Here is a 54,677-nt window from a genome sequence, read left to right on the forward strand (position 1 = left end):
GGCAGTCGACGTGCGCATAGTGGCGGTTCGTCGTCTCGTACTCGACGTGCGCCGTCGAGATCGTGATGCCACGAGCCTTCTCTTCCGGCGCCTTGTCAATCTGGTCGTACGCCGTGAACGTCGCGCCACCGCTCTCCGCCAGAACCTTCGTGATCGCCGCAGTCAGAGACGTCTTACCATGGTCAACGTGACCAATCGTCCCGATGTTGCAGTGCGGCTTTGTCCGCTCAAACTTTTCCTTCGCCATCGATCTCTACCTTATAGGCCAGGATTCAAAAACTTGGGTGCGTCCGATATTGCGGTTGCGCTATTTCCGCAAGAGCCAATTTCGATACTGGTTCACATAATACCGGATTAAGCGGTCCGCCGGATCGTCCTGGATGATGTTGTCGAGGGCGACCCCGATGACGCCGTTGCCTCCCTGGAAAGCGACGGTATGGGCCGGAAAGGCGAGAAGCGGCGCCCCCGTCTTGGCGTCGAGGATGTCCACATCCGCCTTGATGACGTGGTTCCCGCCAAGGAGAATCCGAACGGCTCCGGGGACGACGGCGAACTCATGAACGCGGACGACGAGCTTGACGGGACGTTGGCCCGTGAGGTCGCCGCCGAGATTCCGCAGCACCGAATCGCGGAGCTTCGAGGCAATCGACTGGCGGACCTTGGCGTCATCGGGCGCCGTCAAAGCGGCCCGTTCCGTATCGCCGTCGGCCCAGCTGATCCAGGCATTGGGCGCCACCGACACGTCCACCGAGGCAAGACGGAAACCGGCGATCTGCTCAGGGGAAAGGGTATTGGGCGTCGAGACGCAGCCCGCGAGGGCCAGCCCCATGACTGCAACGGCGAGAAAGCGTTTGAACACAACCACACTCCAATGAAATACAACTGGAGGCTGCGATTATGTTGCTTTGTTGCGATTCTCAAGCTGCGGCGGGAAATTTGGAGCGGGTGAAGGGAATCGAACCCTCGTATTCAGCTTGGAAGGCTGCTGCTCTACCATTGAGCTACACCCGCAAGCGCCTCGCTTGGGTGGATGGTGGGGGAAGTAGGACTCGAACCTACGAAGGCATAGCCAGCGGATTTACAGTCCGCCCCCTTTGCCGCTCGGGACATTCCCCCAGTTGATCCAACCAAAACGCGCCGCGTAGAGGCCGTTTCAAACAAAACGCCCCGCCCGAAGGCAGGGCCGTCGTGGGCGCTCTTATGGTGACCCACTTCACCGGTGTCAACACTAAAGAGCAAACCGCATCGTGAGTTCCGCGAACCTGTGTTATGGCCACCCTCACAACACAACGAGATTTCGAAAAATGAGCGAGCGCCCCTTCTCTCCCCGCAAACCACGCTTCAACCGTCAGGGCGGTAAGTTCGAGCGCCGCGACGGGCATCCCAAGGAAGCGCGGGGCAAGGGAGCGTGGGAAAAGGGGCCCCGGGAAAAAGGAACCTGGGGAAAGCGGCCGTCGGAGGGTGACGAGCAGACCGTTCTCTACGGCTGGCATCCGGTCGCTGAGGCGTTGCGCAACCCCAAGCGCAAATTCCACCGCCTTCTCGCCACCGAAAACTCGATGCTGCGCCTCACCGAGGAGCTGGGCATTCCCCTGCCCATCACGCCGGAGATCGTCCGCCCCGGAGATATCAACAGGCTCGTCGAGGCCGACGCGGTTCATCAAGGGCTTTACCTCGAGGCGGAGCCCCTCGCCTCGCCGACCCTGGAAACCTTGAGCGGGAAGCGCGTCGTCCTCGCCCTCGACCAGATCACCGATCCGCACAATGTAGGCGCGGTCGTCCGCAGCGCCGCGGCCTTCGGTGTCGAGGCCATCATCACCACCGCCCGCCACAGCCCGGCGGCGACGGGGGTTCTCGCCAAGGCGGCTTCCGGCGGGCTGGAGCATGTGCCCTTTCTGATCGTGCGCAACCTCGCCGATTCCCTCATCAAGCTCGGCGAGCGCGGTTTCACCCGAATCGGGCTCGATTCTTCGGGAGAGGCGCAGCTTGACGAAATGCAGCTGAAGAACCCGGTGGTTCTGGTGCTGGGCTCGGAGGGCAAGGGCCTGCGCCAGCGCACCCGGGAATGCTGCGACGCCATCGGCAGGCTCGACATGCCGGGCGAGATCAAGAGCCTCAACGTCTCGAACGCCGCCGCCATCGCACTTTACGCGGTCACGAAGGCCGTCTCGAAGTCTGCAGAATAAGGCGGGCGCTCAGGCCCGGTAAGCTGCGCTTTTACTTGGATCAAGCGCCTCTTAGACAGAAGTCGCAAATACCAATTGTGAATTGTTAGGAACTGCCCTGCCGTTAGGCTCACTTTCCAATGGGAGCTTGGTGACGAATCGCCGTCATCGACTTTCGTACCGCCAAGGTCTCGAAGCTTTGGCGCAAGAAACCCGGACAACCGGGACCAACATTGGAAGGAAACACTATGGCAACCGCAGCCACGACGTCGCGGACGGATGCAGCCGTCCGTCCGATGAGCGGCGAGGAAAAGAAGGTCATCTTCGCCTCGTCGCTCGGTACCGTTTTCGAATGGTACGACTTCTATCTTTATGGATCTCTCGCCGGCATCATCGGCGCTCAGTTCTTCGGCCAATACCCGAAGGCGACGCAGGACATTTTCGCGCTTCTCGCCTTCGCCGCGGGCTTCCTGGTCCGCCCGTTCGGCGCGCTGGTCTTCGGACGCATCGGCGATCTCGTCGGCCGTAAGTACACCTTCCTCGTGACCATCCTGATCATGGGCCTGTCGACCTTCATCGTGGGTCTTCTGCCGGGCTCGGCCACGATCGGCGTGGCTGCTCCGATCATTCTGATCATCCTGCGCCTCCTGCAGGGCCTGGCGCTCGGCGGTGAGTACGGCGGCGCGGCGACCTACGTGGCGGAGCACGCTCCTCATGGACGTCGCGGGTTCTACACCTCCTGGATCCAGACCACGGCGACGCTGGGTCTGTTCCTTTCGCTCCTCGTGATTCTCTTCACCCGCACGATTCTCGGCGAAGCCGAGTTCGCGGCGTGGGGCTGGCGTATTCCGTTCCTGGTATCCGTGCTTCTGCTCGGCGTTTCCCTCTGGATCCGCCTGCAGCTGCAGGAATCCCCGGCCTTCCAGCGCATGAAGGAAGAGGGCACCCAGTCCAAGGCTCCGCTCTCCGAGGCCTTCGGCCAGTGGAAGAACGCCAAGATCGCGATCCTGGCTCTCTTCGGCCTCGTCGCCGGCCAGGGCGTCGTCTGGTACACGGGCCAGTTCTATGCCCTTTTCTTCCTGCAATCGATCCTCAAGGTCGACGGCTACACCGCGAACCTGCTGATCGCCTGGTCGCTCCTGCTCGGCACCGGCTTCTTCGTGTTCTTCGGCTGGCTGTCGGACAAGATCGGTCGCAAGCCGATCATCCTCGCGGGTTGCCTCATCGCCGCCCTCACCTACTTCCCGCTCTTCAAGCAGATCACCACCCTGGCGAACCCTGCTCTCGAAGCGGCGGTGGAGAACGTGAAGGTGACCGTCGTCGCCGATCCGGCCGATTGCGGTAACCTCTTCAACCCGGTCGGCACTCGCGTCTTCACCTCCTCGTGCGACCTCGCCCGTGACTTCCTTGCGAAGGCCTCGGTGAAGTACACCACGGAGGCTGGTCCTGCCGGCTCGGCGACGAAGATCCGCGTCAACGCGACCGAGGTGCCTTTCGACACCGCCAAGCTTGCCGACTCGCGCAACGCCACTACGGCGGCCCTCCAGGCGGCGGGCTATCCGAAGCCGGGCGATGCGAAAATCGCCAAGATGAAGCATCCGTTCGATCTGTTTAACGCGCAGATCGCCGGCATCGTCGGCCTGCTGTTCATCCTCGTGGTGTTCGTGACGATGGTGTACGGCCCCATCGCGGCGGCTCTGGTGGAACTCTTCCCCACCCGCATCCGCTACTCGGGCATGTCGCTGCCATACCACATCGGTAACGGCTGGTTCGGCGGCCTTCTGCCCGCCACCGCCTTCGCGATGGTCGCCCAGACCGGCGATATCTACTACGGTCTGTGGTACCCCATCGTGATCGCGCTCATGACCTTCGTGATCGGCATGCTCTTCGTGCCCGAGACGAAGGATCGCGACATCTTCGCCTACAAGGGCGACTGAGCCGAAACGCTGAACTAAACAGAAAGGCCCCGCTCTACCCGGCGGGGCCTTTTTCTTTTGGGCTCGGACCGTGCGATCGGGACAGGCGAAAAGCTGAAGGCCGCCGCCTAGAAACAGGTCGTCAACCGTCGGACGACCCAGCCCTCGCCCTCGACGAAAAGGCGCTTGCGAGCGCGCTGGCAATTGGCAGGCAGGGCCGGCCCGCTTGTGGAGGAAGTCACCTGCGGTTCCTTCTTCGCCATGACTGCCGAGACCTTTTCTGCAGTTGCTTTCGCCGGCAGGGGCTTTTTCGCCTGCGCCGCTTGAGCAGGGACCGCTGTGCACAATGCCGCGATAACGGCCACGCCACCGAACCACTTCACAAAAGTCATTCTCACGGCCCCTTACGCAACCTCGACCTAACCATGATCCAGGGCATTCCCCTAGGGAAGTATCTTATGGGCCGATTGGTTGCAGTGCGATGACGCACATAATTTTGACTTGCGAAGAGACTTGCGGGGGAACTTGCCTGAAAGGCCGCACGCTGCTACCTGAGCCCCATTGGGCCGGCGTAGCACAGCGGTAGTGCAGCGGTTTTGTAAACCGAAGGTCGGGAGTTCAATCCTCTCCGCCGGCACCATTTCCCTTTCGAGAAAGCATGACATTCGACGGCATGGCGCGTCCAAGCCCGCTGCGGAGACGTGCGCCGAATAGAGCGGCTGAGCAACTTCCCAACCTCCCTGTCCAAACGAACAGTGTGACCTTGGGTAAGATCCAATATGCCTAGGGATAAGGCCCTAGCCGGGAAGCCCCTCGGCTCGTCTGCCTCAGCTCCAAAAGGTATCGAAACCATGCCCGTTCGGTTGCCTGCCTTCGCGCTCCTTCTTCTGATGCCCCTCGCCCTGTTCGCCGGCGTGTCCGCGCAGGAACTGCCGAAACCGGCGGGCAAGATCATTCTCACGATCAGCGGCAAGATCTCGCAAAAGAACGCCGGGGACAGTGCCGTCTTCGACCGTGCCGCCCTCGAAAGCATCGGAAAGCACGTTCTTCTCACCACAACCAACTGGACGGACGGGGTGAAGCGCTTCGAAGGCGTGCTGATGCGCGACCTCCTCGCGCGGGTCGGGGCCAGCGGCGTCGTGGTGTCGGCAACGGCGCTCAACGACTACACCGTCGACATCCCGGTTTCCGATTTCCAAAGATACGATGTCCTGCTGGCTTTCAGTATGGACGGGAAAGATCTTCAGCCGAGCGACAAAGGCCCTTTGTGGATCGTCTATCCCCGCGATCGGCACCCCGAGCTGAACAACGCCCAGCACGAGGCCCGTTGGATCTGGCAGTTGAGAACGCTGACGGTTCGATGACTGTTCGCTTGTTCAAGTCGCAGGCTTTCCTGCTCTCCGTCGGTGCAATCGTCGTTTTTCTCATCTCCCTGATTTTTGCCAGTTACCGCCTTGTTCACATCGAGCGCAGCCTCGACCCGGACACGACCGAGGACATGCTTTGGGCCATCACACAGGCTCAGTTCGAGAGCCTCCGCTTCGCCGACTCCGTCAACCGCTTCATCAACGGCGATACGATGGTCCAGCAGAGCGACGTGGCCTTGCGATACGATATTCTCCGCAGCCGCCTGAGCTTGTTCGAAACGGGTGAACCCAAGCGCTATCTTCTTCAACTCTCCGCCCTTGGCGAACTCGAGCGTTACATCAACGCGACCAGTGACATGGAGCCGGAAGTCCAGGCTATCGCGCGGGGCAACACCCTCGCCGAAACGCAGATTCGGGCGACGGCGCAACCGCTGGCCATGCATCTGCGCGACCTGGCTAACAAGACGATGCTGAGGGAGCGCGACCGCGCACGTGCACTCAGGGACGACCGTGGCCGCACGGTCATTGAACTGTCCGGCTACATGCTCGGCGTTCTTCTCAGCGGCGCGGTCCTTGTGGGCGTGCTGGTCAGGTCCCGGCGAGACGTGATGAGGGCAGAGGAATCGCTGCACCGGCAGCAGGAACTGAGCCGCATGTACCGGACGCTCGTCTCGATGGTGACGCACCAGTTCGGCTCCCCGCTGGCGGTGATCGATTCAAGCGCGCAACGCATCCTGCGGCGCGGAACCGCCATGAGCAGCGAGGAAATCACAACCCGCACGACGTATATCCGCGACGCTGTCTCCGGCCTCATGCGGATGATGCAGATTACCCTGAACGCCGCGCGCCTCGATGAGGGCGAGCTGTCCTTGCGTCCGGAAGAGACGGACCTTCGCCGCCTTATCGACAGCCTCTGCGATCGCTATCAGCAGACGGAGCCCGAGCGCCGTTTGATCGTCGACACGGCAGGCCTCCCGCCGCATGTGTATTGCGATCCGACACTGATCGAGCAGGCGCTGTCCAACCTCATCTCCAACGCGCTGAAGTTCTCCGGCGAGGCCGCACCGGTCCGGATCTACGGGCGGGTTGAGGGCGACAGCATACTTCTCAGCGTCGAGGATAAGGGCGTCGGCATTCCTGCCGATGAACTGCCTTACGTCTTCAAGGAATTCTTTCGGGCGCGCACGGCGGAATCCGTCATCGGCACCGGCATCGGGCTATCCTTCGCGCGTAATATCGCCCGCCTGCATGGCGGCGACATCGAGGTTTCGAGCGTTGAGGGAGCCGGCTCGACCTTCACGATCCACTTCCCGTTCGGAAAGCCGCCCGCACAGCGAAGCTGAAGGTGTCCGCCTTGCCAATTCCAGGCAGCGCCCATAGGAAATCGCCCTGACGGAGGCGATCCCTTAATGCTGCTCCCCATCGACGATCCCAACGATCCGCGCATCGAACCCTATCGGGCGGTACGCGAGCGCGATCTGATCGGGCGCGAGGGGCGCTTCATCGCTGAGGGCGAGGTGGTCCTGCGCGTCCTGCTGTCCAGCGCGCAGTTCGAGGTCGAATCCCTCCTCATTGCTGAGAGCCGGGTCGAACCGCTGAACGACGCGCTGCATTCCTTGCCTGAGGAAACACCTGTCTATGTGGCGGGCCGCGCGGTCATGGATGCCATCGTCGGCTTTCCCATCCACCGGGGGATTCTGGCAGTCGGCCGCCGGAAGAGCGAGCCAACCGCGGAGGAATTGCTTGAGTCCCTGCCGCGCGAGGCGCTCGTCGTCGGCCTCGTAGGCCTTGCCAACCACGACAATGTCGGTGGCATTTTCCGCAACGCCGCCGCTTTCGGCGCGGATGCGGTACTGCTCGATCCGGAAACCTGCGATCCGCTCTATCGAAAGGCGATCCGCGTCTCCGTCGGCGGTGCGCTCGTGGTTCCGTTCGCCCGCACCGTTTCTGCGGATGCCATGATCGACGACCTGCAGCGGGCGGGCTTCGACATCGTGGCGCTGAGCCCTTCCGGACGGGAGAACCTGGCGGATGTGCGTCGCGCGCCCCGGACGGCCCTTATCCTGGGCGCCGAGGGCCCCGGCCTCCCGGCGGATCTTCTTGCCCGCACGCGTACCGTCTCCATTCCCATGAAGGGCGGCTTCGATTCCCTCAACGTTTCCACCACCAGCGGGATCGTGCTTCACCATTTGACGACTTGCTCGCCTCTTCGTGAAGCGGGAGAGACTTGATCCCAAGCGTGACTATTTTAGCCTCTTCACCACTCATCGGGAGGAGGTCACCATGTCCGTCACACGCCGCGCTGTCATCGCAGGCAGCACGCTCGCTCTTGCAACGCCTTTTGGAGAAAACGTCTTGGCCCAAGCCACCACCCCGTCCACAGCACCGTCGGGCGGGTCCCGCCAGGCTCCCGGCTTCTACCGCTACAAGGTCGGCGACATCGAGGTGACGGCCATCAATGACGGTTTCGCCAAGCGCCCGCTGGAAGGTTTCATCAAGAACGCCGAACTGGCCCAGGTGCAGGAGGCGATGAAGGAGGCGTATCTTCCGGCCGACGCCCTCGCCATCACCTTCACGACCCTTGTCCTGAACCGCAACGGCAAGCTCACGCTCATCGACGTCGGCAACGGCGATCTCGGCGCGCCAACCTCCGGCACCTGGATGGCGAATTTCCGCGCCGCCGGGTTCGATCCATCGCAGGTCGAAACCATCGTCATCAGCCACTTTCATGGCGACCACATCAACGGCCTGCGCCTGAAGGATGGCACCGTCGTGTTCCCGAACGCGGAAGTGACGGTGCCCGCCGCCGAGTGGGCCTTCTGGATGGACGATGCCCGCATGAACCAGGCCCCGGAGAGCATGAAGGGCGCCTTCCAGAACGTGCGCCGGGTCTTTGCTCCCATCACCAAGGACGTGAAGCGTTTCGAGGCTGACAAGGAAGTTGCGCCTGGCCTTACCGCCATCGCCACCCCCGGCCACACGCCGGGGCACACGTCCTTCCTGCTCTCGTCCGGCAGCGGCAAGCTGCTCGTGATGTCGGATGTGACGAACCACCCTGCCCTTTTCGTCCGCAATCCGGACTGGTCGGCGATCTTCGACATGGATGCCGACCTTGCGCGCCAGACCCGCCACCGGATGCTGGACCTTGCCGCGACGGAACGGGCGCAGGTGAGCTTCTATCACGCCCCCTTCCCCGCCACCGGCTATATCGCCAAGGAGGGCAGCAAGTTCCGGCTGGTGCCCGTGCAGTGGACCTCCGCCGTCTGACGGCGGACTTCAGGGCGCACTCGCGGCCGAAGTCTCGGCCAGAAGCCACGCGAGCGTGTCAGGATCGGCCCCATCGGGCTCGATGAAGAGAATGACCGGCGTCTCATAGGGATGCCGGTCCTTGAGGGCCGCGTGCACATCGCCCTTTCGGTCCGTGACGGTCTTGAGGATGACGGCAACCTCCTCGCCACGTTCGATTTCCCCATTCCAGGCATAGACCGAGCGCATGCCGGGAAGCACGTTCATGCAGGCGATCAGCCTATCCCGCACCAGCCCCTCCCCGATGGACAGGGCTGTGTCGGTATCGGGAAAGGTCGTATAGACGAGAAGCGGTCGCGTCATGCTATGCCTTCCTGGCATGGTCGGGCCGTTGCGTGGTCCCGGATCATGCAAAGTCAAGAAATTGGGCCCCGGCCTTCTGGGTCCGATGAGGGTAACTGGGCATGACGCGCCGTTTCAACAGGGTCGCATTCATCGCGAGCTCGACTCCCGAGGCACAAAACGCCGTCAAGGCGTTGCAGGGCGCCTATCCGAGCGTCTCGCCGGAAGAGGCCGATGTCATCGTGGCCTTGGGCGGCGACGGGCTGATGCTGCAATGCCTGCACCAGTTCATGGGCACGTCCAAGCCGATCTACGGCATGAACAAGGGTTCAATCGGCTTTCTCATGAACGAGTTTCATGAGGATGACCTGTTCGAGCGGCTGGAAGAGGCGCAGCGCAGCGTGGTGCATCCCCTTCTCATGGTCGCGTGGGACGCGGACGGAAAGCCGCATACGGCGCGGGCGATCAATGAAGTGTCGATGTTGCGCCAGACCTATCAGGCCGCCAAGCTCAAGGTGAGCGTGGATTCGCACGTGCGCCTGACAGAGCTTATCGCCGACGGCATTCTCATCGCGACGCCCGCAGGCTCCACCGCCTATAACTTCTCGGTCAACGGCCCCATCCTGCCCCTCAACACGCCCCTTCTGGCGCTGACCCCGATCTCGGCCTTCCGCCCGCGCCGCTGGCGCGGCGCGCTGCTGCCGGACTACGCCCGCATCGAGATCGAGGTTCTGGAACACGAGAACCGCCCGGTGAGCGCCGTGGCGGATCACACCGAAATCCGCAACGTGTCGCGGGTGCAGGTCTCGATGGACCGCAGCATCGATCTCGTTCTGCTGCACGACCCCGGCCACGGCCTCGATGAGCGCATCCTGCGCGAGCAGTTCGGCTATTGAGACAAACCTGAAGGATCATAAGATCCAAAGGGGAGGAAAAAGATGACCAGCGAGCATGAAAGGCACCCGCGCGGCGGCCTTTATTTCGAGGACTTCGAGATCGGCAGCACCATCCGGCATCGTCTCACGCGGACGGTGACGCAGATGGACAACATGCTGTTCTCCAACATGACGCTGAACCCGCAGCCGCTCCATATCGACGCGCATTTCTGCGCGACGGAGACGGAATGGGGCCAGCCGCTGATGAACTCGCTCTTCACTCTCGGCCTGATGATCGGCATTTCCGTCAACGACACCACCGTCGGCACGACCATCGCCAACCTCGGCATGACGGACGTGAAATTTCCCGCCCCGCTTTTCGAGGGCGACACGGTCAGCGCGACGACAGAGGTTCTCGCCAAGCGCGAGTCGAAATCGCGTCCCGATGCGGGCATCGTCGAGTTCCTGCACCGCGCCTACAAGCAGGACGGCGCCCTCGTCGCCGAGTGCCGCCGCCAGGCCTTCATGCGCAAGCGTGAAGCTCCAGCATGGCAGGCCGACATATGATGCGCTCGCTCCTCTTCGTTCCGGGCGACAGCGCCCGCAAACTCGAAAAGGGCCTCGCCTCAAGCGCTGACGCCCTCATCATCGACATCGAGGATTCGGTCGCGCTTTCGGCGAAGGGAGAAGCACGCCGCGTGACGGCGGAGTTTCTTTCCGCCGCGCGCTCGGCGAGCGAACGCCCCAAACTCTACGTGCGCGTCAACGGCCTCGCCACGGGGCTGACCGATGACGATCTCGACGGCGTGATGCGGGCCGCACCCGACGGTATCGTTCTGCCGAAGGCCGTCGGCGGCAAGGACGTCGCGCATCTCGGCGCGAAAATCGCCGTGCGCGAAGCCGAGTACGGCCTCGAGGACGGCGGCACGCGCATCATCGCCATCGCGACCGAGAACGCGCGCGGCGTCTTCGCGCTCGGCACCTTCGCGGGCGCGAGCCAGCGTCTCGAGGGACTTGCCTGGGGTGGAGAGGATCTGTCGGCGGATGTCGGTGCGGAGACGAACCGGCGTGCGGACAACCACTACACCGAACCCTATCGCCTCGCCCGCTCGCTCACTCTCTTCGGTGCAGCGGCGGCGGAGGTCGATGCCATCGACGCGGTCTATACCAACTTTCGCGATCTCGAGGGCCTTGCCGCCGAATGCCGCGAAGCGCGCCGCGACGGTTTCATCGCCAAGATGGCGATCCATCCCGCGCAGGTGCCCGTCATCAACGAAACCTTCGCCCCGTCGCAGGACGCCATCGACCGCGCAAAAACTGTCGTTGCAGCTTTCGCCGCCAACCCCGGCGCAGGCGTCGTCGGCGTGGAAGGCGAGATGCTCGACCGCCCTCACCTTACCCGCGCTGAGCGACTGTTAGCGCGAGCAGGAAAAATCTGAGGACTTCGCGTGACCGGATCTGTTCCGGTCACTTCTCGCTCGGGCGGCGAAGCGAGAACCGCGTCTCCGGCGTCAGCACGAAGTAATCGCGATAGCCGGCGCGTGCGATGGGTTTGATCGCCGCCGTATCGAGCATGCCATCCACGAGGAAACGGTCGTCGATATAGACGCCGACCACCTGTCCGATGACGAGGAAGTAGCGCGGATCAGACCCGTCGAGCGGGCGAAGGGGAACGGTCTGGAGCCACTTGCATTCGAGCGCTGCTGGAGCTTCCGCGACACGCGGCGGCTTCACGAGCCGCGAGGGTGCGGCTTCGAGATTGGCGTGAACCATCTCGTTCTCGCCGCGCGGCAGAAGCGCGGAGGTGGCATTCATCTCATCGCGCAGATCGAAGGTCGCGAGGTTGCAAACGAACTCGCCCGTCTCTTCGATGAAGGTCACCGCATCCTTGCGCCCATCCGACGAGAAGGCGACCATGTGCGGGTTGTCCGAAACAGCGTTGAAGAACGAGTAGGGCGAGAGATTGATCTCACCCTTCGCGCTCATGGACGTGATCCATCCGATGGGGCGCGGCGTCACGATGGCCTTGAACGGATCGTGCGGCAGACCGTGGTCGTTGGTGGCAGTTTCGTAGAACATCAGAACCGCGTCACGATTTCGGAAAGGTTTGGCCTTGGCCGGTCGGTCGGAATTTCCTTGGCGGTGCCGATATGGATATAGCCGGCAATCCGCTCATCGGGAGCAAGCCCCAGCGCATCGAGCACGCGCCGGTCGAAGGCCGTCCAGCCTGTGAGCCAGGACGCGCCGAAGCCGAGCGCATTGGCGGCATTGAGCAGGTTCATGCAAACCGCTCCCGCCGACAATTCCTGCTCCCAGTCCGGGATCTTCGCATGCGGCTTCACGCGGGAGACGACCGCGACAACCACGGGAGCGTGGGAAAAGCGCGCCTTCTCGGCGGCGACCTTCTCCGCATCGGCCTGAGGCTGGTCGGCAACGAAGGCAGCCGCGGCAATTTCACCGAGACGCTGACGGCCTTCGCCCTCGATCACGATGAACCGCCAGGGGATCAACTTGCCGTGATCGGGCACCCGCGCCGCCACCGTCAGGAGGGTTTCGAGATCGGACGGGCCGGGGCCGGGTTCGCCGAGCCAGAGAGGCGGAACCGAGCGCCGTTGCTGCAAACGCGAGAGACTTTCGTTCATAAGGCTTTCATCCAAAGCTGATACTGTGCAAGGATAAGCGGGACGGGAAGCAAAGCTTTGCCGAAACTTGAGACTTGGGCGCGCGCCACGGTCTCGCCGTGTTTCTGCGGTTGGACCATCGCCGTCCTAGTGGGAGTTGCCGCTGCGACATAAAAACAAGCAGCGCTTGTATAGGGGTAGCGTGCTGGCCCGCCAAGCCGGTTTTCGAGGGTGAGGTATGATCCTGCTTTCTGGATCGTGCCGGGGATCGAGGCGAGAACGCGCGCCGCAAGGCAAACGGTTTCGCCTAATACTTTATCGAAATTCCCGAACACCTCGGATCGGTACTATACGATACGAATGCCGCCTGGCGGATGGCGCTGACGACGAATGAACAGAGATCTCCCGGAAGCTGACGCGTCCTCCCTGAGTGTCTGGACGTCCAGACAGACCGTCCTTTCCCTCCTCTTGATCCTGCTGGTCTGGGCGCTGGCCTCATCCGCCTGGCCGCTCACCGGCAGCGTCGTGCCCTGGGATTCCAAGAACCAGTTCTACCCGACCCTGCGCTATCTCAGCGATGCGCTCTCGCACGGGGAGTTTCCGCTCTGGAATCCCTATCATTTCAGCGGGCATCCTTCTGTCGCCGATCCGCAGGCCCTGCTCTTCACCCCGACCATGCTCCTCTTCGGATGGCTCGTCCCTCAGCCGTCGATGGAACTGTTCGACGTGGTGATCTTCGCCCATTTCCTCCCCGGCGCCCTTGCCTTCGTTCCTCTCTTCCGCCGCCGGGGCTGGCATCCGGCGGGCGCGGTGATCGCAGCCATCGTGTTCATGCTCGGCGGCTCGGCGACGGCCCGCCTGCAGCATACGGGCATGATCCTGAGCTACGGCTTCTTCCCCCTCGCCCTCCTGCTGCTCGAGGAGGCACTGGATCGCAAATCCTATGCGTTCGGCGCACTGTTCGCGCTCACCGCTGCGATGATGACCATCGGGCGTGATCAGGTGGCTTTTCTTTGCGCGCTGACCCTCATCGGCGTCGCCGCCCAAAGGATTTTCTCGGCGGAACGCCGTCTCGCTTATTTCAAGTCCCGCGTTGGTGTCCTCGTCGTCATGGGCCTGATCGGCGGCGCGCTTCTGGCAGTACCGTCCATCCTCACCATGCAGTTTCTCGCCACCTCGACCCGCCCCGGCTTCGGCTACGGGGTCGCGGCGATGGGGTCGCTGCCGCCCGACAGCCTGGCGACGATCCTCTTCGGCAACATCTTCGGCTCCCTTCGCTGGACCTACGATTACTGGGGGCCGGATTGGCACAGCGTCGCCGAGGGAACCTGGACCGACCGGGCGACGAACTACCTTTTCGCGGGCACCATCCCTGCCCTGCTCCTCTTGTGGCACGGCATCGCCGGGGGGCGCCTCCTGGCGCGCGAATTCCGGTTCTTCCTGATCTTCGGCCTCGTCTTTCTGCTCTACGCCCTTGGCCGCTACACGCCCGGCTTCGGCCTCGTCTTCGACCATCTGCCGGGGGTGAAGCTCTATCGCCGCCCGGCGGATGCGACGTTCCTCATCAACATCTTCCTGGCCTTCGCCGCCGGATACCTCGCCCACCGCTACATCAAGGACGGCCTTCCCCGCCTGAGCAAGGCGCACCTTTCCTCCTGGCAGGTGGCGTTGCCCTCTCTCGCGGTCCTCCTCGTCGTGGGAGCCGTCGCCAGCGCGCTCGGGTTTGCGCTGCGGGCGGGACAGGTCGCTCCCGCAATGGGCGAGATCGGCATCGGCCTCGCGATTGCCGCCGCTGCCCTCGTTCTCCTGACGCGTTTCGGCGGCAGCCATCGCTGGCGTCCCGCCGTCGCGCTAGTCCTCGTCGCGGCGACGGGCGGGGAATTGATCTGGCGTCATGCCGCCTCGGCCCTCAACGCGGAGCCGGAGGAGCGTTACGCGGTCTTCGAGAAACTCCCGCCCGAGCAGTTGAAGGGCCTGAGCATCCTCAAAGCGGAGCTCGACCAGCGCCACGCTGAGGGCGACTATCCGCGTGTGGAGATTCTCGGCCTGCGCGGCCCCTGGCAGAACGCCTCGATGGTCTTCGGGATTGAGGACATCATCGGCTACAACCCGCTGCGGCTGGCCGATTACGAGCGCGCCGTGGGCCCGGGCGAGAATGCGGAAGACCCGAATCTGCGCCAATTCCCGGCGAGCTTCCGGGGCTATAAGTGCCGCCTCGCCAACCTTCTCGGCCTCGAATATCTGGTGCTCGACCGCAAGCTCGAGCGCATGCCGCGCCATTTCCCCCGCCCGTCCGGTGCGGAGCTACTCTACGGCTCGGGGCGGATGTGGATCTATCGCCTGAACACGGAGAGCCCACGCGTTTACGTGGCGACGAAGATCACCCCAGTGGATTCGGAGGCCGCGCTCGATCAGGAGGACCTGCCCGAGTTCGACCGCCAGAACGAGGCCCTCGTCGACCAGAGCAGCATGCGGCGTCTGCGGCTGACTCATGAGGCCGCTCCCGCAGACAGCGACAAGCCCAAGAGCGAGGCGCGGATCACGCAGTACAAGCGGACCTCCGTGACGGTCGAGGTGAACAGCGACCAGGCCGGCGTTCTGGTTCTCCACGACATCTTCTATCCGGGCTGGCAAGTCCGTGTGGATGGCGAGCGTCGCCCTATTTTGCGCGCAAATCTGTTGTTCAGAGGCGTCGAGATAGGCCCTGGCCGGCATAAGGTGGAATTCACATTCCGTCCCACGTCGCTGGAAAATCTGATTGCGGCCACAACCGATCTCGTGAAGAAAGAAGTCGAGCCCGTCAGGACCGTGCAAGCCGCCGCCCGATAGGCACCGATTGCCTGGAGCGATGGCGAGACCGTGAGACCGTCAATTTGGAGCCTGAGCCTGCTTGCCGTCTGCGTCGCGTCCGCGGCCTGGGCGCAATCGGCTGCGCCTTCCCTGATGCAGTCCCCGCCCCCCGTTCCGAGCTCGCAGATCACCCTCAATGCCAGCGCGGCTTTCGCCGACAGCGGAAAGCCCATCGGATCGGGCCTCGTCTGGCGTGTTTATGAGGATCGCGGCGATGTCGCTCCGCTGATCGTGGCGCGCTCCAGCGCTCCGGCACCGCGCTTCACACTGCCGCCGGGCAACTACATCGTTCATGTCGCCTATGGCTATGCCAGCGCGTCGAAGCGCATCAGCGCCCAATCAGGCGCGTTGACGGAACGCCTGAACATCAGCGCCGGAGCCTTGCGGCTCAAAGGCGCGGTCGGCGACACGCCGATTCCCGTGAACCAGATTTCATTCTCGGTCTATGTCCCCCTGCCCTCGAACTACGAAGGCAGGCTCGTGCTTTCGAACGGCAAGGCTGGGGACATCATCCGCCTGCCGGAAGGCTCGTACCACGTCGTTTCGACCTATGGCGACGCAAACGCGATCATGCGCGCGGACCTGAAGGTCGAAGCGGGGAAGATCACCGAGGCCACCCTCAATCACCGGGCCGCGGTGGCGACCCTAAAGCTCGTCGCGACCGCCGGCGGCGAGGCGTTCGCGGGCACCGCCTTCAGCGTGCTGACGCCCGGCGGCGACGTGATCCGCGAGGCCATCGGCGCATTTCCGTCGGTGACACTGGCCGAAGGCGATTACGTGCTGATCGCCCGTCACGACGGCAAGGTCTATACGCGCGAATTCAAGGTCGAGAGCGGCCTCAACCGCGACTTCGAAATCGTCGCGACGCCGTAAGCATTGAGTCGCCGCTGCGACGAACCCTCAAAAACGTTCATGGCCGCAACGGGTGCGGCCATGAAGAGAGCAAAAGAGATCCGGACTTCGATCAGACCAGCGTTCCCGCGACCACATGATGGCCGTCGAGAGTCGCATGGCCCTCGGGCCCGGAGAGTGCCTTCGCGGCGCGGCGCAGATCCGGCGTGACCGCCTCTTCCTTGAGGATGCGGAGCGCTTCCTCGAGGCTGAGGTTCGTCTGGTCCGGACTGCCGAGGCGGCGGATCGACACCGCGCGCTCCGCCGCTTCCTTCTTGCCGATGACGAGAAGAACCGGAACCTTCGCCAGCGAATGCTCACGCACCTTGTAAGTGATCTTCTCGTTGCGAAGATCAGCCTCGACGCGCAGGCCGGCAGCTTGCACGGCCTTCACGACTTCACGAGCGTAATCGTCTCCATCCGAAGTGATGGTCGCCACGACTGCCTGCACCGGCGCGAGCCAGAGCGGGAAGTGACCGGCGAAGTGCTCGATGAGAATGCCGGTGAAGCGCTCCATCGAACCGCAGATCGCGCGGTGGACCATGACCGGCGTCTTCTTCTGACCGTCGGCATCGACATAAAACGCACCGAACCGTTCCGGCAGGTTGAAGTCCACCTGCGTGGTGCCGCACTGCCAGTCGCGCCCGATGGCATCGCGCAGCACGTATTCGAACTTCGGACCGTAGAACGCGCCCTCGCCCGGGTTGATGCCAGTCTTGATGCGCCCGCCGGACTGCTCTTCGATCTGCTTGAGCACGCGGGTCATCACCTCTTCGGCGTGATCCCACATCTCGTCAGTGCCGACGCGCTTTTCAGGCCGCGTTGAGAGCTTCACGACAATGTCCTCGAACCCGAAATCGCGATAGGTCGAGAGGATCAGGTCGTTGATCTTCAGGCATTCCTCGGCCATCTGCTCTTCGGTGCAGAACACATGCGCGTCGTCCTGCGTGAAGGCGCGAACGCGCATCAGGCCGTGCAGCGCGCCCGAGGGCTCATAGCGCGAGACCGCGCCGAACTCCGCAAGGCGCAGCGGCAGGTCGCGATAGGACTTCAGCCCGTGCTTGAAGATCTGCACATGACCCGGGCAGTTCATCGGCTTGATGGCGAAAACGCGCTCGTCCTCGGTCTTGGTGACGAACATGTTCTCGCGATACCAGCCCCAGTGGCCGGAGGTTTCCCACAGCGCCTTGTCGAGGATCTGCGGCGCGTTGACCTCCTGATAGTCGCCCTTGAGGCGGCGGCGCATGTAGGAAGTCAGCTCCTGGAACAGCGTCCACCCCTTCGCGTGCCAGAAAACGACACCCGGACCTTCCTCCTGGAAGTGGAACAGGTCCATCTCGCGGCCGAGGCGGCGATGGTCGCGCTTCTCGGCTTCCTCGAGCTGCTTCAGATAAGCGTCGAGATCCTCCTGGGAGGCCCAGGCGGTGCCGTAGATGCGGGTCAGCATCGGGTTGTTGCTGTCGCCGCGCCAGTAAGCACCCGCCACCTTCATGAGCTTGAAGGCGGTGCCGATCTTGCCGGTGGAGGTCATGTGCGGACCACGGCACAGGTCGAACCACTCGCCCTGCGAATAGATTTTCAGGTCCTGCCCTTCCGGGATCGCATCGACGAGTTCGACCTTGTAGTTCTCGCCCTTGTCCTTGAAGACCTGCTTGGCCTTCTCGCGGGTCCAGACGTCCTTGGTGAAGGGTTTGTCCTTCGCGATGATCTCGCGCATCTTCGCCTCGATAGCGGCGAAGTCTTCCGGCGTGAACGGTTCGTTGCGCGCGAAATCGTAATAGAACCCGTTCTCGATCACCGGGCCGATGGTGACCTGCGTACCAGGGAAAAGCTCCTGCACGGCCTCCGCCAGAACGTGCGCGCAATCGTGCCGGATCAGCTCCAGCGAACGCGGGTCTTCGCGGTTGAGGAATTCGATCTTGGCATCGCTCGTGATCGGGTCGGCGAGGTCGGTCACGGTGCCATTCAGGGCCATCGCGACGGTGCGCTTCGCCAAAGACTTGGCGATGCCTTCCACGATCTCGCGGCCGGTGGTGCCGGGGGCGTACTGGCGCGAGGCGCCATCAGGGAATGTAAGGGTAATCATCAATCATCTCTCAAGCTCACTCCTGCCAACGGAGCAGGTAAGCGTGGGGCCGACGGACAGGTTTGTTTTCAAGGCGAAGAGCCGCCGTCGGGTTCGACCGCCTCGCAGGTGATCGCGGGGGCGTTCACGCCCCGCCAGCGACCATAGGTCCACGGCTTATACCAGCCGGACCGTTCGGGCAATGTTTCCGGGACGAGATCGAGGCCCGACGTACCGAACGGACCGCAACGGCAAATCCGCGCCACGCCCATCCAGCCGCCGGCCCAGAAGCCGTGCTGTTGGATCGCCTCGTCCGTATATTCTGAGCAGGAAGGCAAGTGGCGGCACTGGCGGCCGATCACGCCCGAGAGCGTGAGCTGATACCCCCGGATCGTCCAATGCGCCGCCTGCTGGCCCAGGGACGCCATTTCAATCCGCCCTGCCGGCTCGGCGCGCCTCGATCTGCTCGACGGCATCGACCACGGCCTCGAAGGTGAGAAGCACGGAGGCGTGACGTTCCTTGAAGTCGCGGATCGGCGTGAGCACTTCGAGGTCCGCCCATTTGCCGGCAGGAGGCTTGCCCTCGGCCATGAGAATGAGGCTCACAGCCGCCTTCGCCTCGCGCAGTTCGTCCGCCGTCGAACCGATGACCTTTTCGGCCATGATGGCCGAGGACGCTTGGCCCAGCGCGCAGGCTTTGACCTGATGGGCGAAAGCCGTCACGACGCCATCCGACATCTTCAAATCCACCGTCACCGTCGAACCGCACAGCTTGGAACGCTTCGTCGCGCTGGCATCCGCATCGGCAAGGCGGCCGAGATGCCGGATGTTGGCGGCGAGGGTCAAAATCCGCGTGTTGTAGATCTGGTTGAGCATGGCTTCATGGAACAGGAGTGCTGCAAGCTCTATATAGGCAATTAAACGCAAGAGTGCGATGTTACGGAGATCCGGTGCGGCATATGATCCGTATCGGGCATATCGCGTTTCGCGCCACCAATGGAAAGGCTCCACATGGACGATGTGGTTAAGTCCTTGTCTCAGCGACTGCCTTCAGCCGCCGACAAGCGTATCACCCGCCCGACACGGGAAGAGGCGGAAGCTGCCGTGCGCACCCTGATCCTCTGGGCGGGGGACGATCCACGACGCGAGGGGCTCAAGGACACGCCCAAGCGCGTCGCCAAGGCCTTCAAGGAGCTTTATTCCGGCTATCAGGACGATCCGCGTGACGTTCTCGACAAGATCTTCAAGGAAGTCGAAGGCTATGACGACATCGTTCTGGTGCGCGACATCCCCTTCTATTCCCATTGCGAGCACCACATGGTGCCGTTCCACGGGGTTGCCCATATCGGCTACTACCCGACGAAGGGCGTCGTCGGCCTCTCCAAGCTCGCGCGGCTCGTCGAGGTCTATGCCCGGCGGTTGCAGACGCAGGAGACGATGACAGCGCAGATCGCGCAGGCTCTGGAAGACGCTCTCACACCGCGCGGCGTGGCGGTCCTGATCGAAGCCGAGCACATGTGCATGTCCATGCGCGGCGTGCACAAGGCGGGAGCCGTCACGCTCACGAGCCAGTTCAGCGGCGTCTTCAAGGACAACCCTGCGGAGCAGGCCCGCTTCATGAGCATGGTGCGGCACGGCAAGGCTTGAAAGATGCCCCTGTCGATCCTCTAGATTGTCTTCAGCCCTCATCCTGCAACGCCGCTTCCAGCGGCTCCTCAGGGTGTGGTCCTCACAAAACTCATCACTCCCGAGACCCCTCCCATGTGCGCGTCCTGCTCCAACTCCTTCCCCCCTCCGGGCTCGAAGGCCGATCTCGAAGAGGGAGCGGTTCTTACGCCTCGCTTCGGCGCGGACGGCCTCGTGACCTGCGTCACGACCGATGCCGACACGAACGAGTTGCTCATGGTCGCGCACATGAACGCCGAGGCGCTGGCGAAGACTCTTGAAACCGGGGAAGCCTGGTACTGGTCGCGCTCACGGGGCGAGCTTTGGCACAAGGGTGCGACAAGCGGGCAGATCCAGACACTCGTCGAGATGCGCGTCGATTGCGATCAGGACGCCCTCTTGCTCAAGGTGAGGGTCGCGGGCGATGGCGGATGCTGCCACACGGGCCGCCGCTCGTGCTTCTACCGTGTCGTGCAACCGACCGGCGAGGGAGCAAAGCTCGTCTTCGCCGAACAGGCGTGAACCCCTCTCCGCCAAACGTGAGGGAGTGAAAGGCGGTGGGCAATGCGCTATGGCGGGACGATGAACACCAACAGACCCCTTCCCGCCCGCGCCGCCGCCAGCGCGATCTTTTTCGGCAACGGCTTCGGCATCGGGAATTGGGCTGCGCAATTGCCACGGTTCAAGGACGCGCTTGACGTGTCCGATGGAGAACTCAGCGTCGCGTTACTCGCCTTTGCGCTTGGCGCCATCGCCCTCATGCCGACCGTCGGCTGGCTTCTGACGCGGCTCACGAGCCGTCGCATCACTATCGCCACGGCCTTCGGCTTCGCACTCACCCTCTTCTTCACGGGCTTGGCGCCAAGCCTGCCCGTTCTCTTCGCCGCATCCTTGCTGGCGGGAGCCTGCAACGGGGCGATGGATGTCGCCATGAACACTCACGCCACCGTTGTTGAAAAGGCCTGGAACGCCCCGATCATGTCATCGTTTCACGCCTTCTTCAGCCTTGGCGGGCTCGCCGGCGCAATGGCTTCCGGCGCGATGATCGGTGCAGGATTTGCCATCGGGACGACCTTTCTCGTCTCCTGCGCAGGCATGGCACTCGTCTTCTTCGCTGCGTCCTTCTTCATGATGGAGGATCAGGAGAAAGCGGCTGGCGGACATGGCTTCGCCTGGCCACGCGGCGCACTCATGGGCCTTGCGGTCCTCGCCATGCTTTGCATGGTGGTGGAAGGGGCGATGGTCGACTGGACGGCGATCTACCTGCGCACCGTCGCGGGAGCGGAGCTGGAAACCGCCGCGATGGGCTTCGCTGCCTTTTCGCTGACCATGACGGTTTGCCGTTTCATGGGCGATTTTCTCGTCAGCCGCCTCGGGCGGACCTCCACCTTGCGGCTTGGTGGCGTTCTTGCTGGCACTGGGCTGACGCTCGCCATCGCCATGCCAACGCCGGTCACAGCCCTCATCGGTTTCGCGCTCGTCGGGTTTGGCCTTTCCAATGCAGTGCCGGTGCTTTTCAGCAGCGCCGCGCAGGTGGACGGTGTGCCGCCGGGCATGGGCGTCGCGATGGTGGCTACCCTCGGCTATGGCGGCCTCTTGATGGGGCCGCCGATCATCGGCTTCGGCGGCGATCATCTTGGTCTGCGCATGGCCCTGATCGGCCTTGTCGCCTGCTCATTCGTGATCGTTCTTTTCTCTCGCCGCGCCCTGCGCCCCACCTCAACCTGAGCCGCGGACGCCTCACGCACCATTCATGCCTCCTTCATCGGGATGTGCAAAGAATGGCGTCAGCCTGGGAGCTGCGCTATGTTCTGGGACGGTATTGCCCGGCGGAATGCTGGGCTTGAAGGCGGCGGGGAAGCTCAAATGAACGCGCCCGTCGAGCGCGAAACGCGCCCGAAGATCAAGATCGGCCTCGCCCTTGGCGGCGGCGCCGCACGGGGATGGTCGCATATCGGCGTCGTGCGCGCTCTCTCCGAAGCGGGCATCATGCCCGAGATCATCGCGGGCTGCTCGATCGGCGCTGTCGTCGGCGGCTGTTTTGCAGCCGGCAAGCTCGACGAGCTGGAGGCCTTCGCCCTTTCGCTGACGAAGCGCCGCGTCATGGGGCTGCTCGACTTCCACATCACAGGCTCGGGGCTGATCGCGGGCGGCCGGTTGCAGCGCCTTCTCGAAGAGAACCTTGCGGATCTGCGCCTCGAGGGACTGCCCATCAAGTTCTGCACCATCGCGACCGAGCTTGCGACGGGCCACGAGGTCTGGCTGACGAAAGGGCCGCTCGTGCAGGGCATGCGCGCGTCCTATGCCCTGCCAGGCATCTTCGATCCTGTCCTCGTCGGCGGGCGCTGGCTGATGGATGGCGCGCTGGTGAACCCGATCCCGATCACCGCCGCCCGCGCGCTCGGCGCGGACATCGTGATCTGCGTGAACCTGAACGGCGAAGTGCGCGTGCGCGGCACGGTGATCCAGTCCTACGAGAACGCCCAGACGGACGAGCAGGAGATCGAGGAGCACATGGAGGAGCCTCGGCGTTGGGGCTTCTTTTCCGCACCGAAGCTTCAAAAGCATCGCCGCCCGAATGCGCCGGGCATCGCGTCGGTGATGGTGGACGCCTTCAACATCACGCAGGACCGCATTGCCCGCTCGCGCCTCGCCGGCGACCCGCCCGACATGATGATCGCGCCCAAGCTCGCGAAGATGGGCTTGTTCGAATTCCACCGCGCGCAGGAATGCATCGCGCTCGGACGGCAGGCCGCCGAACGCGCCCTGCCCGACATCATGGAATTGCTGCAGGAAACGGCGAAGTCGTAAGACGCAGGTCTCACGCGCTGGCGATATATTCCTTGATCGCCTGCGTTTCCGCCTCGATCTCCGCGAGACGATGCTTCACCACGTCGCCAATCGAGATGATGCCGATGAGCGTCCCTTCCTCCACCACCGGGACATGACGGATTCTGCTTGTCGTCATGATCTCCATGATGCGCGGAATATCGGCGCGTTTCGTGCAGGTGACGACCTGCCGCGTCATGTGCATGGACACGGGCTCGAGCAACGCGCTCGCGCCCTTGTTGGAAATGGCGCGCACGATGTCGCGTTCGGAAATGATGCCGGAAACAGGCTGCAGCGCATCGGCGACGATCACCGCGCCGATCTTCCAGCTTGAGAGAAGTTCGGCGGCCTGAGCGAGGGTTTTCGTCGGCTCGATGGTGACGACGTTCCGCCCCTTGTTCAGCAGGATCTGCTCGACAGACATGGGCACCTCCGCATCCGAAAAAATGAAACCCGGCGTCACTCGATAGATTCTCGGCTCCTCCGGGTATTTTTCAAGCGGAACGGGAGGGCGTTCGTGTTCTCAAGGGATCGATGAAGGGGAAGAGCGCGAGCCCCGCGAAAAACCCGCCGAGATGGGCCTCCCAAGCGATGCTGACATCGGTGACGCCGAGCGGACGCGCGAAGGCATCCGAGAAATAGTTGATGACGATCCACACCAGCAGAAACAGCATGACCTGACGATTGGTGAAGAGCCCTTGCAAGCTCTCGCTGCGCCGCTCATGCGGCTCGGTCAGGCGTCCATCGTGCCGAAAGGTCGGCGGCGCGAACATGAACCACGCCGCCGCTCCCATCATGCCGGAGACAGCCGCCGAAGCGCCGATGAGCGGCAGAACCTGCCAGGGGTGCAGCAGGACATAGAGCACCGCGCCGGCAAAAGCCGCGACGGCGGAAAGCCCAAGAAAGCGCAGCGCGCCGCAGCGCCGCGCCAGAGGCGTTCCGAAAGCCGCGAGCCAGACGCTGTTCAGGAGCACATGCGTCCAGGAACCGTGCAGCAGCGCATAGGTCAGGCCGGTCCACGGCTTGCCGCCCTCGTCGGCCAGGATGTAATGGGCAAGGATCAGCGGCATGGATTCCATATCTCCGCTGTTTTGAAGCGACGAAATGATATCCTGCGCATCCGTGCCCCCATAGGCCACCGCCCAGCGCGCAGGGACGACGGCGAATGCCAGAAGCCACTCGAGATCGACATCCTCGGGGAGGAGGAACATGCGGATCGCGTGAATGCCGATGAGAACCGCAAGGCTTCCCAGCACAACGCCCGGAAGTCGAAAAATCGGCTCATGCGCCGTGGGATGGGATGGTGAGTTCATTCAGGACCGGAGGATTTGGGCGAGAAGACTCACCCGATGAAAGTTCATGCTTATTTTGCCTGCTTTCAGAAAAAATTCTTCAAAAGACTGTTTTCCTTTACTGCCCGTCTCTCCCTTAGGCATCTTCCGGGGCTCGCGCGAAGAGCGGTCAAGTATATAAAAATCGTTACGCTTCATCACGTTGCGGCAGTTAGTGAGAATTTATTAACCATGCTGGGAACGAAGCAACCCGCGACGCGTTAACTCACCTTTAACTTTCTGCTTGAGCCATGAAATAAGCCGTGCGAGCTTGGTTAAAAGAAATTTAACGGGCTGTGCGGGGCATGTCTCTCTCTTTCTTGAAAAGCGTCGAGCTGGGCGGTCGGAAGGCTGGCATCTTTGGCTGCAAGCTTGCTACGGCTCTCTTCGGAGCAGCCCTTCTTCTCGGCGGCGCCGCCCAGGCTCAGACCGTCGCTTCCGCTCAGGCCACGGCCCTTCCCGTCGAGAAAGGAGCCTCCGCCAAGCCGATCCTCGGATGGATGCAGTTCTGCCAGGAGAACGCCTCCGAGTGCACCGTGAACACCTCCGAGCCCCGGACGATCACCCTCACGCCGCAGATCTGGAACACCATCGTCTCGGTCAACAAGCGGGTTAACAACGAGATCAAGCCCGTCACCGACCAGGACCACTGGGGTGTCGTGGATCGTTGGAGTCTGCCCGATGACGGCCAGGGCGATTGCGAGGATTACCAGCTCCTCAAGCGCAAGCGGCTGACGGAGCTCGGCCTGCCCCGCCGCGCCATGCGCATGACTGTCGTGATCGACGAGCTTGGCGAAGGCCACGCCGTTCTCGTGATCCGCACGGATCGCGGTGACTACGTGCTCGACAACAAGCACTCGAACGTCCTGTCGTGGGATCAGACTGGCTACGTTTTCGTAAAGCGCGAAAGCCAGGACGCTGTCGCGTGGGTTTCGCTCGGCGGCATCACCTCGCCGACCACCACCGCGAACCGGTAAGACCCGGTCAATCGATCCGGGTCAGCCCGTTCGCGAAGCGCTTCCAGTTCGCGACATATTTGACTGCCGACAGCTTGAGCTTCTCGACAGCCTCAGGATCGAGCGCCTTGATCGCCCGGGCGGGCGCGCCGACGATCAGCGAGTTATCCGGAAATTCCTTGCCCTCGGTCACGAGGGCATTCGCACCGACAAGGCTGTTCTTGCCGATGCGGGCGTGGTTCAGCACGGTCGCGCCCATGCCGATCAGCGAATTCTCGCCGATGGTACAGCCATGCAGGATGGCGTGGTGGCCGATCGTGCATCCGGCCCCGATCGTGAGAGGCGCGCCGGGGTCCGTGTGGAGCAGCGCGCCCTCCTGAATATTGGTCCCCTCGCCCACATCGATGAGCTCGTTGTCGCCGCGCAGGACCGCCCCGAACCAGATGCCGACATCGACACCAAGCCGCACTCGCCCGATCACATGCGCGTCGGGCGCGATCCAGAACCGCCCGGCCTCGGGCACGACGGGTTCGACATCATCGAGACGGTAGAGCGGCACGAGGCCCCATCCTCCAGAAGAGAATTAGTCTTCGAGATCCGTGTCGAGGATCGCCATCGTGAAGTTGTAGGAGCGGTCGCCGTCCTCGTCGTCGAGGAAGAGCACGCCGACAAATTCGTCGCCGATATAGACTTCCGCGGAATCGGTCTTCTTCGGACGGCCGACAACGCGGATGGAGGCGTTTGCAAAAGTCTGGCGCAGGTAACGTTCAACCTTCGCCATCTCGGTCTTATCCACGATGAATCCTTTCATGAAATCGATAAAGACTGCACTTGCCACGATGGAAGGTGCGGAGCAAGCGCGTCAAATACCGTCCTTGAGGAAATGATCCATCGCGCGCGCCGGTTCGGCGCAGCCCGCGGTGCCGACCACCTTGGCCGGAACGCCGGCGACGGTCGCATTGTGCGGCACCGATTGCAGAACCACCGACCCTGCCGCGATGCGCGCGCAATGGCCGACTTCGATATTGCCGAGGATCTTCGCGCCCGCTCCGATCAGGACGCCCTTCCTGATCTTGGGATGGCGGTCGCCACGCTCCTTACCCGTGCCGCCGAGGGTCACGTCCTGCAGCATGGACACGTTATCCTCGATGACCGCCGTCGAGCCGACGACGAGGCCGGTCGCGTGATCGAGGAAGATGCCCTGCCCCATCCGCGCCGCCGGATGGATATCAGTCTGGAACACCTCGGAAGACAGGCTCTGGAGATAGAGCGCGAAATCCCGCCGCCCCTCGTTCCAAAGCCAATGCGCCAGACGGTGTGTCTGAATAGCGTGAAAGCCCTTGAAATAGAGCACCGGCTCGAGGACCCGCTCGCAAGCGGGGTCGCGATCCAGCACGGCGCTGATATCCGCACGGAACGCCTGCGAGATCGACGGGTCGGCCTGGACGGCCTCGCGGAATGTCTGCTCGATGAGATCGGCGGGCACGGCGGGGTGGGCAAGGCGCGCCGCAACGCGGTGAATCACAGTCGCATCGAGGCTGGGCTGGTGGCTCACCGAACTCAGCATGAAGCCCGCGAGCACCGGCTCCCGGCGCGAGGCTTCCTGAGCCTCACGGAGAAGGCGACCCCAGAGCGGGTCCACGGTCCCGGCAAGCGGCTCGACGGACCCTGACTTCAGGCGCTGATGGGACGTCATGACGAACTCCTTGCCAAGGCGACGCGCGGCGGGGATTAGCATAAGTAGGATTCCACCGCCCCTTTCTTTAGCCCCATTCGATCATGAGCGCTGTATTTTCTTCCCCCTCTCCGCTTCTATCCGTGACGGTCGAGGATTCGATCGCTTCCATCGCCATCGACAACCCGGCACGGCGCAATGCGCTCAACCTCTCCATGTGGCAGGCCTTTCCGGCCATCGTGAAGGCGCTTGAGGAAGATGAGCGCGTGCGGGTGATTATCCTGCGCGGAGCCGGAACGGGCGCCTTTGCCGCAGGGGCGGATATCGCCGAGTTCGAAACCATCCGGGCGGACGCCGCCGGCAGCCGCGCCTACGAGCGCGACAACGAAGCGGCGTTCTGGGCCATCGCCCATTGCGCGAAGCCCGTCATCGCCATGATCCGCAGCCACTGCCTCGGCGCCGGATGCGGACTGGCGGTCGCATGCGATTTGCGGATCGCGTCGGACAATGCGGTGTTCGGCATCCCGGCGGCGCGGCTCGGGGTCGGCTATCCGCCCGGAGCCATGCGGCTGCTCACCGCCGTGGTGGGCCCCACCGTCGCGAAGGACCTGTTCTTCACCGCGCGCAGGATCGATGCCGGCGAAGCCCTGCGCCTGGGGCTCCTCGGAACGGTCGTTCCCGATGAGGCGCTGGAAGAAACGACACTGACGCTTGCCCGCACGATTGCGGAGAACGCACCCCTGACGATCCGCGCCGCCAAGGCCGCGATCGACGCCGCATGCGGCGTTGGGGAGCCGGGGCTGGACACGCAGGCGCTCGCCGATGCCTGCTTCGACAGCGCCGATTACGTGGAGGGCCGCAGCGCCTTTCTCGAAAAGCGCAAGCCGGTGTTCAAGGGACGATAGCCCACGCCTCAGGCAATGTGAGACGGCCTGTGCGCCACGGGCCGCCCGCTCTCGCGGGCCCGGCGGTAGACGAAGTAACGCCCCTCGGTGATACCGGTGCGAGTCGACAGGTTCGTGCAGCGGGGCAGATCGAAGGCTCTGTCGGCAAGGACGAGACCACCCGGCTCGAGCAGGGGTTCGAGGAGCGGTGAGAGGCGCTTTGCCAGCTGCCGGTTCAGGGCGTCATCGCCTGAGCCGATATCCGCATGGATGAGGGCCGCGCAGGCAGGGCCCATCCGCTCCGCGAAAAGAGGCAGCGTGTCGAAGATGTCACCGAGGACGAGGTAGTCCTCCGGCGGCAGATCATCCGGGTGGACCGCGAGCGTGCGCTCGAAGGCGTAGATCTCCCGGTCGGGCAAGCGGGTTCGCAGATGGTCATAGGTCCGACCATTGCCGAGTCCGAGTTCGAGGATCACCCCGGTCGGCTCGATTTCGTTGGCAGCCCAGTTCAGAAGATTGCGCTGGGCGGACAAACGGCGAATGGCGCTGTCGAGACGTGTCATCGGCACTTTCCCCAACGCAATCGAACTGGGGAAAACGAGTCTCAAATCAAGTGGATAGTCCGCAATTAAAACTTATAGGCGCACAGCATATTGACCACTGGTTGCAGCCCTAGAAAATAGCCGTGCCTCATTGGTTGATTCCTACGGGCCGCGAGGCGAATAAACCAATTATAGCAACAACCTCAAGCAGAATTGAATATGCCTAACGTACTACACTTTGACGATGCGATTGACCTATGTGGTTCCGAGTCAAAATCCGTTCTCCTAGGAAATGGTTTTTCCATAGACCAAAATAAGAGAGCTTTTGAGTACAGGGCTTTACTTGAAAAATGCGCTCTTCCTGCCGAAAGCCCGATCAGGAAGGTCTTCGAAACGCTGCAAACAAAGGATTTTGAGGCGGTTGTGAAGGCGCTAGAACACTCCGCTGCAATCGCTGACGCTTACGGCAATGAGGCCCATGCGAAACAATTTAGGGAAGATGCAGAAGCAGCAAGAGACGCACTCATTAGAGCTGTCCACAGTGTCCATCCCGATGGCAGCTTTGATATTCCTGAAATTGAAAAAACTGCTTGCGGCTCTTTTTTAGACAATTTCAATTTAATATTTACGATTAACTATGATTTGCTGCTCTATTGGGCAGCATTGCATGCATGCGAGAATCATACTGATGGTTTTGGCACGGGGAAAAGGGTGAATGGGTTTAGAACATTTTCCGAAACTGCAAATTGCTCAACATTCTACATTCACGGTGCGTTGCATCTATTCCTCGGTGAGCAGACGGAGACTCGCAAACGAGTATTGACCAGCGGAACGATAATTAGAGAAATTTCAGAGACTATTAAAGAGCGCAACCAACTTCCTCTATTCGTGGCCGAAGGAACTGCGGCTCAAAAAATGACTAGAATAAATTCCGTACCTTACCTGCGCCATTGTTATGACCAACTGAAAAGCATCGACGGAAACATATTCATTTTTGGTCATTCAGCATCCGAGCAAGATCGGCACATCTATGACGCCATCTTCCAAAGCGGGGTCGAGAGAGTGTTCTTTTGCGTGCACGAGCCTCAAAAAGGCTACGAGGAAATTGAAGAAAGGCTCGCTCCCTTCATAGCAAGGCGCAAAACAATCGATGTTATTTTCGTAGATTCCCAAACAGCAAATGTATGGGGAAAACAGCAATGATTCCACAAATTTACTCACCTTTGTGGAATCAAATACTCATACTCAACATTGGCTACTGCGCTGCTCATGCGGAACTTCCGCCCCTCCCCCTAACCGATTCAAGCGACTCGCCTTTCGCCCTTCACGGGCGCGTCGCGAGGAAGTCGAGAACGCCCTGCTTGTGGACCCGGTCGCCCACCGCGAGATTGTGGTCCCGCCCCGGAATGTCGAGGGCCTTGGCATTGGGCATGAGCTTCACGAGCTCAGGACCGGAGCCCGCCACGTCGTCGGCGGTTCCGACGGAAACGAGGGTCGGCAGCGTGATCGAGGCGACCTGCTCGCGGGTGAGCGCCTGACGCGATCCGCGAATGCAGGCGGCGAGCGCTCTGAGGTCGCTTTTGGTCTGCTCCGCGAAGGCGCGGAACATGCGCTGCATGGGGTCGGTCAGCACGTCGAGGGATGGCGCTTCCATCGCATCCGCGATGCCGAGCGGCAGGCCGACGCCTTCCACCAGATGGATGCCGAGCCCGCCGAGGAGGGCCGAGCGCATCCGCTCGGGCGCGGAGAGCGCGAGGTGCGCGGTGATCCGCGCGCCCATCGAATAACCCATCACGTCCGCCTTCTCGATGTTGAGATGATCGAGCAGGCGGCGCGCGTCATCCGCCATAACGAAGGAGTCGTAGTCCTTGGGATCATAGAGCTTTTCGCTCTGCCCATGCCCCCGGTTGTCGAGGGCGATGACCCGGAAGCCGGCCTTGCCGAGGGTCTTGAACCACAGGGTGTTCAGCCAGTTCACCGCGTAATTCGAGGCGAAGCCGTGGATCAGGAGGATCGGGTCGCCGTGCCCTTCCTCGGGAAGGACATCGACATAAGCGATGCTGATACCGTTGGAGTTGAAGAACCGCATGAGGTGTATCGACCGGAATCCGTTTCGCAGGACCCTGCTCTAAGGCATTGATCGGATTCAATGCAATGTCGGATCTGACGGTCTGCGGAAATGCCTCATTCTCTTTTATCGCACTTTCCCATCGCAGAACCGGTGCCCACTTTTGCGGAAAAGCTCTTTGTCGCATTTTCTCGTCGCAAAACCGGTGCCCACTTTTGCGGAAAATGCTCTAGGCGCATGGCCGATCAAACATTATGGTGCGCGCCAAATCAGCACTTTCAGGGCAGCGACATGGCTGAAAAAGGTACTCCCCACTTCCACAACAACCCCGGCGTTTCCACGATTCACGTGGGCGCAAAGGAGTTCATGTGCATCGGAGCGACCCCGCCGCTCGACCACCCGCATATCTTCCTCGACATGGGAACGGATGACGAGATCATCTGCTCCTACTGCTCGACCCTCTACAAGTACGACCCTTCCCTGAAGCCGAACGAGGCTCGCCCGGCGGAATGCGTCTGGGTGGAAGAGTCCGCCGAGACTGCCGCGCGCTGACGTGAGCGGCCTGTCCTTCGCCGTCGTCGGCGCCGGGATCGGCGGCCTGACGGCGGCCCTCGCGCTGGCCCGGCAGGGCCACGCGGTGATGCTGATCGAGCGCCGCACCGGCTTCAGCGAAGTCGGCGCGGGCCTGCAGCTGTCCCCCAATGCCAGCTGCATCCTGATCGACCTCGGCCTCGGCCATGCGCTCCAGCGCGTGGTGGGCGAGCCCGAGCGCGTGGTGGTGCGCGCCATCGGCTCCGGCAAGACCATCGGCGAAGTGGCGCAGGGCTCCTTCATGCGGGAGCGCTTCGGCGCGCCTTATTGGGTGGTGCATCGCGCCGACTTGCAGACCCTGTTGCTCGATGCCGTGCGCTCGCAACCCGGCATCCGCCTCGTGATGGGCCGCAAGGTCGAGACCATCGAAACCGGCCCTCAAGGAGCCGAGCTGACCCTCACCACCGACAACGGCCTGCGCGAGACGTTCAGGGCCGATGCGGTGATCGGCGCGGACGGCGTGTGGTCGAAGGTGCGGCAGGCGGCGGGCATGCGCGCCCTACCCTCCTTCCGCGGCTCCGTCGCCTGGCGGGCGACCCTCGACCACCGGCAGGTGCCCGCCGCGCTTGCGGGCAACGAAACCGGCCTGTGGCTTGGCTCCAAGGGCCATGTGGTCCACTACCCCATCGCCAACGGGCGTCTTCTCAACATCGTCGCCATCGAGCGGCGAAAGCACCCCGTGGAGGGCTGGTCCGCCCCCGGCGAGGCGAAGGCGCTCCTGTCCCATTACGCCTCCGCCACGCCGCTCCTGAAGGACCTGCTCGGGCGCGTCGACAACTGGCTCCTGTGGTCGCTCTTCGATCTTCCCGCCCGGGTTATGGCGAAGGACCGCATCGCCCTTCTCGGCGATGCCGCCCACCCGGTTCTGCCCTTCCTCGCGCAGGGCGCGGCCCTCGCCATCGAGGATGCCGCGACCCTCGCCGCCGTGATGCCGCAAAGCGCCGACGAGATCCCGCAGGCCTTCAGCCTTTATGAGAGCCGCCGCCTCGAACGCGCCCGCCGCGTGCAAGCCGAGGCCCGCACCAACGGGCGCATCTACCACGCCGGCCCCCTCGTCTCCTTCGGTCGCAACCGCGTGATGCAAAGGCTCGGCCCGCAAGGCATGACCGAGCGCTATTCCTGGCTGTACGATTTTAAGATCGCCTGACACTTCACCCGACTTGACCGTGAAGACGAAGGCCTGAAAGGTCGGGGCGAGAGCATTTTCCGACGAAGTGGACACCGGTTCGTCGAAAGAAAATGCGTCGAAACAAGGACGTGGGAAGACACGCGATGGAAGCGCAAGCCAGCCCGCCGGCGGAACCGGCCTTCATCGAAACCGACGCGCCGCCGGAAGGTGCCTATGCCCCGCTTCTCGCCGCCATCCGCCGCTTCACCACAGAAACCGTCGGCGCACCGGACAACCGGGACTACGCGCTCCTGATTCCGCACCCTGAAACCGGCGAGCCCATCGGTGGCCTGTGGGCGCAATCCCGCTGGGGTGGCTTTCACATCGACCTGCTCGTGGTGCCCGATACCCTGCGGGGCCAGGGCGTCGGTACGCTTCTGATCGAGCGCGCGGAACAGGAAGCCCGACGCCGAGGCTGCACTCATATGTGGCTCGACACTTACGAGTTTCAGGCGCGCCCCTTCTACGAACGCTTCGGCTTCGAAGTCTTCGGCCAGCTCGACGGCCCGGCCCCGCACTATCCGCGCTATTTCATGAAGAAGGTTCTGGCCTGAGGGAGCCTCGCCGCCAGCCTCACAAGACTGGAGGCACCCACCCCGGCGCTTGTGACAACCAGTGACATATGCCACAAGCCGCCTGAAGCGGACGTGGCGAAACTGGTAGACGCAAGGGACTTAAAATCCCTCGGGCCTAGCCCGTGCGGGTTCGACCCCCGCCGTCCGCACCATTACAAACAAATTCTTATTGTAGGCCAACGGCGAGAACAAAGCCTTTTCTAAAGTGCTATGCGGTCAAATCGGTACCTCGACATATCGACCTTTCATTCGATCTGGTTCAAGTCGTCGGAGGAAGCTTTCCGGACAGTTCTGTGTGAGTGCGGTCTTAATACGGTCAACGGTTTGAGAAGCCATTCGACGGCCAACATAAACGCCACGAACCATTTCCGGTGGAAAGGCGAACAGGTGAATTTGCTGATCACCAAAACTGACGACTTTGTCGGCTTCTTCTTCCCGGGCGTATAATCGCCATTCCCGTTCGTGGGACCAGCCCACGCTCTTGGAAATAAAAGCCGCCCTAATATCATCGAGAGCCTCGCCCAGTTCACCATCAAAGTATTGGATCTGTTGGAGCTTTCGGCGTTTTCCTTCGTTCGTCCTACAGAAGAATGAATTGGTGGTATCGAAAGCGACTACAAAGCCGCGACCTTCAGCGGCATAGTATGCCCACATTGTAGAACTGGACGGCTCTTCCGTAAGCGAGAGAGCCACATGACGGCCAGCAATACGCTCTAGCAGTTGTCCTATAGCCGCCTCGCGATTCACCGTCAGCAGGAACTGGTCTATAAGTCTGAGGGTAATGGCACGTAATGCTTCGGTAGGTGGCGTATCTCCAAACCGCTGACGCAGCAACGCGAGAGCAAGGGGCTTCAATCTCTCGTCCCCGAACCCTGCTTCAATAAGTGCCTCAGAGAGCTTCCCATCTACATCTAGCCCCATGACTTCATGAGCGAAAGCAGCCCTCATGCGGGGGCCAGCAAGCTCTCTAAACGTCCGCCGAACCTCAAAATCATCATTTGTCGCAAGGAGAGGCGAGAACCTGATGTGTAATCCTTCAAGTACATCGACCCTCTCTGGAACCACATACTTGTACAAAGTGTCAGGTGACGCTGGAGATTCAGGGAAATCCTTGAGGTACGGATTATCAACCATGCACTAAGCCTTATGCTTCAACCGGATCAGCACGTCGTCTAGAGAGGCAGTTTCGGAGCGCTCCTATTCATTGATCGTCAAACTCAAATTTTCGCAAGCCCCCTCGCCGGGAACACCTTTATTTCGGCGGCCCTATCTTTAGACAAGCCTGTTCACGCCACTGAACCTTGCCCTTAGGCTCAAGCTTATCAGGACGTCAGGTGCGATAAGCCTATTCCCGTAAAGGTCTTTCAAGGCTCTATCCGACATGTCATCTCCCTGGGAACAATCTCCCCCTCCCCGCACTTCTGTCCCATCATCAAAGCCGGGAGGGTTTCATGCTCAAGCTTGGATTGACTGTCGCTCTGGCCGCTGGGGTCGTGTTGAGCGCATCCGCCGCGTTTGCGCAGGCGAAGGTAGGGGAGACGAGTAAGGGGAAGACGTTGGTCGATGGTAAGGGGATGACGCTTTATACCTACGACCGGGACGAGCCCAACAAATCCAATTGCGTCGGCATGTGCGCGCAGAACTGGCCGCCGCTCACCGCTGTTGCCGATGCGAAGGGCACGGGCGAGTGGACGGTCATCACGCGGGCTGACGGCACGAAGCAATGGGCGCACAAGGGCAAGCCGCTCTATGGCTGGACGAAGGATTCAAAGCCCGGCGATGTGATGGGCGACGGCGTCAACAACGTCTGGCACGTCGCGCAACCGTAAGACTGCACTGAACCGCCCTCCCCCTTGAAATCGACACAGCCGGGGATCGTCTCCCCGGCCATGCTCGTGTTTGATCAATCCCAGCTCAGCGCGCCGCCGTTCTGGTATTCGATGACGCGGGTCTCGAAGAAGTTCTTCTCCTTCTTCAGGTCCATCGCTTCCGACATCCACGGGAACGGGTTTTCCGCCTCCGCGAAGACGGGCGCGAGGCCGAGCTGCGCGCAGCGGCGGTTGGCGATGAAGTGCATGTACTGCTCGCAAAGCGCCGCATTCAGCCCCAGGAATCCGCGCGGCATGGTATCGCGGCCATAGGCTGCTTCCAGCACGGCGGCGTCGCGCAGCATGCCACGCACCTCGTCCTGAAAATCGCGCGTCCACAGGTGCGGGTTCTCGATCTTGATCTGGTTGATGACGTCGATGCCGAAGTTCAGGTGAATCGATTCATCCCGCAGGATGTATTGATACTGCTCCGCGATGCCGACCATCTTGTTGCGCCGCCCGAGCGAGAGGATCTGCGCGAAGCCGGTGTAGAACCACATGCCCTCAAACACGACGTAGAAGGCGATGAGATCGCGCAGGAACGCCTGATCCGTCTCCGGCGTGCCGGTTGAGAATTGCGGATCGGCGAGGCTCTGCGTGTAGTTGAGCGCCCATGCCGCCTTGTCGGTGATGGAGGGAATTTCCCGATACATGTTGAACAACTCGCCCTCGTCGAGGCCGAGGCTTTCCACGATGTATTGGAAAGTGTGCGTGTGCACCGCCTCCTCGAAGGCCTGCCGCAACAGATATTGCCGGCACTCCGGATTGGTGAGGTGGCGATAGATCGCGAGGACGATGTTGTTGGCGACAAGCGATTCCGACGCGGCGAAAAAGCCGAGATTGCGCTTGACCGCGTGGCGCTCGTCCTCCGTCAATCCATCGCGGGATTTCCAGAGGGCGATGTCCGCCTGCATGGAAACTTCCGTCGGCATCCAGTGATTGTTGCAGCCCGCGAGATATTTCTCCCACGCCCAGCGATATTTGAGCGGCAGGAGCTGGTTCACGTCGGCGCGGCAATTGATCATCGCCTTGTCATCAACGCTCACGCGCCCGCCGCTGCGATCAATGGCGCCAAGCCCCGTGGCATCGCCTGCGGAGTTGAGAGAGACGGCGGCGCGCGCCGCCGCACCGGCTTTGGGTTCAGACCAGTCGAGCATTCTTGTTATCCTTTGAAAATTTTACTGGCAGGCTTCGCAGGTGGGATCGTCGATGGAGCACGCGAGCGGGGCGGATGCCTGCAACGCGAAGGCCTCCTGCGCCACCGGGAGCGGCGCGGCGGAGACCGCGTTGAGCTTTCCGTCCGTGCCTTTCAGCGTCGACTTCTCCACATGCGTCGCGCTTTGCGAGCGCAGGTAATAGGTGGTCTTGAGGCCACGCTTCCACGCCAGCCTGTAAAGCGCATCGAGCTTTCGCCCGTTCGGATTGGCGATGTAGAGGTTGAGCGACTGCGCCTGGTCGATCCATTTCTGCCGCCGCGCGGCGGCCTCGATGAGCCATGACGAGTCGATCTCGAAGGCTGTCGCGTAGAGCGCCTTGAGATCGTCCGGCACGCGGTCGATGGCCCCAAGACTCCCGTCGAAATATTTCAGGTCGCTCACCATCACTTCGTCCCACAGGCCGCGCACTTTGAGATCGCGCACGAGCATGGGGTTCACCACCGTGAAGTCGCCCGACATGTTCGCCTTCACATAGAGGTTGCGATAGGCGGGCTCGATGGATTGCGCGACGCCGCAGATGTTCGAGATGGTCGCCGTCGGCGCAATCGCCATGACGTTCGAGTTGCGCATGCCGACATGGCGCACGCGCTCGCGCAGGCCATCCCAGTCAAGCGTCGTGGAGGTGTCGAGATCGAGCCCGCCGCGCGCATCCGCGAGAAGCTGGATCGAGTCGATCGGCAGAATGCCCCTGCTCCATAACGAGCCTTCGAAGGACGGATACTTGCCGCGCTCGGCGGCAAGATTTGTGGAGGCTGCAATCGCATAGAAGCTGATGAGCTCCATGCTCTCATCGGCAAAGCGTACCGTGTCCTCGGAAGCGATGGCGATCTTCAAAGCCTGCAGCGCATCCTGAAAGCCCATCAGCCCCAACCCCACCGGACGATGGCGCAGGTTGGAGCGGCGCGCTTCCGGAATGGTGTAGAAGTTGATGTCGATCACGTTGTCGAGCATGCGCACGGCGGTGTCGACGGTGCGCTTCAGCCGCGCGGCATCGAGGCCCTTCTCGCTCAGGTGATTGACGAGATTGATCGAGCCGAGATTGCACACGGCGACTTCGTCGTCCGATGTGTTGAGCGTGATTTCCGTGCAGAGATTGGAGGAGTGCACGACGCCCACATGCCCTTGCGGCGAGCGGATGTTGCACGGGTCCTTGAACGTGATCCACGGATGACCGGTCTCAAACAGCATGGTGAGCATGCGCCGCCACAGATCCGCCGCGCGCACGCGGCGATGGATCTTGATCTCGCCGCGCTCGGCCTTCGCCTCATAGGCCTCATAGGCCTTCGCGAAAGCTGGGCCGTAGAGTTCGTGAAGGTCGGGCGTTTCATCCGGCGAGAACAGCGTCCACGCGCCGTCGCTTTCCACGCGCTGCATGAACAGGTCCGGCACCCAGTTCGCGGTGTTCATGTCGTGCGTGCGGCGGCGGTCGTCGCCGGTGTTCTTGCGCAGATCCAGAAACTCTTCGATGTCGATGTGCCAGGTCTCTAAGTAGGCGCAGACCGCGCCCTTGCGCTTGCCACCCTGGTTCACCGCGATTGCCGTGTCGTTCGCGACTTTCAGGAACGGTACGACGCCCTGGCTCTCGCCGTTGGTACCCTTGATATGCGCGCCGAGCCCGCGCACGCGGCTCCAGTCATTGCCGAGGCCGCCGGAATACTTGGCGAGAAGCGCGTTGTCCTTCACCGCCTTGAAGATGCCGTCGAGATCGTCCGGCACGGAGGTGAGGAAGCACGAGGACAATTGCGGCCGGCGCGTGCCGGCGTTGAACAGGGTCGGCGTCGAGCACATGAAATCGAAGGACGAAAGCAGATTGTAGAACTCGATGGCATGGGCTTCGCGGTCGATCTCGTTGAGGCTCAGGCCCATCGCGACGCGCATGAAGAACGCCTGCGGCAGCTCGAAGCGAATGCCCTTCGTCTGCAGGAAATAGCGGTCGTAGAGTGTCTGCAATCCCAGGAACTGGAAATCGAGATCACGCTCCGCTTTCAACGCGGCGCCAAGCTTGGCGAGATCGAAACGCGCGAGTTCCGGATCGAGCAAGTCGGCTTCGATGCCCACCTTGATGAACGCGTGGAAATAATCGGGATAGCGCTCAGTCATCTCGGACTGGCGCGCACGATCCGGACGGCCATGCACGAAGCTCAGCGCCTCGCGGCGCAGAAGATCGAGCAGCAGGCGCGCGCTGACGGCGCTGTAATTCGGCTCGCTCTCCACAAGTGTACGCGCGGCGAGAATGGGCGCGAGCCCGAGCTCGTTTTCCGTAATGCCGTCATAGAGATTGCGCCGGGTTTCCGCGAGCACGGGCGCGGCGGAAACGTCGGCGAGGCCCTCGCAGGCTTCCTCTATCACGCGGGACAGGCGGTCCATCTCGAGCGGGGCGCGGGTGCTGTCGCTCTTCGTGACGTGCAGGCGCAGCTCCGCATCCTGCGGCGCACTCGCCTCGGCGGCGCGCGCCTTTGCACGTTCTTCGCGATAAAGCACATAGGCGCGGGCGACCTTGTGATGCTCGCTGCGCATGAGCGCGAGTTCGACCTGATCCTGAATTTCCTCGACATGGAAGGCGCGGCCGTGATCGGCGCGGCGGGTCAGGGCATCATTGATCTGCGCGGTGAGCGCCTCAACGGTTTCATGAACGCGGCGGGAGGCGGCGGCGCTGTTGCCTTCCACCGCGAGGAAGGCCTTGGTGAGCGCCACCGTGATCTTGGTCGGATCGAACGGCGTCACCGCGCCGTTGCGGCGGATGACCTGGTAGGCAGGCCCACGCACGGCATCGCTCTCGCGCGGACCGTTTGCGGGAAAGGCATGCCGCGATGGAGCGGCTTCGGTTGTAAGAAGAGAAGACATCGGCAAACCCCATTACTGTTGGGGGCTTGGGCCGAGGAGCACGCGCCTGGAGCGGGGCGATGAAACATCGCCTTGACCTGATGCGAGCCTCCGGGACACCCCGCCCGAGGACGAACGAAACAGGTCAGGGGCAGGTCTCCTGGCTCGCGGGTCTTTGCCTTCGCCATCCTTCCCAGTGCCTTGAGCACCAGTGGGTTATTGACGTGGCTCACCGTTCACAGTTGCGGGGGCAGCTCCGGCCTCGCCTCACGGCTCACCGGTATTCCCTCTTAGCTTCAGATCCCCACATGTCGGATGTGCGAATCTGAAGACCACTGACTGCTAGATATAGTGGGTAACTGCTTCCGCGCGTCAATAGATTGACGAAACGCTTCACGGCACAATCTCGGCAACGTCAGACGGGCGCGTCTGCCGCGAGCATGGCCCCCACATTGTCTGATAAAGGCCAACGTGTTTCTAAAGGCCAACGTGTTTCCCGCACCCTGTGTACGGCACAGCGTGTCACAACACATCGTGCAACGTGCCGGCGTCACCACAACGCCGTCGCGCAATCGCCCGTAACGGATTGTCATGACATCGCCATCCGCCACCGCTCTTCACCGTGGGCATCATGGTATCCTCGAAGAGCTGGCTCTATCTCGGAGCAACCGCTCCGGAAAAAAGAAAAACCCCGGTGTTTCCACCGGGGTTTCCTGTCCAATCGGAGAACCGATTAGAAGTCGCGCTGAACGCGGAGACGGCCTTCCCAGGAGCTCTCGTTCGAGCCGAGCGGGAGGACAACGCGGCCGCGGGGATCGAGACGGGCGTAAAGGGCTTCCACGCCAATGTTCAGGCCGCTGACCGGCTGCCAGAACACGTTGGTACCAACGCGCCACTCGTTGAAGTCCGGGATACCGGCCTGGTTAGCAGCAGCCGAGTAGCTGAAGCTGGCGTACGAACCGAAGACGCTCTGACGGATCTGGGGAGTCCAGTAGTGGGTTAGACCACCAGCAACCGACCAAGCGGTCGACAGGCTCACATTACCCGTCGCCGGGTTGAAGAAAGCGTCGATCGTCGGAGCGGTGAGCGTACCATCGGTGAAGTCGTCGCCAGCGCCGCCGGTGATGTAGCCGAGCGCGCCGTGAGTATAGGTGACGGCGATCCAGGCGGCGTCGCCCGGAGCGAGCATCGGCAGGTTCACGCCAACCTGACCCGTGACGGCGAAGCCGTACTCGGTGTCGGGGAAGTCGCTGAAGCCGTTCGCGGCAACGAACAGGTTGTCGCTACGGATCTGGTGGCCGGCAGCCGACAGCTGAGCCGTACCCCACGTGCCGGTGTACTTGATGTTACCGACAACGTCCGGAACGCGCTGACCAGCGTAAGCAAGCGCCTGGGTGCCGTTACGGCGATCGAGGCCATCTTCGAGCGACAGCGTGGCCGAGAAGCCGTTGCCGAACGTGAAGGTGTAAGCCAAGAGGCCGACATCCGGAGCGTCCGAGAAGCGGAGCGTGCCCATGTGCTCGGTCGGCAGATCGCCGTTGTCGAAGAACGACGTCACGCGACCAGCGGTGAGGCCACCGAACTGGATGAACGCCTCGTTGACGTCGGGCGACGTCGTGATCTTGCCGGTGCTCGTGAGCTGCGTGCCCGAGTTACGGGTGATCTCGAAGCGGACCACCGAACGGAGCAGGCCGTAAGCGGTCGACGTACGAGCGTCGAGCTGGATACGGCCGCGGGTGCGGAAGCCGTTCGAGTCGACGCTGCGTTCGAAGGGCTGACCGTAGACGTAGTCAGCGCGGACGCGGCCGCTGACGCGCAGGCAGGTTTCCGTGCCCGGGATGTAGAAGAAGCCCTCGCCATGCGAGGAGCAGACGCGAACGTATTCCACCGGAGCCGCCTTCTTGGCGGGCAGGTCGGCGGCATTAGCCCCAGCAACTGCGGCAAAGCCGGCAGCCGATCCGAGGAGAAGGCTCTTGGCGAGCTTCATGGATGTCTCCACTTTTTTAAAGTTTCGACGGGGCCGTGTGTGACCGCCGTCATGCGATTGAAACAATACTCAAGCGGAGCCGTCCGACAATTCGGCCAAGGGCCAAGTTTGGCGCTTTGAGGGGCAGTGTGCCCAAAAAGAGACCATTCTGGGTTGTGAAAGTGATTTCAATTTTGATGTGTGACAGAAAATCAACACAAACTTCCCCAAGGGAACCATCTCCCTTGAGAATCAAGGCGTCTCAATCACCAAAGATCATTGGGTCCGGTACGGCAGCGATAACCGATGAAGCATTGCCGCACATCCCGCGTCGGGGCATAGGCCGGGTCCGGATACTCGCCTACTTCGCAGAAGTTGCTGTCCCGGACAAAGCGGTCATAGGTGTATTGGCCCGTACCCAGCACGATGGCCCCGTGTGTCGTCACGGTCAGCATCGCCTGCGAGCAGGTCATGCTCGTCGTCATCGGTCGCGATTGCGCGAAGGCACCGGTCGTCAAGGCAAAAAGGGCAAGAGCGGCGGCAAGATTTCGCATTTCGGTTCCCTCACTCTCAGGCTCGGGCTCACGCCTTGCATCGGCTGCACCTTTTTATATTGGCGAGGAAAAGCAGGCTTCAACGGATACCGGTGCGTCACAGCATCGGCTGCAGACGCCGGGCCATCTCCACCGCCGCCGCATAATCGGTCTTGCCCGAGCCGAGCACCGGAATGCCCGAAACAAGGATGGCCTTGGGAACCCACAATTCCGGATAACCCTGATCGCGGGCATGGGCCAGCAGGACGTCGCGATCCGCATCGGGCTTGTCGGTGATCAGCACGATCTGCTCGCCCTTGCGCGGGTCCGGCAAGGCGACGACGACATGGTTGGAATCGGGCCACAGGGTCTGCGCCAGGCTCTCGACAGCCGCGAGCGAAATCATTTCGCCGCCGATCTTCGCGAAACGCTTGGCGCGCCCGCGTATGGTCACGAGGCCGTCATCGACGGTGACGATATCGCCGGTGTCGTACCACCCTTCCGGTGGCGGCTCGATAGCGCCCGAGCCATTGGGGTCGAGATAACCCTTCATCACATTGGGCCCGCGCACCACGAGGCGACCGCCTTCGTGAATGCCTTCGACCGGCTCGAGCCGCCACTCGATGCCCGGCAGGAAGGGCCCGACGCTACCCGTCCTGCTGCGGTGAGGCAGGCTCACGGCGATGACCGGCGAGCATTCAGTCGCCCCGTATCCTTCGAGGATCGTCGTGCCGTAACGATCCCACAGGCGGCGCGTCTCGTCCTTCACGCGCTCGGCTCCGGCGATCACATAGCGCACGCTTGCAAGATCGTTCCCGTCGGCGGCGCGGGCATAGCCCTGAAGAAAGGTATCCGTGGCGAGAACGATGGTCGCCTGCGTGCCGCCGATCAGCTTCGGGATCTGCCTGTAATGAAGCGGACTCGGGTAGAGCACCGTTTTCATGCCGTTGAGCACGGGCGTCAAAAGGCCCGCCGTCAGGCCGAAGGAATGGAAGACGGGCAGCGGATTGAAAAACACATCGGCCGGGCGCAGCACGTCGCCAGCATGGGCCTTCACCTGAAGGGCGTTCGCCACAAGGTTGGCGTTCGAGAGAACGACCGCCTTCGGCTTACCTTCCGAGCCCGAGGTGAACAGCACGACACCCGCATCGTCCGGCTGCACGCCGGATTTTCTGTGCACCGTGCGCGCGAAGAAGCTGCCAAGGAGGCCGAGCAGCTTGTCGAGGCTGGTAATCTCCTTGCGCACGTCCTCGAGCCACAGGACATTACGCCCTTCGCCCAAGGCAGCGACCACGTCATCGAGCTTGCCTTGCTCCACGAACCGGCGGGAGGTGACGATGGTGCGGATCTTCGCGACCTCGCAGGCCGCCGTCAGGTTCTTCAGGCCCGCCGTGAAATTCAGCAGGGCCGGAACACGGCCAAAGGCGTTGAGCCCGAACAGGACGACGGCAACGCCCTGAACGTTTGGCAGGAGCACGGCCACCGTCTCGCGCGGCTCGGTGAAGCCCGCGAGCTTGCGGCCCAGCACCAGCGCGCCGAGCACCAGACGGCCGAAGCTGATGGGCTGCCGCTCCAGATCCTCAAGGGCGATCTTGTTGCCGCCGAACCTTGTCCGCGCGTCGAGAAGGGCGCCGAAAAGGCTGGTGCGCGTGCGAGCTATGTCGAATTCGGCCATTGGACGATCCTTTAATCGAAAACGCCCGCTCAGCCGGCGGCGCCCTCCGTGATCGGGGCCTGGTAGCTGAGGCCCATGTCCCACGGGAAATAGATCCAGGTGTCCTGGCTGACCTCGGTCACGAAGGTTTCGACCATCGGCCGACCGATGGGCTTTGCATAAACGGTCGCGAAATGCGCGTTGGGCAGCATCTCGCGCACCATCTTGGCCGTTTTGCCCGTGTCGGTCAGATCGTCGATCACAAGAACGCCGCGGCCCGAGCCATCGCCGATGGCCTTGATCGAGGGGGCGATGTCTTTCAGCACGCGCAGCTCGCCCTGGTTCTTGTAGTCATGGTAGCTCGCGATGCACACGCTCTCGATCAGGCGGATATCGAGCTCGCGGGCAACGATGGCGGCGGGCACCAGACCCCCGCGTGTAATGCAGACGATGGCCTCGAACGGACCAGCCGAGGCCAGACGCCACGCCAGCGCGCGGGCATCGCGGTGGAACTGATCCCAGGAGACGGGGAAGGCTTTCGGAGAAGTAGGAGACATCGTTTTGCTCGCCAAAGAGACAGGAGGTTTAAAGAGGAACGCGGTCGGATTTCAGGCTTTCCACCAGAGCGCGCACGGCCTTTGCCACCCTTGAGACGGCCTCGGCATCCTTGGCCCGGATCACGATCTGGTTGTTGAAGCCGGTGGAGGTAAAGGAGGGGTAGGAGCCGATGGAAACCTCGGCATGTTCTGCCGCGATCCGCGCCAGCCCGTCGCCGTAAGCGCCCTCCCCGAGCGATCCGGCGTCGACGGTTTCGACCACCATGCGCGCGCCTGTCTGGAGTGTCGGCGCGACGAGATCGAGCATCGCCTGCATGATGGAGGGAACGCCGGCCATCACGATCACATTGCCGATCCTGAAACCGGGCGCTTTCGAAATCGGGTTCTCGATCAGGTCCGCCCCGTGGGGAATGCGCGCCATGCGAAGGCGCGCGGCGGTCAGCTCATGTTCCTGATAACGCTCGCGCAACAGCGCCACCGCGCGCGGGTCGTGGTCGATGGCAACGCCGAAGGCCTTGGCGATGCTGTCGGCGGTGATGTCGTCGTGGGTCGGGCCGATGCCGCCCGTGGTGAAGAGGTAGGTGTATCGCTGGCGAAGAGCATTGACCGCGGCGGCGATCTCGTCCTCCATATCGGGGACGATCCGCACCTCGGAAAGGTCGATCCCGATGGCGGTCAGATAATCGGCGATGTAGCCGATATTCTTGTCCTTGGTCCGCCCGGAAAGAATCTCATCACCGATGACGAGAAGAGCGGCTGTGACGGAAGCGGTCATGCGCAACGATCCTTTTCAAGGCGTTTAACGCCGGAACGGCGAGACCTCAAGCAAGCCTTCGGTTGAAGGCGAGGCTTCTCCCCTGTTACGAAGCCTATTCATCGCTACGAGCCTCCATTCCCATGCGCTTTTCCGAACCTCTGATCGAAGGCCGCCTCGTCCAGCGCTACAAGCGCTTTCTGGCCGACATCGACCTTTCCTCCGGCGAGCGGATCACGGCTCATTGCGCCAATCCCGGCGCGATGCTCGGGCTCAATGCGCCGGGAAGCCGGGTGCTTCTGTCGCGGGCGACGAACCCGGCCCGGAAGCTCAAGTACAACTGGGAACTGGTGGAGGTCGCAGCGGGCGGCGGGCCAGATCAATGGATCGGCATCAACACGTCCCGCCCCAACGCCCTCGTCGCGGAGGCGCTACGGGAAAAGCGCCTCGCCCCGTTTTCCCGCTACGACCGCGTGAGGCCGGAAGTGAAATACGGCCGCGCCAGCCGTGTCGATTTTCTGCTGGAGAAGGACGGCGAACCGCCCTGCTATCTCGAGGTGAAGAACTGCCACCTCATGCGCCAGCCGCGCTTTGCCGAATTTCCCGACTGCGTGGCGGCGAGGAGCGCGAAACACCTCTACGAACTTACCGACATGGTTGCCGCCGGAGCGAGGGCCGCCCTCGTCTATGTGATCCAGATGGACGCCGACCGGTTCGACGTCGCGCGGGATATCGACCCTGCCTATGACAAAGCGTTTCGTCACGCCCTCGCGGCTGGCGTCGAATCTTACGCCTACGCCTGCCGGATCACGCCGGATGAAGTCGTGATCGACCGCCCGGTGGAGATCGTCACGCCGCCTTGACGCGTTCGAAAACCAGGTTCATCCGGGTTTGCAGGATGAGCTTGTAGCCCCGCTGCTCCAGACGCTTTTGAAGGTCGATCTGCCACTGTCCCCGCCCGTTTTCCATGAGGAGAAGCGACGGCAGGAGTTCCGCCGGCGCATCGCGCAGGAACGGATCGAGGATCAAGTCCTCCGCCCCTTCCACGTCGAGCTTGACCGCATCGACGTGCGAAAAGCCCTCTTGCCGGATCAGGTCCAAAAGCGGGATTGCGGGAACCCTGATCGCCTCGGACTGGTTGGGCCCCACGATCTTCACGCTCGACTCGCCCTTGTTGTTCGGGTCGAGGAACAGGGTCAGCTCGCCCGCCTTGTCGGCGATGGCGCAGGCAATCGCCTTCACGGTGCCGAAGGGGTTCTGGCTGATGTTGTAGGTGAGGCGGTCGAAGATATCCGGCTGCGGCTCGATGGCCACGATCTTCGCCTTGTTGCCGGCCCGTGCGGCGACAAACAGCGTATAGCCGCCGACATTCGCGCCGATATCCACGAAGGTGAAACCTTCCTTGATCCGCGATTCGAGAACCGCCCGCTCCTGCGGATCGAAGAACTGCGGCGTGAACAGGATCTTCTTCTCGCAGACATTGCGATAGGGGTAGATTCTCATCTTGGCCCCGAGCGCCTCCACATCGAGGGGCTGGCCCTTCAGCAATCTGATCGCGACATTGCGGAGCAGGAAGGAAAAGCGCCGGGCCGGCCATTCGCTCGACATGGCGCGGGTGCGCGCCAGGAGCCATTGGACGAGACCGGACGGGGCATAGGCCCCATAGGGGCGGGAATCGGACATTTTCAAAAGAAGCCAGGACGCAAAATTTGAGGATTGAGAGTTGCTCTTGGCATTCTCGCGCCATAATCGCAAGCGAGCCAGGGTCGCTCCTTGCTTGCGTCACACGCAACAATGCTTACATTCCGGGACAAACAGGATCCCCCATGACCGAACTCGAAACCGCCGGGCGCACCCGCTTACCCCAGATTCCCCTCCACGGCCCCGAGGCCTTCGAGGGCATGCGGCGGGCCGGACGTTTGGCCGCAGAGGGGCTCGATCTGCTGGTGGACCACGTTCGCCCGGGCGTTTCGACGGACTTTCTCGACAAGTTGATCTTCGAGTTCGCGATGGATAACGGGGCCTACCCGGCCTGCCTTTATTACCGCGGCTACAACAAGACCATCTGCACCTCGATCAACCATGTGGTCTGCCACGGCATTCCCAACGACAAGCCGCTGCGCGAGGGCGATATCGTCAATATCGACGTGACGCTGATCCTCGACGGCTGGCATGGGGATTCGAGCCGCATGTACTATGTCGGCGAGGTTCCCCGCCGCGCCCAGCGCCTGTGCGAGATCACCTACGAGTGCCTGATGCGCGGCATCGCCGTCATCAAGCCGGGCGCGACGACGAACGATATCGGCGCGGCGATCCAATCCTATGCAGAAGCCGAACGCTGCTCCGTGGTGCGCGATTTCTGCGGTCACGGCCTCGGCCGCGTGTTCCACGACGCGCCGACGATCCTGCACTATGTCGAACCCTCTTATAACGTGGAGCTGAAGGCCGGCATGTTCTTCACGGTCGAGCCCATGATCAATCTTGGCCGTCCGCAGGTGAAGGTTCTCTCTGACGGCTGGACCGCCGTGACCCGCGACCGCTCGCTGTCCGCGCAATTCGAGCACACGGTCGGCGTGACGGAAACCGGAGTCGAGATCTTCACCCTCTCGCCCAAGGGCTATGACCAACCGCCCTACACGCCTTCCGCATGAGCGATCAGGACGACACGCCGCATTATCACGGCCATCGGGACCGGCTGCGCGCCCGCTTCAATGAGGCGGGCGGCGACGCGCTGCCCGACTACGAGCTTCTGGAACTCGTTCTCTTCCGCTCTATCCCCCGCCGGGACGTGAAGCCAATCGCGAAAGACCTCCTGAAGCGCTTCGGCAGCTTCGCGGAAGTGCTTGCAGCTCCGCCCGCCCGGCTGCTCGAAGTCGGCGGCATAGGGGAGAGCATCGTCACGGACCTGAAGGTCGTTGAGGCCGCCGCGCGCCGCCTCGCCAAGGGCGAGGTGTCCAAGCGCCCCGTCCTGTCCTCATGGACCTCCGTGCTCGATTATTGCCGCACGGCCATGGCCTTCATGGACAAGGAGCAGTTCCGCCTGCTCTTCCTCGACAAGCGCAACGCCCTCATCGCCGACGAGGTGCAGCAATCGGGTACCGTGGACCACACGCCGGTCTATCCGCGCGAGGTGGTGAAGCGGGCGCTGGAACTCTCGGCCTCGGCCCTGATCCTCGTGCACAATCATCCCTCTGGCGATCCCACGCCCTCCACCGCCGACATCACCATGACGCGGGACATCATCGAGGTCGCCAAGCCCCTCGGCATCGCCGTGCACGACCACATCATCGTCGGCCGCGAGGGGCATTCGAGCCTGAAGGGCTTGCGGTTGATTTGAGCTTCAGCAGAACGATGTTGCAACAAACACTGGTTGCAAACTACGTTCTACGCATGAACCCAAAGCGATTTATAAGAAGGATCGTCGGTCCGATTGCATTGCTCGCGGTGATGGCTGGCGCCGCCATGGCCGCGGACCTACCGGCGAAGCGTGCACAGCCCTTCCCGGATGAGATCAGGTTCGGACCACCCTGCACGGTATTCGATGACATATCGGGTTGTACTACGGTCAGAAACCTTTCATCCCTCGTTCGCATGTCGTTTAACGAGAATACGCATTTAATTCTTTTCGTGTACCCAGGCATGTACGGCCCGACCACAGATCACCATGTAAGCGACACAGTGATGTGCTTGTGCGATGGTATAGAGCGGCGAGAGTATCTGTTTGCCAACCCACAGATCAGAAGGAACACTCCTTGGTCGGCGTCACCTTGAGCCACCTTCATGGCCAGCCCGCACGACGGTCAAGGCCAAGTTTCACAAGCTTAAAACACGCTCTCCAGCCCTGACAGGATCGCATAAACGAAGCCGAGGCTGAGGGTCAGGCCGAACAGGCCGATGACGAGCCCGCCCATCACCACGACGCCATCCCGTTCCACGAGCCCGAGGCCGACGAGGCAGACGGCAAGGCCCAAGGGGATCTGCCCGATGAAGGGCGGCGCGAAGAGAAGGCCGAGGGCCATCACCAGCAGGATCACGCCCATGAGGCGCATCGCCAAGGGCGTATCTTCAAGGAAGGTGAGCCGGGGGCGGCTGAAGCGTTCCAGCTTCTGGAAAATCGGCAAGGCCCGCGCCACGGCGCGCTCCACGTCGGCCCGGGCAATGGAGCGGTTGAGAAGAGTCTGCGGCAGCCACGGCGTGGGCCGGCCAAAGATGATCTGAAGCGCCACCAGCGCCAGAAGCAGGCCGCAGATCAGCGGGATCGGCGGCGGCATGGGCAGGCAGTTCGGCAAGCCGAGCAGCACGACGAGCAGCGCGAAGGCGCGATCCCGCAACACCGCCACGATATCCGAAACGCTCACGCGTTCGGTCGGCTGAGCCGCAAGCTCGGCCAAAATCTCGGAAGTGCGCGCGTTTGGGAACAAGGAGCCTTGGGGATCTGATATCGCTCGGAGAGCCTTGTCTATCCGAGATGCGGACGCGGGCCAAGTTGAACTTCACCACGTTGAACTTCACCCTGCCCGTCAATGCAGGGTCAGCTCCCCCTCTATGGCTCTGAATTCGGTCGGCCCTATCAAACGAGCGTGGGCGACAGTCACGGAGTGCAGCGGCCCTTCAAGCTCCCTCTTCCAGAACCTGAGAAAGTCCCGGAGCACCGGGAAACGCGGAGCGAGATCGTACTCCTGCCAGATATAGGTCTGCAGCAATCCGGGATGATCCGGCATGCGGTAGAGGATCTTGGCCGTGGTCAGGCCATAGCCTTCGAGTTGGCGGATAAAGTCTTGCGACACCATGCCTTTTTCTCCGGCAAAGCAAGCTTGATCGACAAGGATTCAACCGTCGCGCTTTTGACCGGTTCCGGGCTCGCGAGGGACTTTGCGTCGCGGTAAGGCTTGCTCCGCCTTTCAACACCTTTGGGGACAGCTCTCCCGAAGGGACACTTTATCCGAACCCTCCCCTCTCCTATTGATATCCAAACCGGACAACGTCCGGCTCGCCGCGCCGTGGATCGGGGAGACTCATGCGCTTCGCCTTCGCCGGAATCGATTTCCTCGGCGACGTTTTCCTGACGTTGCTCGACAGGGGCTGGCAGCCGCTGAAGCTGTTCAGCCGACCTTGCGACGCTGTCTACGACTTCAACGACGTAACCATCTCAAAGGCACATTCCCTGAACGTGCCGGTCCAGATGTCGCGAATCCTGCCCTCCGATCTCGCGCAGTTGCGGGAACAGGGCTGCGAGGCGCTGATCGTCGCGGGCTATCCCTGGCTCATCACGGGCTGGGAGGGGCATATCCCCTATGCGGTCAATTTCCACCCCTCTCCCCTGCCGCAGGGCCGAGGCCCCTATCCGCTCTTTCGGGCGGTGCTCGACAGCCTTCCGGAATGGGGCATGACCGTTCACGCACTCGCGCCCTCCTTCGACACGGGCCCGATCCTGACTCAGGACCTGTTTCCCCTCACGAAGGGCGAAACCCACGACACGCTTCTGGCCAAGTGCCAGATGGCGGGAAAGCGAATGGCGCATGCACTCGCTGAGGACCTCCCGAACCTGTGGGCGCAGGCGAAACCTCAGGGGGCGGGCAGCTACTGGCCCCGGATCACCCAAAAGGACCGGACCCTCGATTGGACGCGGGGCGTGGAGGACGTGCTGCGGCGGGTAAACGCCTTCGGCTCCATCGAAAGCGTGGCCGAGATCCAGTCGAGGCTTCTCCATGTCTGGAGCGCCGACGGCTGGACGGAACATCACGAATACCGGCCCGGAACCCTTGCCCACCGACACAGGAACCATCTCGTCGTCGCAGCGAGCGACGGTTTCGTTCAACTGACCGGATGGAGTTCGAAAGCCAAGGCGGCCAGAGCAAGGGACTAGCGTGCCCGGTCAGAGACGGTGGTAGGCTCGCCCCTGATAGATCAGCGGCGCGCGCCGGTCTCCCAGAGCGACAGCGAGGATCTCGCCGATGATGACGTGGTGGGTCGCCACGCGCCTCGCCTCGGAAATACGGCAGTCGAAAGCGACGAGGCCAGTGGTGAGACGAGGCAGACCAGCCTCGGATCTGTCCCAAATGCCGACAGAAAAGCGATCCGGGCCTATCAATCCCTTGCGCCCGGCAAAGGTGTCGGCAACCGCCACGTCGTCGGCGCTCAGGGTGTTGACGCAGAACACACCGTTCTGGAGCAGGGACTTGACCGAACGCCCTGACGAATTGACGCACACCAGAAGCGAGGCGGGCGTATCCGTGACGGGGGTGACGGCGGTCGCCGTGAAACCAGCCCGCCCGGCGGGGCCATCCGTCGTGACCACGTGGACGGCCGCAGCGACCCGGCTCATGCCTTCCCGGAAGAGCATGGGGTCGAGTTCGGAACGGGCTGCGGAATCGAGAGGAGGCGCTTTCAGGATCATGATCTGTGATCGCGTCTCCCACCCTTTTCAAGGGAGCGCAAGAGCATACGAGAGATATGGTTTCCCTGAGGGCACTTTAAAAGCGCATCGACTCCGCCAGAAAACAATATTGTTAAGTTTTCACCCCCTCCTTTAGGCGTCATTGCCGGTCCAGAACGCGCTTGATAGAGACGCTGCTCCGAAATGTTGGGCTTGGCCTCGGTCTTGCATCGTGCTTTGCTGCAACATTCCCAACAAAGACCCCATCCAGAGGGGGCAAGGGCAGGACATGGATATCTTTTTGCAGCAGCTCATCAATGGGCTGACGCTGGGGTCGATCTACGGCCTCATTGCCATCGGCTACACGATGGTTTTCGGCATCATCGGCATGGTCAACTTCGCCCACGGCGACGTTTTCATGCTCTCCGCGTTCATCGCGCTGATTTTCTTTCTCATCCTCACGACCTGGCTCGGCATATCCTCGATCGTGCTGGCGCTTTTGATCGTGCTGGTGCTTTCGATGATCCTCACCTCGCTGTGGGGCTGGGCCATCGAGCGGATCGCCTATCGGCCCCTGCGCGGCTCGTTCCGCCTCGCGCCGCTGATCTCGGCCATCGGCGTGTCCATCTTCCTGTCGAATTTTGTGCAGGTTGCCCAAGGCGCGCGCAACAAGCCGACCGCTCCGATGGTGCGGGACGTGATCGTCCTCTATCAGAGCGAGGCCGGCTATACGGTGGCTTTGTCCTACAAGCAGATCATCATCATGCTGACCACCGCGGTGCTGCTGACGATCTTCTGGTACCTCGTGCAGAAGACCTCCCTCGGGCGCGCCCAGCGCGCCTGTGAGCAGGACCGCAAGATGGCCTCGCTGCTCGGCATCGACGTGGACAAGACGATCTCGCTCACCTTCGTGATCGGCGCGGCGCTCGCCTCGGTCGCGGGCACCATGTACCTGCTCTATTACGGCGTGGTGAGCTTCGCCGACGGCTTCGTGCCCGGCGTGAAGGCCTTCACGGCGGCCGTGCTCGGTGGCATCGGCTCCCTGCCGGGAGCGGTGCTCGGCGGCCTCATCATCGGCCTCATCGAGACCTTCTGGTCCGCTTACTTCTCGATCGAGTACAAGGACGTGGCCGCGTTCTCGATCCTCGCAATCGTCCTGATCTTCATGCCCTCCGGTATTCTCGGACGGCCGGAAGTCGAAAAAGTCTAAGGGGCCGCACCATCATGAACGCTCCTTCCATCACCACCACATCCAGCCAGGACACGGCGGTCCCGAGCCGCTTCAACCTCGGCGCGGCGCTGAAAGACAGCGCAATCACGGCCCTCATCACCCTCGGCCTATCGATCCCGATCCTGTCCTACAAGACGGAGCAGAACGGCTCCGACCTCTTCCTGCGGTCGCGCTGGGAACTCGTCGCCGTCATCTGCGTCGGGGTCTTCGTACTGCGCCTGCTCATGCACGCCTTCCTGGCGACGCGGGCAGCGCGACAGGCGGTGCCCGGGCCTCATCAGGCGACCGAGCCGGTGCATGCGGAACCGAGTGCGTTCCAGCATGTGTCCAAATTCGCGATCCCGATGTTTCTCGGCGTCGCCCTCGCCTTCCCGGCGATCATCTACCTGATCCAGGGCAGCCTGAACGAATCCCGCTACTGGGTCGATCTCGGCATTCTCATCCTCACCTATGTGATGCTGGGCTGGGGCCTGAACATCGTGGTCGGCCTCGCGGGCCTGCTCGATCTCGGCTACGTGGCGTTCTACGCGGTCGGCGCTTACTCCTACGCGCTGCTCTCGACCACATTCGGCCTGTCGTTCTGGATCTGCCTGCCGCTCGCCGGCATCCTCGCCTCCTTCTGGGGCATGATCCTCGGCTTCCCGGTGCTGCGCCTGCGCGGCGACTATCTCGCCATCGTGACCCTCGCCTTCGGCGAGATCATCCGCCTTGTTCTCATCAACTGGGTCGATCTCACCAACGGCGGCGCGGGTATCTCCTCGATCCCGCGCGTGACCTTCTTCGGTGTTCCCTTCACTTCGGGTGACGACGGGTTCGCCGCGCTGTTCGGGTTCGACTTCAACAATATGCACCGGATCATCTTCCTCTATTACCTGATCCTGGTGCTGGCGCTCGTCACCAACTTCGTGACCATGCGCCTGCGCAAGCTGCCGGTCGGCCGCGCCTGGGAGGCGCTGCGCGAGGACGAGATCGCCTGCCGTTCGCTCGGCATCAACACCACCAACACCAAGCTGACGGCCTTCGCCATCGGCGCGATGTTCGGCGGTTTCGCGGGTTCGTTCTTCGCGGTTCGCCAGGGCTTCGTCTCACCGGAAAGCTTCAACTTCCTCGAATCGGCGATCATCCTCGCCATCGTGGTGTTGGGCGGCATGGGCTCGCAGATCGGTGTGGCCATTGCGGCCATCGTGCTGGTCGCCGGCCCCGAGATGCTGCGCAACCTGACCTTCCTGAAAGCCGTGTTCGGCGAGAGCTTCGACCCGAACGAATACCGTCTCCTGCTCTTCGGCGCGGGCATGGTCGCCATGATGGTGTGGCGTCCGCGCGGCCTGATCTCAGAGCGTGAACCCTCCGTTGTGTTGAAAGAGCGAAAGGCCATCTCAGGCTCGCTCGTGAAGGAAGGACACGGCTAATGCGCTGGCAGCAAGATCCCGTCCTCGACGTCCAGCATCTCACGATGCGCTTCGGCGGCCTCGTCGCCATCAACGACCTGTCGTTCAAGGCTGGACGCGGCGACATCACCGCCCTCATCGGCCCCAACGGCGCCGGCAAGACCACCGTGTTCAACTGCATCACTGGCTTCTACAAGCCGACAGAAGGCATGGTGGCCCTCAAGAAGACCGACGGAACGCAGTTCTTTCTGGAGCGGTTGCCCGGCCATCACATCAACTGGAAGGGCAAGGTCGCCCGCACCTTCCAGAACATCCGCATGTTCTCGGGCATGACCGTGCTCGAGAACCTTCTCGTCGCGCAGCACAACTCGCTGATGATCGCCTCGGGCTTCACCTTCCTCGGCGTTCTCGGCGTCGGCGGCTATCGCGCGGCGGAGAAAAAGGCCATCGAACGGGCGAAGTATTGGCTCGAGAAGACGCGCCTGATCGACCGCGCCGACGATCCGGCGGGCGATCTGCCTTATGGCGACCAGCGCCGTCTCGAGATCGCACGCGCCATGTGCACCGATCCGGTGCTGTTGTGCCTCGACGAGCCGGCGGCGGGCCTCAACCCGCGCGAGTCGCTCGAACTCAACGAGCTCCTGCTCTCGATCCGCAAGGATCACGGCACGTCGATCCTGCTCATCGAGCACGACATGTCGGTGGTCATGCAGATCTCCGACCACGTCGTGGTGCTCGATTACGGCACCAAGATCTCGGACGGCACGCCCTCCGAGGTCAGGAACGATCCGCGCGTCATCGCCGCCTATCTCGGCGTGGATGACGAAGAGGTCGCAAAGGTCGAAGCGGAGATCGGCGCATGAGCATGGCTGAACAGAACATCGGCGTGAAAGCCGCTCGCGAGCCCCTGCTCAGCGTGCGCGGCGTCAAAACCTACTATGGCAACATCATCGCCCTCAAAGGCGTCGACATCGACGTGAACGAGGGCGAGATCGTCACCCTGATCGGGGCCAACGGGGCGGGCAAGTCCACCCTGATGATGACGATCTTCGGCAATCCGCGCGCCAGGGAGGGCACGATCCGCTTCGCGGGGCAGGACATCACCAAGATGCCGACCCACGAGATCGCGCGCCTGTCCATCGCGCAGTCGCCTGAAGGACGCCGCATCTTCGCGCGCATGACGGTTTTCGAGAACCTGCAGATGGGCGCGTCCATCAACGGCATGGCCCACTTCAACGAGGATCTGGAGCGGGTCTGCACCCTCTTCCCGCGCCTGAAGGAGCGCCTGCAACAGCGCGGAGGCACCCTCTCCGGCGGCGAACAGCAAATGCTCGCCATCGCCCGCGCCCTCATGAGCCGCCCGAAGCTGCTCCTGCTCGACGAACCGTCGCTGGGCCTCGCGCCCCTCATCGTCAAGCAGATCTTCGACATCATCAAGGAGCTGAACAAGAAGGACGGCATGACGGTCTTCCTTGTGGAGCAGAACGCCTACCACGCGCTCAGGCTCGCCCATCGCGGCTACGTGATGGTGACCGGCAACATCACCATGAGCGGCACCGGCAAGGAATTGCTGGAGAACCCGCAAGTCCGCGCCGCCTATCTCGAGGGAGGGCATCACTGATGCAGGGCATCCTCTACGAAGAACAGTCGATCTGGCTCTTCCTCTTCATCACCGTCATCCTCGGCGG

At 62.4% G+C, this 54,677-nt stretch carries 58 protein-coding genes, 4 tRNA genes, 1 pseudogene and 1 riboswitch (1 of these 64 running past the window's edge); of the genes and pseudogenes, 33 read left to right on the forward strand and 30 right to left on the reverse strand.

The genetic code is table 11. The features are described from left to right. The 4 genes from DQW91_RS15005 to DQW91_RS15020 form a co-directional block, all read right to left on the reverse strand. The coding region (locus tag DQW91_RS15005) for a GTP-binding protein (RefSeq protein WP_245411061.1) at positions 1-247 on the reverse strand (247 nt) is incomplete at its 3' end. Between the two features lie 60 nt (positions 248-307). Further along, complete coding sequence (locus DQW91_RS15010; protein WP_157961465.1) at positions 308-859, reverse strand: DUF6778 family protein; 552 nt, start codon at positions 857-859, stop codon at positions 308-310. A 78-nt stretch (positions 860-937) separates the two neighbouring features. After that, positions 938-1,011: transfer RNA gene (locus DQW91_RS15015), tRNA-Gly, on the reverse strand. A 20-nt stretch (positions 1,012-1,031) separates the two neighbouring features. Continuing rightward, positions 1,032-1,116, reverse strand: a tRNA-Tyr gene (locus tag DQW91_RS15020). A 188-nt stretch (positions 1,117-1,304) separates the two neighbouring features. Here DQW91_RS15020 and DQW91_RS15025 point away from each other — a divergent pair. Both DQW91_RS15025 and DQW91_RS15030 read left to right on the forward strand, forming a co-directional pair. Continuing rightward, positions 1,305-2,186, forward strand: coding sequence for a TrmH family RNA methyltransferase (locus tag DQW91_RS15025; RefSeq protein ID WP_112664472.1), 882 nt, complete (start codon positions 1,305-1,307; stop codon positions 2,184-2,186). Between the two features lie 227 nt (positions 2,187-2,413). Beyond that, a complete protein-coding gene (locus DQW91_RS15030) occupies positions 2,414-4,102 on the forward strand; it encodes an MFS transporter (RefSeq protein ID WP_245411062.1) in 1,689 nt (562 codons plus the stop codon). Positions 4,103-4,209: 107 nt separating this feature from the next. Here the strand turns inward: DQW91_RS15030 and DQW91_RS16680 are convergent, their stop codons facing one another. Then, a complete protein-coding gene (locus DQW91_RS16680) occupies positions 4,210-4,473 on the reverse strand; it encodes a hypothetical protein (RefSeq protein WP_157961466.1) in 264 nt (87 codons plus the stop codon). A gap of 173 nt (positions 4,474-4,646) precedes the next feature. Here DQW91_RS16680 and DQW91_RS15035 point away from each other — a divergent pair. The 5 genes from DQW91_RS15035 (at position 4,647) to DQW91_RS15055 (ending at position 8,715) form a co-directional block, all read left to right on the forward strand. Further along, positions 4,647-4,721: transfer RNA gene (locus DQW91_RS15035), tRNA-Thr, on the forward strand. A 211-nt stretch (positions 4,722-4,932) separates the two neighbouring features. Then, on the forward strand, positions 4,933-5,445 hold the full coding sequence (locus DQW91_RS15040; protein ID WP_198411881.1) for a putative pterin-binding protein: 513 nt from the start codon (positions 4,933-4,935) through the stop codon (positions 5,443-5,445). Then, complete coding sequence (locus DQW91_RS15045; protein ID WP_112664473.1) at positions 5,442-6,791, forward strand: sensor histidine kinase; 1,350 nt, start codon at positions 5,442-5,444, stop codon at positions 6,789-6,791. The genes DQW91_RS15040 and DQW91_RS15045 overlap by 4 nt, the downstream gene beginning before the upstream one ends. Before the next feature lie 66 nt (positions 6,792-6,857). Continuing rightward, positions 6,858-7,679: a TrmH family RNA methyltransferase gene (locus tag DQW91_RS15050; RefSeq protein ID WP_112664474.1), complete on the forward strand. Its 822-nt coding sequence runs from the start codon at positions 6,858-6,860 to the stop codon at positions 7,677-7,679. Between the two features lie 52 nt (positions 7,680-7,731). Further along, positions 7,732-8,715 carry an MBL fold metallo-hydrolase gene (locus tag DQW91_RS15055; protein ID WP_112664475.1) on the forward strand — a complete coding sequence of 328 codons (984 nt, stop codon included), beginning with the start codon at positions 7,732-7,734 and terminating at the stop codon, positions 8,713-8,715. A gap of 9 nt (positions 8,716-8,724) precedes the next feature. On the opposite strand, the gene cutA is transcribed toward DQW91_RS15055, so the two are convergent. Continuing rightward, entirely contained in the window at positions 8,725-9,057 is a 333-nt protein-coding gene (gene cutA, locus DQW91_RS15060; protein WP_112664476.1) for a divalent-cation tolerance protein CutA, read from the reverse strand. Positions 9,058-9,158: 101 nt separating this feature from the next. On the opposite strand from cutA, the gene DQW91_RS15065 reads away from it, so the two are divergent. The 3 genes from DQW91_RS15065 to DQW91_RS15075 are packed head-to-tail and all read left to right on the forward strand — an operon-like array spanning position 9,159 to position 11,350. Continuing rightward, positions 9,159-9,932, forward strand: coding sequence for an NAD kinase (locus tag DQW91_RS15065; RefSeq protein ID WP_112664477.1), 774 nt, complete (start codon positions 9,159-9,161; stop codon positions 9,930-9,932). A gap of 42 nt (positions 9,933-9,974) precedes the next feature. Further along, positions 9,975-10,478: a MaoC family dehydratase gene (locus tag DQW91_RS15070; protein ID WP_112664478.1), complete on the forward strand. Its 504-nt coding sequence runs from the start codon at positions 9,975-9,977 to the stop codon at positions 10,476-10,478. Further along, the gene (locus tag DQW91_RS15075; RefSeq protein ID WP_112664543.1) at positions 10,478-11,350 is read left to right on the forward strand and encodes an HpcH/HpaI aldolase/citrate lyase family protein; all 873 of its coding nucleotides are present in this window, start codon (positions 10,478-10,480) and stop codon (positions 11,348-11,350) included. Before DQW91_RS15070 ends, DQW91_RS15075 begins: the two co-directional genes overlap by 1 nt. Positions 11,351-11,378: 28 nt before the next feature. Here DQW91_RS15075 and DQW91_RS15080 read toward each other — a convergent pair whose 3' ends face one another. Both DQW91_RS15080 and DQW91_RS15085 read right to left on the reverse strand, forming a co-directional pair. Further along, positions 11,379-11,990, reverse strand: a complete 612-nt coding sequence (locus DQW91_RS15080) for a flavin reductase family protein (protein ID WP_112664479.1) — start codon at positions 11,988-11,990, stop codon at positions 11,379-11,381. Further along, entirely contained in the window at positions 11,990-12,553 is a 564-nt protein-coding gene (locus DQW91_RS15085) for a nitroreductase family protein (RefSeq protein ID WP_112664480.1), read from the reverse strand. The genes DQW91_RS15080 and DQW91_RS15085 overlap by 1 nt, the downstream gene beginning before the upstream one ends. Before the next feature lie 369 nt (positions 12,554-12,922). On the opposite strand from DQW91_RS15085, the gene DQW91_RS15090 reads away from it, so the two are divergent. Together DQW91_RS15090 and DQW91_RS15095 are read left to right on the forward strand one after the other, a co-directional pair. After that, positions 12,923-15,361 carry a YfhO family protein gene (locus DQW91_RS15090; RefSeq protein WP_112664481.1) on the forward strand — a complete coding sequence of 813 codons (2,439 nt, stop codon included), beginning with the start codon at positions 12,923-12,925 and terminating at the stop codon, positions 15,359-15,361. Between the two features lie 30 nt (positions 15,362-15,391). Further along, positions 15,392-16,255 carry a hypothetical protein gene (locus DQW91_RS15095; RefSeq protein WP_112664482.1) on the forward strand — a complete coding sequence of 288 codons (864 nt, stop codon included), beginning with the start codon at positions 15,392-15,394 and terminating at the stop codon, positions 16,253-16,255. Between the two features lie 91 nt (positions 16,256-16,346). Here DQW91_RS15095 and thrS read toward each other — a convergent pair whose 3' ends face one another. From thrS to DQW91_RS15110, 3 genes are all read right to left on the reverse strand, one after another. Then, a complete protein-coding gene (thrS, locus tag DQW91_RS15100) occupies positions 16,347-18,359 on the reverse strand; it encodes a threonine--tRNA ligase (protein WP_112664483.1) in 2,013 nt (670 codons plus the stop codon). 68 nt (positions 18,360-18,427) lie between these two features. Beyond that, positions 18,428-18,766, reverse strand: a complete 339-nt coding sequence (gene yidD, locus DQW91_RS15105; RefSeq protein WP_198411882.1) for a membrane protein insertion efficiency factor YidD — start codon at positions 18,764-18,766, stop codon at positions 18,428-18,430. Between the two features lies 1 nt (position 18,767). Further along, positions 18,768-19,214 carry an iron-sulfur cluster assembly scaffold protein gene (locus DQW91_RS15110; RefSeq protein WP_112664484.1) on the reverse strand — a complete coding sequence of 149 codons (447 nt, stop codon included), beginning with the start codon at positions 19,212-19,214 and terminating at the stop codon, positions 18,768-18,770. Between the two features lie 135 nt (positions 19,215-19,349). Here DQW91_RS15110 and folE point away from each other — a divergent pair, with 135 nt between their 5' ends. From folE to DQW91_RS15130, 4 genes are all read left to right on the forward strand, one after another. Further along, positions 19,350-19,985 (forward strand): GTP cyclohydrolase I FolE, encoded by a 636-nt coding sequence (gene folE, locus DQW91_RS15115; RefSeq protein WP_112664485.1) that lies wholly within the window; start codon positions 19,350-19,352, stop codon positions 19,983-19,985. A gap of 114 nt (positions 19,986-20,099) precedes the next feature. Then, positions 20,100-20,525, forward strand: coding sequence for a phosphoribosyl-AMP cyclohydrolase (gene hisI, locus DQW91_RS15120; protein ID WP_112664486.1), 426 nt, complete (start codon positions 20,100-20,102; stop codon positions 20,523-20,525). Between the two features lie 60 nt (positions 20,526-20,585). Further along, a complete protein-coding gene (locus DQW91_RS15125; protein ID WP_157961467.1) occupies positions 20,586-21,731 on the forward strand; it encodes an MFS transporter in 1,146 nt (381 codons plus the stop codon). Positions 21,732-21,809: 78 nt separating this feature from the next. After that, entirely contained in the window at positions 21,810-22,814 is a 1,005-nt protein-coding gene (locus DQW91_RS15130) for a patatin-like phospholipase family protein (RefSeq protein ID WP_112664488.1), read from the forward strand. A 10-nt stretch (positions 22,815-22,824) separates the two neighbouring features. Here the strand turns inward: DQW91_RS15130 and DQW91_RS15135 are convergent, their stop codons facing one another. Together DQW91_RS15135 and DQW91_RS15140 are read right to left on the reverse strand one after the other, a co-directional pair. Then, entirely contained in the window at positions 22,825-23,256 is a 432-nt protein-coding gene (locus DQW91_RS15135; protein ID WP_112664545.1) for a CBS domain-containing protein, read from the reverse strand. A 70-nt stretch (positions 23,257-23,326) separates the two neighbouring features. After that, the gene (locus DQW91_RS15140; RefSeq protein WP_112664489.1) at positions 23,327-24,145 is read right to left on the reverse strand and encodes a rhomboid family intramembrane serine protease; all 819 of its coding nucleotides are present in this window, start codon (positions 24,143-24,145) and stop codon (positions 23,327-23,329) included. A gap of 323 nt (positions 24,146-24,468) precedes the next feature. On the opposite strand from DQW91_RS15140, the gene DQW91_RS15145 reads away from it, so the two are divergent. Next, entirely contained in the window at positions 24,469-25,140 is a 672-nt protein-coding gene (locus DQW91_RS15145) for a transglutaminase-like cysteine peptidase (protein WP_112664490.1), read from the forward strand. 7 nt (positions 25,141-25,147) lie between these two features. Here the strand turns inward: DQW91_RS15145 and DQW91_RS15150 are convergent, their stop codons facing one another. From DQW91_RS15150 to cysE, 3 genes are all read right to left on the reverse strand, one after another. Then, positions 25,148-25,678 carry a gamma carbonic anhydrase family protein gene (locus DQW91_RS15150; protein ID WP_112664491.1) on the reverse strand — a complete coding sequence of 177 codons (531 nt, stop codon included), beginning with the start codon at positions 25,676-25,678 and terminating at the stop codon, positions 25,148-25,150. A 24-nt stretch (positions 25,679-25,702) separates the two neighbouring features. Continuing rightward, positions 25,703-25,915, reverse strand: coding sequence for a DUF3126 family protein (locus tag DQW91_RS15155; protein ID WP_112664546.1), 213 nt, complete (start codon positions 25,913-25,915; stop codon positions 25,703-25,705). A 66-nt stretch (positions 25,916-25,981) separates the two neighbouring features. Next, the gene (gene cysE, locus DQW91_RS15160; RefSeq protein ID WP_112664547.1) at positions 25,982-26,815 is read right to left on the reverse strand and encodes a serine O-acetyltransferase; all 834 of its coding nucleotides are present in this window, start codon (positions 26,813-26,815) and stop codon (positions 25,982-25,984) included. Positions 26,816-26,898: 83 nt separating this feature from the next. On the opposite strand from cysE, the gene DQW91_RS15165 reads away from it, so the two are divergent. Further along, the gene (locus tag DQW91_RS15165) at positions 26,899-27,699 is read left to right on the forward strand and encodes an enoyl-CoA hydratase (protein WP_112664492.1); all 801 of its coding nucleotides are present in this window, start codon (positions 26,899-26,901) and stop codon (positions 27,697-27,699) included. Between the two features lie 8 nt (positions 27,700-27,707). On the opposite strand, the gene DQW91_RS15170 is transcribed toward DQW91_RS15165, so the two are convergent. After that, positions 27,708-28,241: a class I SAM-dependent methyltransferase gene (locus tag DQW91_RS15170; protein ID WP_112664493.1), complete on the reverse strand. Its 534-nt coding sequence runs from the start codon at positions 28,239-28,241 to the stop codon at positions 27,708-27,710. Between the two features lie 198 nt (positions 28,242-28,439). Here DQW91_RS15170 and DQW91_RS15175 point away from each other — a divergent pair, with 198 nt between their 5' ends. After that, positions 28,440-29,423 carry a DUF4917 family protein gene (locus DQW91_RS15175; protein ID WP_112664494.1) on the forward strand — a complete coding sequence of 328 codons (984 nt, stop codon included), beginning with the start codon at positions 28,440-28,442 and terminating at the stop codon, positions 29,421-29,423. 121 nt (positions 29,424-29,544) lie between these two features. On the opposite strand, the gene DQW91_RS15180 is transcribed toward DQW91_RS15175, so the two are convergent. Beyond that, a complete protein-coding gene (locus tag DQW91_RS15180) occupies positions 29,545-30,309 on the reverse strand; it encodes an alpha/beta fold hydrolase (protein WP_112664495.1) in 765 nt (254 codons plus the stop codon). 270 nt (positions 30,310-30,579) lie between these two features. Here DQW91_RS15180 and DQW91_RS15185 point away from each other — a divergent pair, with 270 nt between their 5' ends. The 4 genes from DQW91_RS15185 (at position 30,580) to DQW91_RS15200 (ending at position 32,774) form a co-directional block, all read left to right on the forward strand. Continuing rightward, positions 30,580-30,840: a zinc-finger domain-containing protein gene (locus DQW91_RS15185; RefSeq protein ID WP_112664548.1), complete on the forward strand. Its 261-nt coding sequence runs from the start codon at positions 30,580-30,582 to the stop codon at positions 30,838-30,840. Between the two features lies 1 nt (position 30,841). After that, positions 30,842-32,026: an FAD-dependent monooxygenase gene (locus DQW91_RS15190; RefSeq protein ID WP_112664496.1), complete on the forward strand. Its 1,185-nt coding sequence runs from the start codon at positions 30,842-30,844 to the stop codon at positions 32,024-32,026. Between the two features lie 125 nt (positions 32,027-32,151). Next, entirely contained in the window at positions 32,152-32,601 is a 450-nt protein-coding gene (locus DQW91_RS15195) for a GNAT family N-acetyltransferase (protein WP_112664497.1), read from the forward strand. 87 nt (positions 32,602-32,688) lie between these two features. After that, positions 32,689-32,774 (forward strand) — tRNA-Leu (locus DQW91_RS15200). Positions 32,775-32,838: 64 nt separating this feature from the next. Here the strand turns inward: DQW91_RS15200 and DQW91_RS15205 are convergent. Then, a complete protein-coding gene (locus DQW91_RS15205) occupies positions 32,839-33,756 on the reverse strand; it encodes a DUF2971 domain-containing protein (RefSeq protein ID WP_112664498.1) in 918 nt (305 codons plus the stop codon). Positions 33,757-34,073: 317 nt separating this feature from the next. On the opposite strand from DQW91_RS15205, the gene DQW91_RS15210 reads away from it, so the two are divergent. After that, on the forward strand, positions 34,074-34,451 hold the full coding sequence (locus DQW91_RS15210; RefSeq protein ID WP_112664499.1) for a COG4315 family predicted lipoprotein: 378 nt from the start codon (positions 34,074-34,076) through the stop codon (positions 34,449-34,451). 74 nt (positions 34,452-34,525) lie between these two features. On the opposite strand, the gene DQW91_RS15215 is transcribed toward DQW91_RS15210, so the two are convergent. From DQW91_RS15215 to DQW91_RS15245, 7 genes are all read right to left on the reverse strand, one after another. Further along, positions 34,526-35,647, reverse strand: coding sequence for a ribonucleotide-diphosphate reductase subunit beta (locus DQW91_RS15215; protein ID WP_112664500.1), 1,122 nt, complete (start codon positions 35,645-35,647; stop codon positions 34,526-34,528). Positions 35,648-35,668: 21 nt separating this feature from the next. Next, positions 35,669-38,551 carry a ribonucleoside-diphosphate reductase subunit alpha gene (locus tag DQW91_RS15220; RefSeq protein WP_112664501.1) on the reverse strand — a complete coding sequence of 961 codons (2,883 nt, stop codon included), beginning with the start codon at positions 38,549-38,551 and terminating at the stop codon, positions 35,669-35,671. A 112-nt stretch (positions 38,552-38,663) separates the two neighbouring features. Beyond that, positions 38,664-38,882, reverse strand: a riboswitch (cobalamin riboswitch). A 381-nt stretch (positions 38,883-39,263) separates the two neighbouring features. After that, positions 39,264-40,529: a porin gene (locus DQW91_RS15225; RefSeq protein WP_245411064.1), complete on the reverse strand. Its 1,266-nt coding sequence runs from the start codon at positions 40,527-40,529 to the stop codon at positions 39,264-39,266. Between the two features lie 233 nt (positions 40,530-40,762). After that, entirely contained in the window at positions 40,763-41,050 is a 288-nt protein-coding gene (locus tag DQW91_RS15230; RefSeq protein ID WP_112664503.1) for a hypothetical protein, read from the reverse strand. A gap of 97 nt (positions 41,051-41,147) precedes the next feature. After that, positions 41,148-42,704, reverse strand: a complete 1,557-nt coding sequence (locus DQW91_RS15235; protein WP_112664504.1) for an AMP-binding protein — start codon at positions 42,702-42,704, stop codon at positions 41,148-41,150. 29 nt (positions 42,705-42,733) lie between these two features. After that, positions 42,734-43,240, reverse strand: a complete 507-nt coding sequence (gpt, locus tag DQW91_RS15240) for a xanthine phosphoribosyltransferase (RefSeq protein WP_112664505.1) — start codon at positions 43,238-43,240, stop codon at positions 42,734-42,736. A gap of 28 nt (positions 43,241-43,268) precedes the next feature. Then, the gene (locus DQW91_RS15245) at positions 43,269-44,015 is read right to left on the reverse strand and encodes a competence/damage-inducible protein A (protein WP_112664506.1); all 747 of its coding nucleotides are present in this window, start codon (positions 44,013-44,015) and stop codon (positions 43,269-43,271) included. 122 nt (positions 44,016-44,137) lie between these two features. Between DQW91_RS15245 and sfsA the strand changes: the two genes are divergently transcribed. Continuing rightward, positions 44,138-44,857 carry a DNA/RNA nuclease SfsA gene (gene sfsA / locus DQW91_RS15250; protein WP_112664507.1) on the forward strand — a complete coding sequence of 240 codons (720 nt, stop codon included), beginning with the start codon at positions 44,138-44,140 and terminating at the stop codon, positions 44,855-44,857. Here sfsA and DQW91_RS15255 read toward each other — a convergent pair. Further along, positions 44,844-45,677, reverse strand: coding sequence for an FkbM family methyltransferase (locus DQW91_RS15255; protein ID WP_112664549.1), 834 nt, complete (start codon positions 45,675-45,677; stop codon positions 44,844-44,846). The genes sfsA and DQW91_RS15255 overlap by 14 nt on opposite strands. Before the next feature lie 143 nt (positions 45,678-45,820). Between DQW91_RS15255 and map the strand changes: the two genes are divergently transcribed. Then, positions 45,821-46,645 carry a type I methionyl aminopeptidase gene (map, locus tag DQW91_RS15260; RefSeq protein ID WP_112664508.1) on the forward strand — a complete coding sequence of 275 codons (825 nt, stop codon included), beginning with the start codon at positions 45,821-45,823 and terminating at the stop codon, positions 46,643-46,645. Beyond that, entirely contained in the window at positions 46,642-47,331 is a 690-nt protein-coding gene (radC, locus tag DQW91_RS15265) for a RadC family protein (protein ID WP_112664509.1), read from the forward strand. Before map ends, radC begins: the two co-directional genes overlap by 4 nt. Before the next feature lie 484 nt (positions 47,332-47,815). Here the strand turns inward: radC and DQW91_RS15275 are convergent, their stop codons facing one another. Together DQW91_RS15275 and DQW91_RS15280 are read right to left on the reverse strand one after the other, a co-directional pair. Next, positions 47,816-48,415, reverse strand: a complete 600-nt coding sequence (locus DQW91_RS15275) for an exopolysaccharide biosynthesis protein (RefSeq protein ID WP_112664511.1) — start codon at positions 48,413-48,415, stop codon at positions 47,816-47,818. A gap of 99 nt (positions 48,416-48,514) precedes the next feature. Then, positions 48,515-48,784: an usg protein gene (locus tag DQW91_RS15280; protein WP_112664512.1), complete on the reverse strand. Its 270-nt coding sequence runs from the start codon at positions 48,782-48,784 to the stop codon at positions 48,515-48,517. A 227-nt stretch (positions 48,785-49,011) separates the two neighbouring features. On the opposite strand from DQW91_RS15280, the gene DQW91_RS15285 reads away from it, so the two are divergent. Further along, positions 49,012-49,860, forward strand: coding sequence for a methionyl-tRNA formyltransferase (locus DQW91_RS15285; RefSeq protein WP_112664513.1), 849 nt, complete (start codon positions 49,012-49,014; stop codon positions 49,858-49,860). 9 nt (positions 49,861-49,869) lie between these two features. Here the strand turns inward: DQW91_RS15285 and DQW91_RS15290 are convergent, their stop codons facing one another. Next, positions 49,870-50,391 carry a flavin reductase family protein gene (locus DQW91_RS15290; protein WP_112664514.1) on the reverse strand — a complete coding sequence of 174 codons (522 nt, stop codon included), beginning with the start codon at positions 50,389-50,391 and terminating at the stop codon, positions 49,870-49,872. Between the two features lie 268 nt (positions 50,392-50,659). Between DQW91_RS15290 and DQW91_RS15295 the strand changes: the two genes are divergently transcribed. From DQW91_RS15295 to DQW91_RS15315, 5 genes and pseudogenes are all read left to right on the forward strand, one after another. Beyond that, a complete protein-coding gene (locus DQW91_RS15295) occupies positions 50,660-51,580 on the forward strand; it encodes a branched-chain amino acid ABC transporter permease (protein ID WP_112664515.1) in 921 nt (306 codons plus the stop codon). Between the two features lie 14 nt (positions 51,581-51,594). Next, on the forward strand, positions 51,595-53,010 hold the full coding sequence (gene livM, locus DQW91_RS15300) for a high-affinity branched-chain amino acid ABC transporter permease LivM (protein ID WP_112664516.1): 1,416 nt from the start codon (positions 51,595-51,597) through the stop codon (positions 53,008-53,010). Next, positions 53,010-53,825: pseudogene (locus DQW91_RS15305) on the forward strand (ABC transporter ATP-binding protein); the annotation flags it as partial. The gene livM and the pseudogene DQW91_RS15305, both read left to right, overlap by 1 nt. Before the next feature lie 23 nt (positions 53,826-53,848). Beyond that, complete coding sequence (locus DQW91_RS15310) at positions 53,849-54,610, forward strand: ABC transporter ATP-binding protein (protein WP_198411883.1); 762 nt, start codon at positions 53,849-53,851, stop codon at positions 54,608-54,610. Next, a protein-coding gene (locus DQW91_RS15315) for a DUF6867 family protein (protein ID WP_112664518.1) crosses the window boundary here: on the forward strand, positions 54,610-54,677 show its 5' end (the start). Its footprint extends 295 nt past the window's final position; the window shows 68 of its 363 coding nt (coding positions 1-68); the start codon lies at positions 54,610-54,612; the stop codon falls past the right edge of the window. Before DQW91_RS15310 ends, DQW91_RS15315 begins: the two co-directional genes overlap by 1 nt.

This window comes from Microvirga flavescens (assembly GCF_003290125.1).
Classification (GTDB): domain Bacteria; phylum Pseudomonadota; class Alphaproteobacteria; order Rhizobiales; family Beijerinckiaceae; genus Microvirga; species Microvirga flavescens.

What these genes read in the sequence shown, in the direction of transcription:
- DQW91_RS15025 (WP_112664472.1), top strand. Translation starts at nt 1,305, where the DNA reads ATGAGCGAGCGCCCCTTCTCTCCCCGCAAACCACGCTTCAACCGTCAG.
- DQW91_RS15030 (WP_245411062.1), top strand. Translation starts at nt 2,414, where the DNA reads ATGGCAACCGCAGCCACGACGTCGCGGACGGATGCAGCCGTCCGTCCG.
- DQW91_RS16680 (WP_157961466.1), bottom strand. Translation starts at nt 4,473, where the DNA reads ATGACTTTTGTGAAGTGGTTCGGTGGCGTGGCCGTTATCGCGGCATTG.
- DQW91_RS15040 (WP_198411881.1), top strand. Translation starts at nt 4,933, where the DNA reads ATGCCCGTTCGGTTGCCTGCCTTCGCGCTCCTTCTTCTGATGCCCCTC.
- DQW91_RS15045 (WP_112664473.1), top strand. Translation starts at nt 5,442, where the DNA reads ATGACTGTTCGCTTGTTCAAGTCGCAGGCTTTCCTGCTCTCCGTCGGT.
- DQW91_RS15050 (WP_112664474.1), top strand. Translation starts at nt 6,858, where the DNA reads ATGCTGCTCCCCATCGACGATCCCAACGATCCGCGCATCGAACCCTAT.
- DQW91_RS15055 (WP_112664475.1), top strand. Translation starts at nt 7,732, where the DNA reads ATGTCCGTCACACGCCGCGCTGTCATCGCAGGCAGCACGCTCGCTCTT.
- cutA (WP_112664476.1), bottom strand. Translation starts at nt 9,057, where the DNA reads ATGACGCGACCGCTTCTCGTCTATACGACCTTTCCCGATACCGACACA.
- DQW91_RS15065 (WP_112664477.1), top strand. Translation starts at nt 9,159, where the DNA reads ATGACGCGCCGTTTCAACAGGGTCGCATTCATCGCGAGCTCGACTCCC.
- DQW91_RS15070 (WP_112664478.1), top strand. Translation starts at nt 9,975, where the DNA reads ATGACCAGCGAGCATGAAAGGCACCCGCGCGGCGGCCTTTATTTCGAG.
- DQW91_RS15075 (WP_112664543.1), top strand. Translation starts at nt 10,478, where the DNA reads ATGCGCTCGCTCCTCTTCGTTCCGGGCGACAGCGCCCGCAAACTCGAA.
- DQW91_RS15080 (WP_112664479.1), bottom strand. Translation starts at nt 11,990, where the DNA reads ATGTTCTACGAAACTGCCACCAACGACCACGGTCTGCCGCACGATCCG.
- DQW91_RS15085 (WP_112664480.1), bottom strand. Translation starts at nt 12,553, where the DNA reads ATGAACGAAAGTCTCTCGCGTTTGCAGCAACGGCGCTCGGTTCCGCCT.
- DQW91_RS15090 (WP_112664481.1), top strand. Translation starts at nt 12,923, where the DNA reads ATGAACAGAGATCTCCCGGAAGCTGACGCGTCCTCCCTGAGTGTCTGG.
- thrS (WP_112664483.1), bottom strand. Translation starts at nt 18,359, where the DNA reads ATGATTACCCTTACATTCCCTGATGGCGCCTCGCGCCAGTACGCCCCC.
- yidD (WP_198411882.1), bottom strand. Translation starts at nt 18,766, where the DNA reads ATGGCGTCCCTGGGCCAGCAGGCGGCGCATTGGACGATCCGGGGGTAT.
- DQW91_RS15110 (WP_112664484.1), bottom strand. Translation starts at nt 19,214, where the DNA reads ATGCTCAACCAGATCTACAACACGCGGATTTTGACCCTCGCCGCCAAC.
- folE (WP_112664485.1), top strand. Translation starts at nt 19,350, where the DNA reads ATGGACGATGTGGTTAAGTCCTTGTCTCAGCGACTGCCTTCAGCCGCC.
- hisI (WP_112664486.1), top strand. Translation starts at nt 20,100, where the DNA reads ATGTGCGCGTCCTGCTCCAACTCCTTCCCCCCTCCGGGCTCGAAGGCC.
- DQW91_RS15125 (WP_157961467.1), top strand. Translation starts at nt 20,586, where the DNA reads ATGAACACCAACAGACCCCTTCCCGCCCGCGCCGCCGCCAGCGCGATC.
- DQW91_RS15130 (WP_112664488.1), top strand. Translation starts at nt 21,810, where the DNA reads ATGTTCTGGGACGGTATTGCCCGGCGGAATGCTGGGCTTGAAGGCGGC.
- DQW91_RS15135 (WP_112664545.1), bottom strand. Translation starts at nt 23,256, where the DNA reads ATGTCTGTCGAGCAGATCCTGCTGAACAAGGGGCGGAACGTCGTCACC.
- DQW91_RS15140 (WP_112664489.1), bottom strand. Translation starts at nt 24,145, where the DNA reads ATGAACTCACCATCCCATCCCACGGCGCATGAGCCGATTTTTCGACTT.
- DQW91_RS15145 (WP_112664490.1), top strand. Translation starts at nt 24,469, where the DNA reads ATGTCTCTCTCTTTCTTGAAAAGCGTCGAGCTGGGCGGTCGGAAGGCT.
- cysE (WP_112664547.1), bottom strand. Translation starts at nt 26,815, where the DNA reads ATGACGTCCCATCAGCGCCTGAAGTCAGGGTCCGTCGAGCCGCTTGCC.
- DQW91_RS15165 (WP_112664492.1), top strand. Translation starts at nt 26,899, where the DNA reads ATGAGCGCTGTATTTTCTTCCCCCTCTCCGCTTCTATCCGTGACGGTC.
- DQW91_RS15170 (WP_112664493.1), bottom strand. Translation starts at nt 28,241, where the DNA reads ATGACACGTCTCGACAGCGCCATTCGCCGTTTGTCCGCCCAGCGCAAT.
- DQW91_RS15175 (WP_112664494.1), top strand. Translation starts at nt 28,440, where the DNA reads ATGCCTAACGTACTACACTTTGACGATGCGATTGACCTATGTGGTTCC.
- DQW91_RS15180 (WP_112664495.1), bottom strand. Translation starts at nt 30,309, where the DNA reads ATGCGGTTCTTCAACTCCAACGGTATCAGCATCGCTTATGTCGATGTC.
- DQW91_RS15185 (WP_112664548.1), top strand. Translation starts at nt 30,580, where the DNA reads ATGGCTGAAAAAGGTACTCCCCACTTCCACAACAACCCCGGCGTTTCC.
- DQW91_RS15195 (WP_112664497.1), top strand. Translation starts at nt 32,152, where the DNA reads ATGGAAGCGCAAGCCAGCCCGCCGGCGGAACCGGCCTTCATCGAAACC.
- DQW91_RS15205 (WP_112664498.1), bottom strand. Translation starts at nt 33,756, where the DNA reads ATGGTTGATAATCCGTACCTCAAGGATTTCCCTGAATCTCCAGCGTCA.
- DQW91_RS15210 (WP_112664499.1), top strand. Translation starts at nt 34,074, where the DNA reads ATGCTCAAGCTTGGATTGACTGTCGCTCTGGCCGCTGGGGTCGTGTTG.
- DQW91_RS15215 (WP_112664500.1), bottom strand. Translation starts at nt 35,647, where the DNA reads ATGCTCGACTGGTCTGAACCCAAAGCCGGTGCGGCGGCGCGCGCCGCC.
- DQW91_RS15220 (WP_112664501.1), bottom strand. Translation starts at nt 38,551, where the DNA reads ATGTCTTCTCTTCTTACAACCGAAGCCGCTCCATCGCGGCATGCCTTT.
- DQW91_RS15230 (WP_112664503.1), bottom strand. Translation starts at nt 41,050, where the DNA reads ATGCGAAATCTTGCCGCCGCTCTTGCCCTTTTTGCCTTGACGACCGGT.
- DQW91_RS15235 (WP_112664504.1), bottom strand. Translation starts at nt 42,704, where the DNA reads ATGGCCGAATTCGACATAGCTCGCACGCGCACCAGCCTTTTCGGCGCC.
- gpt (WP_112664505.1), bottom strand. Translation starts at nt 43,240, where the DNA reads ATGTCTCCTACTTCTCCGAAAGCCTTCCCCGTCTCCTGGGATCAGTTC.
- DQW91_RS15245 (WP_112664506.1), bottom strand. Translation starts at nt 44,015, where the DNA reads ATGACCGCTTCCGTCACAGCCGCTCTTCTCGTCATCGGTGATGAGATT.
- sfsA (WP_112664507.1), top strand. Translation starts at nt 44,138, where the DNA reads ATGCGCTTTTCCGAACCTCTGATCGAAGGCCGCCTCGTCCAGCGCTAC.
- DQW91_RS15255 (WP_112664549.1), bottom strand. Translation starts at nt 45,677, where the DNA reads ATGTCCGATTCCCGCCCCTATGGGGCCTATGCCCCGTCCGGTCTCGTC.
- map (WP_112664508.1), top strand. Translation starts at nt 45,821, where the DNA reads ATGACCGAACTCGAAACCGCCGGGCGCACCCGCTTACCCCAGATTCCC.
- radC (WP_112664509.1), top strand. Translation starts at nt 46,642, where the DNA reads ATGAGCGATCAGGACGACACGCCGCATTATCACGGCCATCGGGACCGG.
- DQW91_RS15280 (WP_112664512.1), bottom strand. Translation starts at nt 48,784, where the DNA reads ATGGTGTCGCAAGACTTTATCCGCCAACTCGAAGGCTATGGCCTGACC.
- DQW91_RS15285 (WP_112664513.1), top strand. Translation starts at nt 49,012, where the DNA reads ATGCGCTTCGCCTTCGCCGGAATCGATTTCCTCGGCGACGTTTTCCTG.
- DQW91_RS15290 (WP_112664514.1), bottom strand. Translation starts at nt 50,391, where the DNA reads ATGATCCTGAAAGCGCCTCCTCTCGATTCCGCAGCCCGTTCCGAACTC.
- DQW91_RS15295 (WP_112664515.1), top strand. Translation starts at nt 50,660, where the DNA reads ATGGATATCTTTTTGCAGCAGCTCATCAATGGGCTGACGCTGGGGTCG.
- livM (WP_112664516.1), top strand. Translation starts at nt 51,595, where the DNA reads ATGAACGCTCCTTCCATCACCACCACATCCAGCCAGGACACGGCGGTC.
- DQW91_RS15310 (WP_198411883.1), top strand. Translation starts at nt 53,849, where the DNA reads ATGAGCATGGCTGAACAGAACATCGGCGTGAAAGCCGCTCGCGAGCCC.